General features: G+C 40.2%; 45 protein-coding genes, 40 tRNA genes and 4 rRNA genes (2 of these 89 running past the window's edge). 21 read left to right on the forward strand and 68 right to left on the reverse strand.

Annotated features, from left to right (window positions below):
- Both yidD and MKY46_RS17895 read left to right on the forward strand, forming a co-directional pair.
- Positions 1-82, forward strand: the 3' end of a protein-coding gene (yidD, locus tag MKY46_RS17890; RefSeq protein WP_036123166.1) for a membrane protein insertion efficiency factor YidD. The gene continues 152 nt to the left of window position 1, outside the view; 82 of the gene's 234 nt are visible here — the last part of the coding sequence; the start codon falls outside the window, past its left edge; it ends in the stop codon at positions 80-82.
- Between the two features lie 109 nt (positions 83-191).
- Positions 192-1,253: a metal ABC transporter solute-binding protein, Zn/Mn family gene (locus MKY46_RS17895; protein ID WP_036123163.1), complete on the forward strand. Its 1,062-nt coding sequence runs from the start codon at positions 192-194 to the stop codon at positions 1,251-1,253.
- On the opposite strand, the gene MKY46_RS17900 is transcribed toward MKY46_RS17895, so the two are convergent.
- The 7 genes from MKY46_RS17900 to MKY46_RS17930 form a co-directional block, all read right to left on the reverse strand.
- Positions 1,250-2,473, reverse strand: a complete 1,224-nt coding sequence (locus tag MKY46_RS17900) for a transglutaminase domain-containing protein (protein ID WP_051891669.1) — start codon at positions 2,471-2,473, stop codon at positions 1,250-1,252. The genes MKY46_RS17895 and MKY46_RS17900 overlap by 4 nt on opposite strands.
- Positions 2,474-2,604: 131 nt before the next feature.
- Positions 2,605-4,029, reverse strand: coding sequence for an o-succinylbenzoate--CoA ligase (locus tag MKY46_RS17905; RefSeq protein WP_036123161.1), 1,425 nt, complete (start codon positions 4,027-4,029; stop codon positions 2,605-2,607).
- Positions 4,030-4,150: 121 nt separating this feature from the next.
- The gene (locus tag MKY46_RS17910; protein WP_268987984.1) at positions 4,151-4,282 is read right to left on the reverse strand and encodes a hypothetical protein; all 132 of its coding nucleotides are present in this window, start codon (positions 4,280-4,282) and stop codon (positions 4,151-4,153) included.
- 612 nt (positions 4,283-4,894) lie between these two features.
- Positions 4,895-5,713, reverse strand: a complete 819-nt coding sequence (gene menB, locus MKY46_RS17915; RefSeq protein WP_036123154.1) for a 1,4-dihydroxy-2-naphthoyl-CoA synthase — start codon at positions 5,711-5,713, stop codon at positions 4,895-4,897.
- A gap of 63 nt (positions 5,714-5,776) precedes the next feature.
- Positions 5,777-6,586 (reverse strand): 2-succinyl-6-hydroxy-2,4-cyclohexadiene-1-carboxylate synthase, encoded by an 810-nt coding sequence (gene menH / locus MKY46_RS17920; RefSeq protein WP_036123152.1) that lies wholly within the window; start codon positions 6,584-6,586, stop codon positions 5,777-5,779.
- Entirely contained in the window at positions 6,583-8,298 is a 1,716-nt protein-coding gene (gene menD / locus MKY46_RS17925) for a 2-succinyl-5-enolpyruvyl-6-hydroxy-3-cyclohexene-1-carboxylic-acid synthase (RefSeq protein WP_036123149.1), read from the reverse strand. Before menD ends, menH begins: the two co-directional genes overlap by 4 nt.
- Positions 8,291-9,676 (reverse strand): isochorismate synthase, encoded by a 1,386-nt coding sequence (locus MKY46_RS17930; RefSeq protein ID WP_036123146.1) that lies wholly within the window; start codon positions 9,674-9,676, stop codon positions 8,291-8,293. Before MKY46_RS17930 ends, menD begins: the two co-directional genes overlap by 8 nt.
- A 247-nt stretch (positions 9,677-9,923) precedes the next feature.
- Here MKY46_RS17930 and MKY46_RS17935 point away from each other — a divergent pair, with 247 nt between their 5' ends.
- Entirely contained in the window at positions 9,924-10,844 is a 921-nt protein-coding gene (locus MKY46_RS17935; RefSeq protein WP_036123142.1) for a 1,4-dihydroxy-2-naphthoate polyprenyltransferase, read from the forward strand.
- Positions 10,845-10,857: 13 nt separating this feature from the next.
- Here MKY46_RS17935 and MKY46_RS17940 read toward each other — a convergent pair whose 3' ends face one another.
- The 26 genes from MKY46_RS17940 to MKY46_RS18065 form a co-directional block, all read right to left on the reverse strand.
- Positions 10,858-11,784, reverse strand: coding sequence for a dipeptidase (locus MKY46_RS17940; protein ID WP_036123139.1), 927 nt, complete (start codon positions 11,782-11,784; stop codon positions 10,858-10,860).
- A 47-nt stretch (positions 11,785-11,831) separates the two neighbouring features.
- A complete protein-coding gene (locus tag MKY46_RS17945) occupies positions 11,832-12,281 on the reverse strand; it encodes a TraR/DksA C4-type zinc finger protein (RefSeq protein ID WP_340835038.1) in 450 nt (149 codons plus the stop codon).
- Positions 12,282-12,356: 75 nt separating this feature from the next.
- Positions 12,357-13,118 (reverse strand): MerR family transcriptional regulator, encoded by a 762-nt coding sequence (locus MKY46_RS17950; protein ID WP_036123132.1) that lies wholly within the window; start codon positions 13,116-13,118, stop codon positions 12,357-12,359.
- A gap of 835 nt (positions 13,119-13,953) precedes the next feature.
- Positions 13,954-15,156 (reverse strand): diaminopropionate ammonia-lyase, encoded by a 1,203-nt coding sequence (locus MKY46_RS17955; RefSeq protein WP_036123129.1) that lies wholly within the window; start codon positions 15,154-15,156, stop codon positions 13,954-13,956.
- Between the two features lie 260 nt (positions 15,157-15,416).
- A tRNA-Glu gene (locus tag MKY46_RS17960) sits at positions 15,417-15,488 on the reverse strand.
- A gap of 2 nt (positions 15,489-15,490) precedes the next feature.
- A tRNA-Ser gene (locus tag MKY46_RS17965) sits at positions 15,491-15,581 on the reverse strand.
- A gap of 9 nt (positions 15,582-15,590) precedes the next feature.
- A tRNA-Asn gene (locus MKY46_RS17970) sits at positions 15,591-15,667 on the reverse strand.
- Between the two features lie 7 nt (positions 15,668-15,674).
- Positions 15,675-15,748, reverse strand: a tRNA-Ile gene (locus MKY46_RS17975).
- A gap of 1 nt (position 15,749) precedes the next feature.
- Positions 15,750-15,823: transfer RNA gene (locus MKY46_RS17980), tRNA-Gly, on the reverse strand.
- Positions 15,824-15,828: 5 nt separating this feature from the next.
- Positions 15,829-15,904, reverse strand: a tRNA-Phe gene (locus tag MKY46_RS17985).
- Between the two features lie 57 nt (positions 15,905-15,961).
- Positions 15,962-16,037, reverse strand: a tRNA-Asp gene (locus tag MKY46_RS17990).
- A gap of 3 nt (positions 16,038-16,040) precedes the next feature.
- A tRNA-Met gene (locus MKY46_RS17995) sits at positions 16,041-16,115 on the reverse strand.
- A 53-nt stretch (positions 16,116-16,168) separates the two neighbouring features.
- Positions 16,169-16,261: transfer RNA gene (locus MKY46_RS18000), tRNA-Ser, on the reverse strand.
- A 15-nt stretch (positions 16,262-16,276) separates the two neighbouring features.
- A tRNA-Ile gene (locus tag MKY46_RS18005) sits at positions 16,277-16,353 on the reverse strand.
- 7 nt (positions 16,354-16,360) lie between these two features.
- Positions 16,361-16,434: transfer RNA gene (locus MKY46_RS18010), tRNA-Met, on the reverse strand.
- 30 nt (positions 16,435-16,464) lie between these two features.
- A tRNA-Ala gene (locus MKY46_RS18015) sits at positions 16,465-16,540 on the reverse strand.
- Positions 16,541-16,556: 16 nt separating this feature from the next.
- A tRNA-Pro gene (locus MKY46_RS18020) sits at positions 16,557-16,633 on the reverse strand.
- Positions 16,634-16,640: 7 nt separating this feature from the next.
- Positions 16,641-16,717 (reverse strand) — tRNA-Arg (locus MKY46_RS18025).
- An 8-nt stretch (positions 16,718-16,725) separates the two neighbouring features.
- Positions 16,726-16,814, reverse strand: a tRNA-Leu gene (locus tag MKY46_RS18030).
- Positions 16,815-16,819: 5 nt separating this feature from the next.
- A tRNA-Gly gene (locus MKY46_RS18035) sits at positions 16,820-16,894 on the reverse strand.
- A gap of 35 nt (positions 16,895-16,929) precedes the next feature.
- Positions 16,930-17,014: transfer RNA gene (locus tag MKY46_RS18040), tRNA-Leu, on the reverse strand.
- Positions 17,015-17,031: 17 nt separating this feature from the next.
- Positions 17,032-17,107, reverse strand: a tRNA-Lys gene (locus MKY46_RS18045).
- Between the two features lie 6 nt (positions 17,108-17,113).
- Positions 17,114-17,189: transfer RNA gene (locus MKY46_RS18050), tRNA-Thr, on the reverse strand.
- 3 nt (positions 17,190-17,192) lie between these two features.
- A tRNA-Val gene (locus tag MKY46_RS18055) sits at positions 17,193-17,268 on the reverse strand.
- 10 nt (positions 17,269-17,278) lie between these two features.
- Positions 17,279-17,394, reverse strand: a 5S ribosomal RNA gene (gene rrf / locus MKY46_RS18060).
- Positions 17,395-17,731: 337 nt separating this feature from the next.
- Positions 17,732-18,802 (reverse strand): cysteine desulfurase family protein, encoded by a 1,071-nt coding sequence (locus MKY46_RS18065; RefSeq protein WP_051891688.1) that lies wholly within the window; start codon positions 18,800-18,802, stop codon positions 17,732-17,734.
- Positions 18,803-18,902: 100 nt separating this feature from the next.
- Here MKY46_RS18065 and nadB point away from each other — a divergent pair, with 100 nt between their 5' ends.
- The 4 genes from nadB to MKY46_RS18085 all read left to right on the forward strand — a co-directional run bounded on the left by nadB (position 18,903) and on the right by MKY46_RS18085 (position 23,010).
- Positions 18,903-20,489 carry an L-aspartate oxidase gene (gene nadB / locus MKY46_RS18070; protein ID WP_036124689.1) on the forward strand — a complete coding sequence of 529 codons (1,587 nt, stop codon included), beginning with the start codon at positions 18,903-18,905 and terminating at the stop codon, positions 20,487-20,489.
- Complete coding sequence (gene nadC, locus MKY46_RS18075) at positions 20,446-21,306, forward strand: carboxylating nicotinate-nucleotide diphosphorylase (RefSeq protein WP_036124688.1); 861 nt, start codon at positions 20,446-20,448, stop codon at positions 21,304-21,306. The genes nadB and nadC overlap by 44 nt, the downstream gene beginning before the upstream one ends.
- Complete coding sequence (gene nadA / locus MKY46_RS18080; RefSeq protein ID WP_036124686.1) at positions 21,293-22,396, forward strand: quinolinate synthase NadA; 1,104 nt, start codon at positions 21,293-21,295, stop codon at positions 22,394-22,396. The genes nadC and nadA overlap by 14 nt, the downstream gene beginning before the upstream one ends.
- 197 nt (positions 22,397-22,593) lie before the next feature.
- Positions 22,594-23,010 (forward strand): VOC family protein, encoded by a 417-nt coding sequence (locus MKY46_RS18085; RefSeq protein ID WP_036124685.1) that lies wholly within the window; start codon positions 22,594-22,596, stop codon positions 23,008-23,010.
- Positions 23,011-23,070: 60 nt separating this feature from the next.
- Here the strand turns inward: MKY46_RS18085 and MKY46_RS18090 are convergent.
- The 24 genes from MKY46_RS18090 to MKY46_RS18205 form a co-directional block, all read right to left on the reverse strand.
- Positions 23,071-23,142 (reverse strand) — tRNA-Glu (locus MKY46_RS18090).
- Positions 23,143-23,144: 2 nt separating this feature from the next.
- Positions 23,145-23,235, reverse strand: a tRNA-Ser gene (locus tag MKY46_RS18095).
- Between the two features lie 9 nt (positions 23,236-23,244).
- A tRNA-Asn gene (locus MKY46_RS18100) sits at positions 23,245-23,321 on the reverse strand.
- A 7-nt stretch (positions 23,322-23,328) separates the two neighbouring features.
- A tRNA-Ile gene (locus MKY46_RS18105) sits at positions 23,329-23,402 on the reverse strand.
- Position 23,403: 1 nt separating this feature from the next.
- Positions 23,404-23,477: transfer RNA gene (locus tag MKY46_RS18110), tRNA-Gly, on the reverse strand.
- Positions 23,478-23,482: 5 nt separating this feature from the next.
- A tRNA-Phe gene (locus tag MKY46_RS18115) sits at positions 23,483-23,558 on the reverse strand.
- Between the two features lie 57 nt (positions 23,559-23,615).
- Positions 23,616-23,691: transfer RNA gene (locus MKY46_RS18120), tRNA-Asp, on the reverse strand.
- A 3-nt stretch (positions 23,692-23,694) separates the two neighbouring features.
- A tRNA-Met gene (locus MKY46_RS18125) sits at positions 23,695-23,769 on the reverse strand.
- Between the two features lie 53 nt (positions 23,770-23,822).
- Positions 23,823-23,915: transfer RNA gene (locus tag MKY46_RS18130), tRNA-Ser, on the reverse strand.
- Positions 23,916-23,930: 15 nt separating this feature from the next.
- Positions 23,931-24,007, reverse strand: a tRNA-Ile gene (locus MKY46_RS18135).
- A gap of 7 nt (positions 24,008-24,014) precedes the next feature.
- Positions 24,015-24,088 (reverse strand) — tRNA-Met (locus MKY46_RS18140).
- Positions 24,089-24,118: 30 nt separating this feature from the next.
- Positions 24,119-24,194, reverse strand: a tRNA-Ala gene (locus MKY46_RS18145).
- A 16-nt stretch (positions 24,195-24,210) separates the two neighbouring features.
- A tRNA-Pro gene (locus tag MKY46_RS18150) sits at positions 24,211-24,287 on the reverse strand.
- Between the two features lie 7 nt (positions 24,288-24,294).
- Positions 24,295-24,371 (reverse strand) — tRNA-Arg (locus MKY46_RS18155).
- 8 nt (positions 24,372-24,379) lie between these two features.
- Positions 24,380-24,468: transfer RNA gene (locus MKY46_RS18160), tRNA-Leu, on the reverse strand.
- 5 nt (positions 24,469-24,473) lie between these two features.
- Positions 24,474-24,548 (reverse strand) — tRNA-Gly (locus MKY46_RS18165).
- Positions 24,549-24,583: 35 nt separating this feature from the next.
- Positions 24,584-24,668 (reverse strand) — tRNA-Leu (locus MKY46_RS18170).
- A gap of 17 nt (positions 24,669-24,685) precedes the next feature.
- Positions 24,686-24,761: transfer RNA gene (locus tag MKY46_RS18175), tRNA-Lys, on the reverse strand.
- Between the two features lie 6 nt (positions 24,762-24,767).
- Positions 24,768-24,843: transfer RNA gene (locus MKY46_RS18180), tRNA-Thr, on the reverse strand.
- A gap of 3 nt (positions 24,844-24,846) precedes the next feature.
- A tRNA-Val gene (locus MKY46_RS18185) sits at positions 24,847-24,922 on the reverse strand.
- Between the two features lie 10 nt (positions 24,923-24,932).
- Positions 24,933-25,048 (reverse strand): 5S ribosomal RNA (gene rrf, locus MKY46_RS18190).
- Between the two features lie 190 nt (positions 25,049-25,238).
- Positions 25,239-28,166, reverse strand: a 23S ribosomal RNA gene (locus MKY46_RS18195).
- A gap of 309 nt (positions 28,167-28,475) precedes the next feature.
- A 16S ribosomal RNA gene (locus MKY46_RS18200) occupies positions 28,476-30,027 on the reverse strand.
- Together the 16S, 23S and 5S rRNA genes with 20 tRNA genes alongside form the textbook arrangement of a ribosomal RNA operon.
- Before the next feature lie 269 nt (positions 30,028-30,296).
- A complete protein-coding gene (locus MKY46_RS18205; protein ID WP_036119891.1) occupies positions 30,297-31,196 on the reverse strand; it encodes a DMT family transporter in 900 nt (299 codons plus the stop codon).
- Positions 31,197-31,565: 369 nt separating this feature from the next.
- Between MKY46_RS18205 and MKY46_RS18210 the strand changes: the two genes are divergently transcribed.
- Positions 31,566-32,288 (forward strand): MgtC/SapB family protein, encoded by a 723-nt coding sequence (locus MKY46_RS18210; protein ID WP_036119888.1) that lies wholly within the window; start codon positions 31,566-31,568, stop codon positions 32,286-32,288.
- A gap of 14 nt (positions 32,289-32,302) precedes the next feature.
- On the forward strand, positions 32,303-33,286 hold the full coding sequence (locus tag MKY46_RS18215; RefSeq protein WP_036119886.1) for a cation diffusion facilitator family transporter: 984 nt from the start codon (positions 32,303-32,305) through the stop codon (positions 33,284-33,286).
- Positions 33,287-33,340: 54 nt separating this feature from the next.
- Here MKY46_RS18215 and MKY46_RS18220 read toward each other — a convergent pair whose 3' ends face one another.
- The 5 genes from MKY46_RS18220 to pruA all read right to left on the reverse strand — a co-directional run bounded on the left by MKY46_RS18220 (position 33,341) and on the right by pruA (position 40,201).
- Positions 33,341-34,078 (reverse strand): hypothetical protein, encoded by a 738-nt coding sequence (locus MKY46_RS18220; protein ID WP_036119883.1) that lies wholly within the window; start codon positions 34,076-34,078, stop codon positions 33,341-33,343.
- Between the two features lie 365 nt (positions 34,079-34,443).
- Entirely contained in the window at positions 34,444-35,607 is a 1,164-nt protein-coding gene (locus MKY46_RS18225) for an iron-containing alcohol dehydrogenase (protein WP_036119881.1), read from the reverse strand.
- Between the two features lie 275 nt (positions 35,608-35,882).
- Positions 35,883-37,127: a Glu/Leu/Phe/Val family dehydrogenase gene (locus MKY46_RS18230; RefSeq protein WP_036119879.1), complete on the reverse strand. Its 1,245-nt coding sequence runs from the start codon at positions 37,125-37,127 to the stop codon at positions 35,883-35,885.
- A gap of 83 nt (positions 37,128-37,210) precedes the next feature.
- Positions 37,211-38,404: an ornithine--oxo-acid transaminase gene (locus MKY46_RS18235; protein ID WP_036119876.1), complete on the reverse strand. Its 1,194-nt coding sequence runs from the start codon at positions 38,402-38,404 to the stop codon at positions 37,211-37,213.
- A gap of 252 nt (positions 38,405-38,656) precedes the next feature.
- A complete protein-coding gene (gene pruA, locus MKY46_RS18240) occupies positions 38,657-40,201 on the reverse strand; it encodes an L-glutamate gamma-semialdehyde dehydrogenase (RefSeq protein WP_036119871.1) in 1,545 nt (514 codons plus the stop codon).
- Positions 40,202-40,346: 145 nt separating this feature from the next.
- Between pruA and MKY46_RS18245 the strand changes: the two genes are divergently transcribed.
- Entirely contained in the window at positions 40,347-41,654 is a 1,308-nt protein-coding gene (locus MKY46_RS18245; RefSeq protein WP_036119861.1) for a sigma-54-dependent Fis family transcriptional regulator, read from the forward strand.
- Positions 41,655-41,697: 43 nt separating this feature from the next.
- Here the strand turns inward: MKY46_RS18245 and yugI are convergent, their stop codons facing one another.
- The gene (gene yugI / locus MKY46_RS18250; protein WP_036119858.1) at positions 41,698-42,075 is read right to left on the reverse strand and encodes a S1 domain-containing post-transcriptional regulator GSP13; all 378 of its coding nucleotides are present in this window, start codon (positions 42,073-42,075) and stop codon (positions 41,698-41,700) included.
- Positions 42,076-42,159: 84 nt separating this feature from the next.
- Positions 42,160-42,699, reverse strand: a complete 540-nt coding sequence (locus MKY46_RS18255) for an RNA polymerase sigma factor (protein ID WP_230593773.1) — start codon at positions 42,697-42,699, stop codon at positions 42,160-42,162.
- A 222-nt stretch (positions 42,700-42,921) separates the two neighbouring features.
- On the opposite strand from MKY46_RS18255, the gene MKY46_RS18260 reads away from it, so the two are divergent.
- The gene (locus MKY46_RS18260; RefSeq protein ID WP_036119854.1) at positions 42,922-44,262 is read left to right on the forward strand and encodes a sodium-dependent transporter; all 1,341 of its coding nucleotides are present in this window, start codon (positions 42,922-42,924) and stop codon (positions 44,260-44,262) included.
- Between the two features lie 81 nt (positions 44,263-44,343).
- On the opposite strand, the gene MKY46_RS18265 is transcribed toward MKY46_RS18260, so the two are convergent.
- Positions 44,344-44,604: a DUF1871 family protein gene (locus tag MKY46_RS18265; protein WP_080717041.1), complete on the reverse strand. Its 261-nt coding sequence runs from the start codon at positions 44,602-44,604 to the stop codon at positions 44,344-44,346.
- Between the two features lie 72 nt (positions 44,605-44,676).
- On the opposite strand from MKY46_RS18265, the gene MKY46_RS18270 reads away from it, so the two are divergent.
- From MKY46_RS18270 to MKY46_RS18285, 4 genes are all read left to right on the forward strand, one after another.
- The gene (locus tag MKY46_RS18270) at positions 44,677-45,846 is read left to right on the forward strand and encodes a MalY/PatB family protein (protein ID WP_036119849.1); all 1,170 of its coding nucleotides are present in this window, start codon (positions 44,677-44,679) and stop codon (positions 45,844-45,846) included.
- A gap of 125 nt (positions 45,847-45,971) precedes the next feature.
- On the forward strand, positions 45,972-46,397 hold the full coding sequence (locus MKY46_RS18275; RefSeq protein ID WP_036126546.1) for an IS3 family transposase: 426 nt from the start codon (positions 45,972-45,974) through the stop codon (positions 46,395-46,397).
- Positions 46,340-47,302, forward strand: coding sequence for an IS3 family transposase (locus MKY46_RS18280; protein WP_230593935.1), 963 nt, complete (start codon positions 46,340-46,342; stop codon positions 47,300-47,302). Before MKY46_RS18275 ends, MKY46_RS18280 begins: the two co-directional genes overlap by 58 nt.
- Positions 47,303-47,424: 122 nt before the next feature.
- On the forward strand, positions 47,425-48,843 hold the full coding sequence (locus MKY46_RS18285; protein ID WP_036118111.1) for a hypothetical protein: 1,419 nt from the start codon (positions 47,425-47,427) through the stop codon (positions 48,841-48,843).
- A gap of 60 nt (positions 48,844-48,903) precedes the next feature.
- Here the strand turns inward: MKY46_RS18285 and MKY46_RS18290 are convergent, their stop codons facing one another.
- Entirely contained in the window at positions 48,904-49,116 is a 213-nt protein-coding gene (locus MKY46_RS18290) for a hypothetical protein (protein ID WP_036118109.1), read from the reverse strand.
- A gap of 22 nt (positions 49,117-49,138) precedes the next feature.
- Positions 49,139-49,726 (reverse strand): peptidylprolyl isomerase, encoded by a 588-nt coding sequence (locus tag MKY46_RS18295; RefSeq protein ID WP_036118107.1) that lies wholly within the window; start codon positions 49,724-49,726, stop codon positions 49,139-49,141.
- A 238-nt stretch (positions 49,727-49,964) separates the two neighbouring features.
- Between MKY46_RS18295 and MKY46_RS18300 the strand changes: the two genes are divergently transcribed.
- Positions 49,965-51,815: a transglycosylase domain-containing protein gene (locus MKY46_RS18300; RefSeq protein WP_036118104.1), complete on the forward strand. Its 1,851-nt coding sequence runs from the start codon at positions 49,965-49,967 to the stop codon at positions 51,813-51,815.
- 481 nt (positions 51,816-52,296) lie between these two features.
- On the opposite strand, the gene MKY46_RS18305 is transcribed toward MKY46_RS18300, so the two are convergent.
- Complete coding sequence (locus MKY46_RS18305) at positions 52,297-52,860, reverse strand: DUF5366 family protein (RefSeq protein WP_036119839.1); 564 nt, start codon at positions 52,858-52,860, stop codon at positions 52,297-52,299.
- A gap of 154 nt (positions 52,861-53,014) precedes the next feature.
- On the opposite strand from MKY46_RS18305, the gene MKY46_RS18310 reads away from it, so the two are divergent.
- The 5 genes in view from MKY46_RS18310 to MKY46_RS18330 are tightly spaced (at most 4 nt apart) and all read left to right on the forward strand, a layout consistent with a single transcriptional unit that may run on beyond the window.
- Complete coding sequence (locus tag MKY46_RS18310; RefSeq protein WP_080717040.1) at positions 53,015-55,426, forward strand: Na+/H+ antiporter subunit A; 2,412 nt, start codon at positions 53,015-53,017, stop codon at positions 55,424-55,426.
- Positions 55,413-55,835, forward strand: a complete 423-nt coding sequence (locus MKY46_RS18315; RefSeq protein ID WP_036119837.1) for a Na(+)/H(+) antiporter subunit B — start codon at positions 55,413-55,415, stop codon at positions 55,833-55,835. Before MKY46_RS18310 ends, MKY46_RS18315 begins: the two co-directional genes overlap by 14 nt.
- Complete coding sequence (locus MKY46_RS18320; RefSeq protein ID WP_004228379.1) at positions 55,835-56,176, forward strand: Na(+)/H(+) antiporter subunit C; 342 nt, start codon at positions 55,835-55,837, stop codon at positions 56,174-56,176. The genes MKY46_RS18315 and MKY46_RS18320 overlap by 1 nt, the downstream gene beginning before the upstream one ends.
- Positions 56,169-57,656 carry a Na+/H+ antiporter subunit D gene (locus MKY46_RS18325; protein WP_036119835.1) on the forward strand — a complete coding sequence of 496 codons (1,488 nt, stop codon included), beginning with the start codon at positions 56,169-56,171 and terminating at the stop codon, positions 57,654-57,656. Before MKY46_RS18320 ends, MKY46_RS18325 begins: the two co-directional genes overlap by 8 nt.
- 4 nt (positions 57,657-57,660) lie before the next feature.
- On the forward strand, positions 57,661-57,671 hold the 5' end (the start) of the coding sequence (locus MKY46_RS18330) for a Na+/H+ antiporter subunit E (RefSeq protein WP_036119832.1). 469 nt of this gene lie beyond the right edge of the window; only the first 11 of its 480 coding nucleotides appear in the window; its start codon is at positions 57,661-57,663; the stop codon falls past the right edge of the window.

Genomic DNA, 57,671 nt, shown 5'->3' on the forward strand with positions numbered 1-57,671 from the left:
TACACGTATATCGAAGTGCCATCCGTTTCATCCTGGTGGCTTTGATCCTGTGCCTGAAAAATGGCCTTCGAAAAAGAATTAACTTTCGGAGGGCATTTTTTTCTTGTACTTTTTTAAGTTGTGCGTTATTATAATAACTGTTCTAAAAAATAAATCGTAATGATTACTATTTAAGAGAGGTATCTGATTATATGAAAAAATTGTATTTATTATTGTTAGTCGCAGTCCTTGCCTTATTCACTGCTGCTTGTGGAGACAAATCTTCCACTTCCCAAAAGTCTGATGACAAGGATACGTTAAGCATCTATACAACGGTTTATCCGTTAAGCTATTTTGCACAGCGCATTGGTGGCGATTTTGTTGAAGTATCTTCTATTTACCCAGCTGGTGCGAACGAGCATACATTTGAACCCACTCAAAAAGATATGATGAAATTAGCAGATGCAAATATCTTCTTCTATATTGGCTTAGGACTGGAAGGCTTTGTCGAAAACGCTAAAAAGACTTTAGCAAACGAAGATGTCACGATGGTGGCAACTGCTGACACAGTTTCAGATGAAAAATTAGCTATCAGCACAGGCCATGTTCATGCAGAAGATGAGCATGACGAGCATAATCACGCTGCCACAGAGGAAGAGCACGATCATGAGCACGATCACGCTCCCACAGAGGGAGAGCACGATCATGAAGCTGATGAGCACGGACATGATGAGCATGAACATGGCGATATCGACCCACATGTTTGGTTATCTCCTACAATTAGTCAGGATTTAGCACTTGCTATTAAAAATACACTAGTTGAAAAAATGCCTGCTCAAGAATCGACTTTTAATGAGAATTATGAAGCACTAGTAAAAGAACTGCAGGATTTGGATAATGACTTCAAAGCAATGGCTGACAAAGCACCAAATAAAACATTCTTTGTATCACATGCTGCCTTTGGCTATATTGCAGGTCAATATGGTTTTACACAAGTGCCAATTGCCGGCTTAAATTCACAAAATGAGCCATCTCAAAAAGAATTAACAAAAATCGTTGATAAAGCAAATGAATTGCATATTCACTATATTTTATTTGAACAAAATGTTTCTTCTAAATTAGCAGAGGTTATTCAAAAAGAAGTTGGCGCAGAATCTCTTGTCCTGCATAATTTAAGTGTATTAACAGCTGACGATGAAAAAAATAAAGAAACCTACTTCACCTTGATGCAAAAAAATATTCAAACACTAGAAAAAGCGTTAAACGCACATTAATCAAGTAAGAGCCAGCAAGTAGAGATTAAGCCAGTGTAAACCAACATATTATGAGTAAGGAGGTGCCCCGACGAATGGGACACCTCCTTTATTATGACGTATTTTTCTTGTGGCATGCGTTTCCCCGTTCGATAAAAAGATGGTCGGCATTTTGTTGTTTTTAGTTCCTTATCCTGCATCACTTTTGGCTGAATCGCAATAAAAACGGACATACTGCCCACTAACATTGGTGTCCATTCAGTAAAGTCAAACTGAACTAAAGTGTTTGAATCATTTGTTTTTTGTGCGATAAACTTTGTCGGCTGTTCCACTAATTGTTGTACTGCCAGCTTATTTTCTCCAATAATAGAGATTCCTTTATTTTCAGTAAAGCTAGCTTGTAAAGGCATTGTTAAACTCTGTATTTTCGTTTCTTCTAGCATCTCTGTATACTTCTCGCTTGTTGCAGCAGGAAAACTTGCGTAGTCCCAAGTATGATCCTGTGCTAATTGACGATCCGACACTAAAAAATATTGATAGCGTACTTCTCCCTTACGATCCGGCAATGGATCATCCCAAGTGACATCAATATGATACCAATTACGATCCAACTTTACTAATACCCAGGCATGGAGCTGTTCACCCACTTTTCCTGGCACATATTGTACCTCAAAGCCCAACATTTCTAACATTCGATAAAGTACTAAAGCATATGCCTGACAAACTCCCTTATTTTCTGTTAGTAACGTGTAAGGGGAATATTGACTTCCTTCTGTTTCTTTGGAGTATTCCGCAGTTAAAACAATAAAATCATGTGCAGCCTGCAGTTTTTCTATGTCACTTAATCCATGCATGGGTGCAATAATATTCGCCAAAGTTTGCCCTACAAACGCCTCCTCTGTTGGAGAAATATGATAGGTAAAGGCAAAGGCAATGACAATATTATTGTTATAACCATCATACTTCCATTTAAAGCTAGAAATATTAGTATAAATATATGAGTTTTGAATCGCAGTTTTTGTAATGTCTGTTAGTCCATCTTTTATTTCAGTTATGTCACCAGTATAGCGAATGGAAAATTCCGAAGATAGCTGCGTAACTTCTTTATTAATGAGAGATTGTAGTGTTTCAATTGAATGAGCAGTTGCTACATTATCTTTTTCATCGTTTGCAAATACTTGCACATGACTCATTTGTAGAACAAATACTATAATGACAACATTATATATATATTTCCTCATATGAGTCATTCTCCTTTACTAACTAGTTTATGCCTCTCATTTTTTATTATGTTAATGAATGATTAATTTCATGCTAAAAGTGCGAATAAAAAAGAAGCCTTCATTTTAAGAAGACTTCTTTCACAAATTTTTTATTGTAATAATTTTCGTCTCAGCAATTTATTTGCACCATTTCGTGGAAGACTGTCTGTAATAATAATTTCTTTAGGTACTTTATATTTAGCAAGTTTCTGTAAACAAAAGGCTTGGAGCTGCTCAACAGGTGCCTGCTCATGTAACACGATAAAGGCAATCGGAACCTGTCCCCATTGCTCATCTGCCACACCACATACCCCCGCTTCTTTGACAGCAGGATGTGTGAGTAACACATTTTCTATTTCTGCAGGATAAATATTTTCTCCCCCTGAAATAATTAAATCTGCTCTACGATCAATGACGAATAAATAACCTTCCTTATCGATATAACCAATATCACCCGTATGCAGCCAGCCATCCATCGTTGCATCTTTTTGTGCAAAACGTCCAATATAGCCAGGAGTAACATGAGGCCCTCGAATGCAAATTTCTCCCTCACCTTTCGCATTGGGATGCGCAATCTTTATTTGATTAAAAAATAAAGGCTTGCCAGCAGAACCAATTTTTCGCATGGCATCTTCACTTGCCAATGTAGCTGTTTGTGAGGAAGTTTCTGTCATGCCATAGGTTTGCGCGACAGCTAAGTTTAACGCATGTGCTCTCACTAAATAATCAACGGGCACTGGCCCACCTCCAGCTAACATCAACTTAAAGTGCGGCGAAGCTTTCGCATTATGCTGCTCTAACGTATGTAGAGTCCGTTCCAATGTCACTGCTACAACAGACATATGAGTTACTTCCCCAGCTATAATATGTTGTGAGATAGCCTCTACATCAAATTGATCGTATAAAACAACCTGATTGCCATACAGCAGTGAACGTACTAATATTGAAAATCCACTAATATGGAATAATGGTACAGCACATAACCAAACATCCTGAGCCTGTAGTCCAATGTTTAAAACAGAGGCAGTCGCACTCGCCTGATGATTCCCAACCGTTTGGCGAACTCCCTTTGGAAAGCCAGTAGTACCCGATGTATACATGATCGTTGTAGTTTGATGTAAAGGCCACTCCTTTTCAATATCTACGGTGCTTTCGACTCCCTCTTCAATCGTTGAAAATAAATGATGACCTGTTTCAGGTGGCAACTTTTCTATATCCTCATCTGCAATCAACACGCACACCGCTCCTGAATCCTCTAGCTGATAAGCCAGTTCATCCTGTGATAGTCTACGATTAAGCATTACCATCTCACATTGTAAATGCATACAAGCATACATCACGATAACTAGTTCAGGCTTACTTGGCCCCATAATCGCAATTCGGTCTCCCCGTTGAATACCGAGTGCCACTAATTGTCGGGCACGTTTTATAGATAAATCCTGTAGTTCCTGAAAAGTCCAGCTTTGTTTTTTATAAGCCAATGCCTTCCGTAATGGTGTTAAATAGGCTCGTTGTAAAATCCAATTTGGATACATCTTTGTCACTCCAATCACCCTACATCTTAACGCTTTCCCATCAACTTTGTCTATTAGTCGATGGTCTTTCTCGCCCTTTTGTATGTCTATCTGTTCCGCTAATCGCTCTCTCCTTCACATTTTAAGTTTTATCCACCATTTTGAGCGTTCTATCCATCTCTTTTATTATAAGTACTACTCTATCCCTCACATCTTGAATTCTATCCACCACTTTTGTTGTTTTATCAACCTCTTTTTGCATTTTATCATCCAATTTGAGCGTTCTATCCTTCTCTCTTTTTCAAAGTACTGCTCTATCCCCCACATTTTGAGTTCTATCCAACACTTTTTACGTTTTATCAACCTCTTTTTGCATTCTATCCACTATTTTGAGCGTTCTATCCATCTCTTTTTCAAAGTACTACTCTATCCCTCACACCTTGAGTTCTATCCAACACTTTTGATGTTTTATCAACCTCTTTTTGCATTTTATCCTCCAATTTGAGCGCTCTATCCTTCTCTCTTTTTCAAAGTACTGCTCTATCCCCCACATTTTGAGTTCTATCCAACACTTTTTACGTTTTATCAACCTCTTTTTGCATTCTATCCACTATTTTGAGCGTTCTATCCATCTCTTTTTCAAAGTACTACTCTATCCCTCACACCTTGAGTTCTATCCAACACTTTTGATATTTTATCAACCTCTTTTTGCATTTTATCCTCCAATTTGAACGTTCTATCCACCTCTCATATTATAAGTACTACTCTATCCCTCACATTTTGAGTTCTATCCGCAACTTCGAGCGTTCTATCCACCACACTCCTCCTGCATGCATACAAAAAGCTCGTATCTCCAAAAAGATACGAGCTTTACATCCTTTCATCATCAAGGGAATCTTGGGAATTGACCAAAGTCTGGTTGACGTTTTTCTTTGAATGCGTCGCGACCTTCTTTTGCTTCATCTGTAGTGTAGTAAAGAAGTGTAGCGTCACCAGCCATTTGTTGAAGACCTGCTAAGCCGTCAGTATCTGCATTCATCGCTGCTTTTAAGAAGCGTAGTGCTGTTGGTGACATTTGTAGCATTTCTTCACACCATTGAACGGTTTCATCTTCTAATTGCTCATAAGGAACAACTGTATTGACTAAGCCCATATCAAGTGCTTGTTGTGCATCGTATTGACGGCAAAGGTACCAAATTTCACGTGCCTTTTTATGTCCAATAATACGAGCAAGATAGCCTGAGCCGTAACCAGCATCAAATGAACCTACTTTTGGTCCAGTTTGTCCAAAACGGGCATTGTCAGCAGCAATTGTTAAGTCACAGACAACATGTAAAACATGTCCTCCACCAATTGCATAGCCTGCAACCATTGCCACTACAGGTTTTGGGATTACACGAATTAAACGTTGTAAATCAAGAACGTTTAGACGTGGGATTTCATCATCGCCTACGTAGCCACCATGACCGCGAACTTTTTGATCTCCGCCTGAGCAGAAAGCATGTTCACCTTCACCAGTTAAAATAATCACACCGATATTTTTGTCATCGCGTGCACGTGAGAATGCGTCAATCATTTCCATTACCGTTTTCGGGCGGAATGCATTGCGCACTTCTGGACGGTTAATCGTAATTTTTGCGATACCGTTATAGAACTCATACTTAATGTCTTCATAAGTATGTAATGTAGTCCATTGACGTGTCATTGAATTGCCTCCTATATCAATAAATTCGTCTCGTTACTAGCGAGGCGCTAACGTAACAGTATATTACGTTAAATACTCCTCTACTATTGTAGCAAACTCAGCGGGATTTTCCACATGAATTGCATGTCCAGCGTCATTTACTGTAAGATGGCTAACAGTATTTAATAGCGCTTTCATTTCTAGTGCAATTTTACAAAATTTCTCATCCAATGAACCAGTAATGAGTAGTACAGGTATTTCCACTTGCGCTAGGCTCTCCCAATTTGAAGGCTGAACACCTGTTCCAATACCTCTCAGGCTTCCAGCCAGTCCCTCTTCTTTCTGAGAAAGTCTTTCTGCTCGAATGGTTTCTCGTACGCTTCTAGGGAGACGATGCTGTGTTTCAAAAAGAGGTATGTTCTCCCAAGCATGGACAAATGATTGTAACCCATTTGCCATTATTTTTTGTGCCAGTACTTCATCTCGCTCACAGCGTTCCTTTCGTTCTTCTGCTGTTCGTAAACCTGGAGAAGCACTTTCTAAGATAAGCTGTTGAATATGGCCTGGGTGTGCAATAGCATACGATAAGGCAATTCTTCCTCCCATTGAGTAACCTAACAACGTAAATTTCTCTAGATGAAGCTGGCAAAATAATTCTTCTAAATCTTGTAATTGTTCCTCCATGGAGAAACGCTGTATATCCTCTGGAATAGCTGTTTGACCATGACCAATTAAATCAATGGCAACAACACGAACATTAGGTAGAGCTTGCGCTAGATCGTGCCATGTAGCCGTGCTGCCTGTAAATCCATGTAACGCAACAAGTGTATGTTCACTATTGTCATTCCATATTTCAATATGCGTTTCAAGTCCTCGAATCATGCATTTTGTCATGCTTTTAGCTCCGCATTAATTCGATTCCATAGCGCTCGATGAGCATTAACATTTTCGGTTCTATCGGTAAATATTTCAACCAAACGTAAAGGATGATGTTGCTTTGTTGAAAATTTCTCTGAAAGCTCGGAGATTGTTTCCACACGCACATAGTCCATCTCATACATATGGGCAATGTCACGGAATTCAAGTGCAGTCGGTGTGCCAAATAAATCTTCATAATGATCTTCGACAGTTGACTGTGGTAAATAAGAAAAAATACCGCCACCATCATTATTCATGACAAGAATGGTTAAGTTACACTTCTGATATCTGGAGGCAATCAATCCATTTACATCATGTAAAAAGGCTAAATCCCCAATCAGCAAATAGGTTTCTCGTTTATTTCCTTGACTGAAGCCCATCGCGGTTGATACTACGCCATCGATTCCATTCGTGCCTCGATTGGCAAAAATACGCAAATCTTTCGGTGTGGCCAATAAAAATGTATCGATATCACGCACTGGCATACTGCTACTAACGAAGATATCACTACCGTCAGGAATCATTTTAAGTAAACGGCTAACTATAGCGCCTTCATCTTTCTCTACTTCTGAATACTGCTCAATAGAAATGGATGCCAGCTCATTCGCATTTTGCCATTTGGTTAAGTATGTTTCTTCAAGGGCTGTATCATTGATAGCTAATTGTGTCAGCCACTGACCGATAGTAGCATGAATAAAATGCGTAGATACGCCCGTAGCATCTCTAAACATAGGGTCTTCATCGATAATCACATAAGCGTTTGGCTGTGATTTTGTGATGAATTGCATAATAAATTTTGAGACAGGTTGGGCCCCAATACGTAATACTGTATCTGGTTGAACAAGTGCTTTAAAGTCCTCGCTTTTCATAATGGCATCATAGGTTGTTACGATATATGGTAAACAATCCTCTGGTACAGATGCACGCATATTCGATAAGCTTTCAACAAGGACTGGCCACTTGAGCTGACGGACAAATTCCCAAACGATGGATAAGTCCGTGCCAAGCGCTAATTCCCCAATTATAATAAAGCCTCTTTTAGTCAATTGTAGTATAGAGGAAAGCTCCTGCTGATTAGCCAACGTTGGGGTTAGTTGTCCCATACTGCTATGTTTGAATGTTACTGTTGGCAGTTCATGCTGTAAATCAATTAATAACGGTTCGCGGAAAGGTACATTAATATGTACTGGTCCAAATGGTGCGCTTGTGGCAATCGCTACCGCACGAGCAAGGTGACGCTCAATCAAAGGTAATGTCGGATCAGCCCCATCTGCTAACGGAAAATCTACACTCCATTTCACATGTGAACCATATAAATTAAGCTGATTGATAGCCTGTGGTGCACCTACCTCACGTAATTCATGAGGGCGATCTGCCGTTAAGACAATCAATGGAACTCGTGCATAGCTTGCTTCTACAATCGCAGGAAAATAGTTTGCTGCTGCTGTACCAGATGTACATAAGAGGACAACAGGTTTTGCAGTAGCCTTAGCCAGGCCTAACGCAAAAAATGCAGCTGAGCGTTCATCTACTTGACGATACATGTTTACTTCTTTCGTTGAAGCAACTGCATAGGCAAGAGGAGTGGAACGTGAGCCTGGACTGACAACAACATTTTCTACGCCGGCTTGTACTAACGATGCAACCATTTTATAAACATAATCTGTTAATCTTTTTCGTTCACTCATGTAATCGTCCCCCTAGCGCACGAAGCATTGGACGGAATTTCACTAATGTTTCTTCATATTCAGCTTGTGGTTCTGAATCTGCTACGATCCCTCCACCTGCATATAAATAAGCTTTATCACTTAGTAATGCAGCTGAACGTATCGCAACTGCAAATTCACCATTACCTTCAACATCTAGCCAGCCAATTGGCGCGGCATACAGACCACGATTCATCGGCTCATACTTACGAATGGCTGTCAATGCTTCTTTGCGTGGTACACCACCTAAAGCTGGTGTAGGATGTAATGATTTTGTCAATTGTAAAATTGTAGCGTTCTGATTTAACTGACCTTCTACAGGTGTATATAGATGTTGAATATCACGAATTTTTAATAGGCGTGGTCTATCTGGCACTGTCATGTCCACGCAATTTTCACGGAAAGTATCCACAATCATATCGACAACATATTGATGTTCACCACTATTTTTCGGATCATTTAATAAACTTTGTCCATAAGTCTCATCTTCCTCTGCCGTCTTGCCTCGTTTAATCGAGCCAGCAATGCAAGAAGAAAACGCACGACCCTCTTCTACTTTTACAAGGCGTTCAGGTGATGCACCAAAAAACAATAAATCTTTATGCTCTAAACCGAATAAATAGCTTTCTGGCTGCTCATGAATAATTTGAGAGAGTACTTGTGGTGCAGATACATCCTCTTTAAATTGCAATGCAAGTGAGCGTGCAATAACTACTTTATCCGCTTTTTTCTGTTTGATTAATGCTGTCACTTGGTCAATCGAGGCTAAATAAGGTTCCTTATAGGGTTCGAAATAATTCGTGATATCAGGTTTTGTATACGTTTTCACTTCTTTAACCTGGGCTGCATGAATCAAATGATCTCGCTCTTTTCTCAATGCTTCTAGCTGATCTTCAGGCTGAGGATCTTGTGTCAACAGATGAATACTCACGTATGCTTTATCATCACGAATCACAAGTTGAAATGTTGCTAATGCAAAATAAGCCTCAGGAAAATCCGTCCATTCTCCATCAACATTATTTTGCGGATCAAATGTAAAACCACCAAACAAAATAGGCTGTAACTCACTTTGTCCTTTTGGACAGTTTTTCGTTAAGTTTTTCCATTCTGCTTCCACAGCATCGAAACGTTCATGTTGAGCATTGTTTTGAATAGTATGAGCATGTCCTAGCCCAACTAATGTCATTGTTTTTTCTCTATTTTGCCAATAAAATCGTTCACCTTTATAACACTCTTCGCCTGCTGCATAGAATGCCAGTGCAGATAAGCGACTTACTTCAATTGTTTCCATATAAAAATGAAGGCTTTGGCCCAAAGAGTCCACTTCTACCTCTGTGGATTGGTACCACTTCTGTTGCATGAAAATTACCTCCGTTGCTGCAATGTTCATAATCAATGATGATTAAAATACATCATTTTTTTGGTTGGCAACACTGTTATTCGTACTGTTGCTAATCATTCTTATTTATTTTCAGTTCATAAATGCATGTTCTATTGTATCATTTTTTTTCATTAAACAGTATGTAATAAGCTGTGAACCTACCCATTTTCTCATTCTTCGTTTAAAATAAGAAGAGTCGACAACATTTGAAGGAGAGAAAGACCTTATGACCAAAGTCATTGAAGCTGATAGGGGTTTGAAAGTTTGGTGGCATTTAACACGTCCACATACTTTAACCGCTTCATTTGTTCCCGTATTTCTTGGGACAGCAATTGCTCTAGCAATTGAAAAAGAAACAATTGATTTTGGACTATTTTTTGCTATGCTCATTGCAAGTATGCTTATTCAAGCAGCAACGAATATGTTCAATGAATATTATGATTACAAATTAGGATTAGATAACGAGCATTCTGTCGGAATTGGCGGAACGATTGTCCGTCATGGTGTACAGCCGAAAACAATTATGTTGATTGCGTTAAGCTTCTATGCCATTGCTATGCTTCTTGGCATTTACATATGTGCCTCAACATCTTGGTGGTTAGCAGCTGTAGGGCTTGTTTGTATGCTTATTGGTTTCTTATATACAGGTGGACCTTATCCAATCGCCTATTCCCCATTTGGAGAAATTGTTTCTGGGGCAGTAATGGGCATGGGCATTGTGTTAATCGCCTTCTATATTCAAACGCTTACAGTGACACTCGATGCTGTATTGCTGTCTGTGCCAAGCATGATTTTAGTCGGTGCTATTATGTTATCGAACAATATCCGTGATATTGTTGGCGATACAGAAGGTGGACGAAAAACATTGGCTATTTTAGTAGGACGCGATAATGCGATTTCTGTGTTATCTGGCTTTTTTATCGTCTCGTATTTATGGGTAATCGCCCTTGTAGCAGTTGATGGCATTACTTTTTGGGCATTAATTATTTTCCTAAGTATTCCAAAACCATTACGTGCTATTCAAATTTTCCGAGACAAAAAAGAAGCCAAAGAAGTAATGCCTGCGATGAAATATACAGCACAAACGAATACATTCTTCGGCTTCCTATTAGGAATCGGTTTATTAATTTATTATTTCTTTTATTAAAAATGCGGCAGCCTTAACGGGTTGCTGCTTTTTTTATATAACGTCTGAAATTTTGACTTGCGATACCATGCACTTCTTCGGCTGAAAAACGTGAGCGTAGTGCCTCTACTAAATTTTGTGCTTCTCCTGCATGCGCTAAGCCTTTGACAGTCCTATCAATCCCATCGAAATCTGAACCTAATCCTATGTGCTCGACACCTACTAATTTTGCTAAATGCTCCACATGATCCACTAAATGTTCTAGTGTTGCATCTTTACCAATGAAGGGTGGGAAGTAAACTACATGGATATGTCCCCCATGTTCTACAAGCGCCTTTGCTTGGGCATCCGTTAAATTACGTGGGTGGTCACATAGTGTACGTGCATTACTATGACTTGCAAGAATATGCTTCGCTAAAGGCAACACGTCCCAAAAGCTTTGTTCATTCAGATGAGAGACATCAATAATAATATCTCGCTCATTTAGTAATTGTATAACTTCTTGACCAAACGGCTTCAATCCTAAACTTGCATCCTGTTCAGCTCCATGTGCAACAGCATTTTCTTCATTCCATGTTAAGCCTACTAATTTTACACCAGCATCTAGTACGGCTGTCAGTTTTGCTAAATCATCACCAATGGCATTGCAGCCCTCTAAGCTTAAAACAGCTCCTATCTCATGTGGAGCTATTCGGTCTAACTGCGCCCAATCTGTTATATGCACCATGCCCTCTGTTTGTAAAACATGGGTATGAAATGCTTCAATTTGGCGCATGACCTCAAGAAATTGCAGATTTTGTGGGATTTCTGGGTCAATAAAGATGGCGAATACTTGAGCCTCTATTTGCCCTAATTGCAGTCTTTTTTGATTGGTATGAAGACGCTCATCCTCTGCAAAATTTGCCGTTTCAAGAGTTGTTAATTTTAAAAGCGCATCACAATGTAAATCAATAATCTTCATATCCTCACCTCTACAGCTATTATACTGCTTTCACGAGGAAAAACTGACTAAATTTTATCTTGCGGTGTATCGGAAGAGCCAAATTCCTCAAGTTCAATAAAATCATCAGATCTTGGTGTTGAAGATAGTACATCTTCTTCCACCGGTCGTAAATTTTCTTCTTTCTGTTCTGCATGCTCCACGCATGTCAGAGCTTGCGGCATAGCCTCTAAACGTCCTAATGGAATGTCTTCACCACAGACCACACATTTACCATATGTTCCGTCTGCCATTGCTTGAAGAGCTTTTTTAATTTCCTCCGCATTGTCGCCAAGATGCTCATCCATAGCCATTTCTGTTAGCTGATCCGTTAAATCACTCGCATTATCAGCAGGATGATTATCATAATTAGATAGCTCTGTCGCTTGGGGACGCTCTGATTCCTCTAATCGTCGTTCAATTTCTTGCAATTCTTGCTCTAGTTGTCTTTTTAATTGTTGCATTACTTGTTGATCCAAAAAAATCTCCTCCTCATGCCTTCATTTTTTCCCAATTTACGATTTCTAAAACATGTCAGCATAAGGAAGACCTATTTATTTACTCGTGTAAGCTATGATTGCATCGTGTAAAAATTGTGCAGTTCCCATTGCACCTCGCTCATCATAATAAGCCGTAAATCGTTCGTCAGCTATATACATTTGTGCAAGTCCTGCATGGGCCTCTTGAGAATATTCATTCCATGTAAAGCTTAGCCAGCGTTTATGCAATTCTGCCACTTCCATCGCAATGTCACTTGTAGGATTCCCGAGCTCCATAGCCTCTGCTAACCGCTCAAACATTTGCTGTTCTAGCTCTTGCATCGCCTGATATTGTTGCTCTGTCATATTCATAAGCTTAGCATTCGAAGCATCCACTGTGCCTTCTCCATATTTCGCACGAATTTCTTGTCCGTATTGCTTTTCATTATCTTCGATTAACCTTTCTTTAAAACCTTTAAATTTTTCTTCATTGGACATCGGTTGTTCCCCCTCAATGGATTGTATTGTTTTTTCTACCGTCTGTAAGATTGTTACAAGCTGTTCCTGGCGTTGAAGCAAAGCTGCTCTATGTGTTTTTAGCGCCTCTGCATGTTGAAAATTTGGCGCCTTAATAATCGCTTGAATCGTCGCAAGTTTCATATCTAATGCACGATAAAATAAAATCTGCTGTAGCATATCGACCTCCAATTGGCCATAGAATCGATACCCTGCCTCATTTGTTCTGGCTGGCTTCAGCAACCCAATTTCATCATAATAACGCAATGTTCTCGTGCTAACACCCGACAATTGAGCAAGCTCCTGAATGGAATATTCCATGTGCTCACCTCCTTTAATGCTACTGTAAACTTTGACGCAACGTTAAGGTCAAGACAAAATAAAAAATATTAATCGAACTATAATCAGCCTTTCAGAATATATAATTTCATAAAAATCTATAATCCGAGTTTTTATAAGCCGATATGAATAATAAATATTTCACAGGAACGTGATAGGATGAAGTGCCCAAATTGTCACCATAAGAGTCATACAAAACAAGTACTAACTTTGCCTTCTCCATCCCTCTTTACAGTATGCTTGACCAATTTGGATGGATTGCTAAGCCACTTTCAGCAAATGAAGTTCGTGCTGTTGCGAATGTTTATGAAAACAGTCAACTATCTATTATTGAAACAGAATCCACTAACGAAGCAGACGCTATACTAGCTGGTCAATTCGTGTAAGCATTCCGTTTGTATTATGAGATGGCACTCAATGAGGGTGATTTTTATTGGATTGCTGATATGCTTGCACTTGGCAGTTCAGCTTATCAAGAATTAGAGAATGAAATTACATATTACTTCTATTTAAAACAATGGGGTATTAGATGTACAATTTTCAAATGGTCAATACTATGTGGATATGAACGAAACGTGTGATTTTTATGATGCATAAGAAAATTATCAATTCTATGATTGCTATAAGACCTATACTGTTACAATAGATGATTATGGTGCTTTTAAAATTGCCCATATTACTATTCACTAATAAGGTCTTTTACAATCGTAAAATAAGCAAGGAAAAAATAAACTATCGCGAGATACTCTTATTTCGCAATAGTTCGTTTCTTCTGCATTGTTTTGGTAGTTTAAAAATGATCCAGCTATCTTACTGTTCATTGATTCGCATATTTCCCATGCCACACTATGTGATGATAATTCTTTTTATCTGTGTCACCCTCTGTATTAATAAACAACACCCTCGCATGTTCGTCTAGCTGTAGGTCGAGTATTAAATCTTTGTAGTGTTCATTAGTCATTAATTCATAAAAGCAACCAAACGGAGCCGCTCCTGATTCTCCTGCTATAATACGTGAGTCTGAAGCCAATGGATTTGCAAGAACGCGCATTCCTGTTGCTGCTATTTCTTCCCCACAGGAGATGCTTATTTTTATATGGGCTTTTAAAAGTTGCCAAGCCTGTGGATTAGGTTCACCGCAAGCAAGGCCTGCCATTATGGTTTTCATCTCTCCACCAACAGTTACATATTGCTCAGTACCTGCCTTAAAGCTCTCATAATAACAATTAGCAACATGTGGCTCAACTAACACAAATGTAATATCCTGCTCATAATATTGTTGTAAAAAAGCTACTACTGCCCCTGCAAATGACCCAACACCAGCTTGTAAAAATACATGTGTCGGAGCTTGCTGCATCTGTTCAACGATTTCATGTACAAGTGTTGTGTAGCCTTGCATAATCCATAATGGTATTTCTTCGTAGCCATCCCACATCGTATCCTGAATCAGGACCCAGCCATTTTCTTGTGCTAGCTGCGAGGTATAACGCACGGTTTCATCATAATTCATTGTCGTTATTTCAGCATAGGCTCCTTCTTTTTTAATATGCTGTAAACGTTCATCGGCACTGCCAGCTGGCATATATATTCGCGCTTGATACCCTAGTTCACGAGCCGCCCATGCCACACCACGACCATGGTTACCATCTGTTGTTGAAATAAAGGTTAAATTTCCTACCTGCGCTTTTACTTCTGATGATTTTAATTGTTCAAACGATAGTTCCTCTATATTTTTCTGGAGTCTATTGGCAACATACTGCGCAATTGCATAAACTCCGCCTAATACTTTAAATGCGTTTAAGCCAAATCGATAGGATTCGTCTTTTACCAAGATTTTTTCTACACCCATCCATGAAGCAAGTGAATCAAGATGATGGAGAGGTGTCTTTTCAAATTGCTCATATGTACGTAGGAATTGCCCCACTTTCTTTACTTGTTCCAATGTAAAATATGGCAGTAAAGCTGTTCCTTCATTTGCTTTGTCCAGCTGATTGTGCACCCACTTTAATTTTTCATTCATTCCTATCCCTCCTCTATCATTAGCTTAGTCCATCTAGCTCCAAAATACAAAATTATACAATACAGAACTTACATTTGTCTAAGTTCCTTGTTATGCGTTTATGATCCCCTACGGAAAAGAGAGAAAAATTTCTTAACTTCCTATATAATTAACAAGCCTTCACAGATTCGATGTTCTGTGAAGGCTTCATTTTTATAGTAACTATGTTATCAAATCAATTAAAAAGTGCAGTAGATGTAATTCATCTACTGCACTTAGTATGACCCGTACGGGATTCGAACCCGTGTTACCGCCGTGAAAGGGCGGTGTCTTAACCACTTGACCAACGGGCCAATGGCGGAGAAGGAGGGATTTGAACCCTCGCGCCGGTTACCCGACCTACACCCTTAGCAGGGGCGCCTCTTCAGCCTCTTGAGTACTTCCCCACATAAAAATGGCTCCGAAGGCAGGACTCGAACCTGCGACAACCTGATTAACAGTCAGGTGCTACTACCAACTGAGCTACTTCGGAATAATAATGGGCCTAAATGGACTCGAACCATCGACCTCACGCTTATCAGGCGTGCGCTCTAACCAGCTGAGCTATAGGCCCTTGGAGCGGGTGATGGGAATCGAACCCACGACATCAGCTTGGAAGGCTGAGGTTTTACCATTAAACTACACCCGCATAAATGGTGGGTCAGGACGGAATCGAACCGCCGACACTTAGAGCTTCAATCTAATGCTCTACCAACTGAGCTACTGACCCATTTCGTCCATGCTAAGCTTATTTTCTTTTGCTTATCATATCTTCTTATGAAAATAATGGCGGTCCCGACCGGGATCGAACCGGCGATCTCCTGCGTGACAGGCAGGCATGTTAACCGCTACACCACGGGACCATTTGGTTGCGGGGGCCGGATTTGAACCAACGACCTTCGGGTTATGAGCCCGACGAGCTACCACTGCTCCACCCCGCGATAATTTTATACTGTTTCGAGTTTTTAAAGCACCATTTATAAAGATTTAAAACTGGAGGAGGTAGAGGGATTCGAACCCCCGCGCGGTGTTACCCGCCTGTCGGTTTTCAAGACCGATCCCTTCAGCCAGACTTGGGTATACCTCCGTTGCAATATATAAATGGTGGACCTTGCAGGACTCGAACCTGCGACCGGACGGTTATGAGCCGTCTGCTCTAACCAACTGAGCTAAAGGTCCTTTAAGATGGCGGCAGAGGGGATCGAACCCCCGACCTTACGGGTATGAACCGTACGCTCTAGCCAGCTGAGCTACGCCGCCAGGATCTTTATACTGGTTAATTTATTATGGTGGTGGAGCCTAGCGGGATCGAACCGCTGACCTCCTGCGTGCAAGGCAGGCGCTCTCCCAGCTGAGCTAAGGCCCCATAATTTCTTTGGAAATGGTCGGGAAGACAGGATTCGAACCTGCGACCCCTTGGTCCCAAACCAAGTGCTCTACCAAGCTGAGCTACTTCCCGTTCTTTTTGGCGCGCCCGACAGGAGTCGAACCCATAACCTTCTGATCCGTAGTCAGACGCTCTATCCAATTGAGCTACGGGCGCATTAAAAATGGTGCCGAGGACCGGAATCGAACCGGTACGGTAGTCACCTACCGCAGGATTTTAAGTCCTGTGCGTCTGCCAGTTCCGCCACCCCGGCACATTTGGAGCGGAAGACGAGGTTCGAACTCGCGACCCCCACCTTGGCAAGGTGGTGTTCTACCACTGAACTACTTCCGCATGTGCATAAGTTTTTTTATCTGGCAATGAAATAATGGTGCGGGTGAAGGGAGTCGAACCCCCACGCCTTGCGGCGCTAGATCCTAAGTCTAGTGCGTCTGCCAATTCCGCCACACCCGCTTATTATTATTTAAAAATGGTGAGCCATGAAGGACTCGAACCTTCGACCCTCTGATTAAAAGTCAGATGCTCTACCAACTGAGCTAATGGCTCTAAAAATGGTGCCGGCTATAGGAATCGAACCCACGACCTACTGATTACAAGTCAGTTGCTCTACCTGCTGAGCTAAACCGGCATATGGTGGAGGATGACGGGCTCGAACCGCCGACCCTCTGCTTGTAAGGCAGATGCTCTCCCAGCTGAGCTAATCCTCCTGGGTACTATGCCTAGCGACGTCCTACTCTCACAGGGGGAAGCCCCCAACTACCATCGGCGCTAAAGAGCTTAACTTCCGTGTTCGGTATGGGAACGGGTGTGACCTCTTTGCCATCATCACTAGACTTGCACATGGATGTGCTGGCTTCTGCGTTGCAACATGGATGTTGCGTTCTTAGCAGAAGTTTCTTTATGTATCTTGTTTTGAAGTTGTTTACCTGTCCTTCAAGACAAGAATTATTGTATAACGTTTTCTCACATTGTGCAATACTTTTTTATAAAAAAAAGAAATTATTACTTTTTGAAGTTATTTTTGCTAAGTAAGAGAAAATATTGCCCTGCAAAATATTATAACAATTGTTGTTTCAAAAGAAAACAATTATTTTATTTCACCTATTTTCTTAGCTTATAATCTATTTCAAAACAAGGAAAGGGTATAGAAAACCCTTCACTTGTTATTCATTAAATAGTTAAAAGCTCTTGTTTTAATCTTAGAATTTCTTCAAATGTTGTGGAAGCTCCAAAAGATAGTCTAAAAAATTGGCGTGCTGCTTCCAAAGAGTAACCCATTGATAAAATAGCTTTCGTTCCAGATTCACTATGAATATCACATGCACTCCCCGTCGAAATACAGATTCCTGCCTCATTTAACTTTAAAAGAACATATTGCCCCTCTATTTTATCCATCATTACGCCACAAATATTAGGCAATTGTTGGTTACATTCTATTAATTGGCATGTTTCAGGCAAATTGTTCTTCAAAAATCTTCTTAAAGTCTCATAATATTGTCTTTCATATTGATAGTTTTCAATTGCTGCCGCAAAGGCTACAATTGCTGGTGTATCTAATGTACCGCCTCTTAAACCCCTCTCATGAGTTACACCCGGTGTTAAGGCAGGTACTCGGAGCGCAGGATTCAGATAGACAGCACCACACCCCTTTGGTCCACCTATTTTATGAGCTGAGATTGTAATGGCATCTACTCCACTTGGTATAGCAAGCTTCCCAAATGATTGTACACAGTCAATATGACTGAAAACATCAGATTTTTTAGCCATCTCTATTATTTTCTCTACAGGCTGAATAGCACCAATTTCAGAATTGACATGTTGAATTGTAATCAAAGCCGTATCTTTGCGGATTGCTTGTTGTAATTGTTCAAGGTCAATACATCCATCCATCTGTAAAGGCAATTTTGTCACCCTAAAACCCATTTTCTCAAGTGTATTCAACGCTGCATGCACAGACGTATGCTCAGCTTGAGATGCAATAATGTGTTTTCCTTTTTTAGAGGCCAGCGCTAATGACAAGATAGCCAGGATATTTCCTTCTGTCCCGCTCCCTGTAAAAATAATACCGTCACTATTTACGCCTAAAGCATTGGCTACAACCTCTCTTGATTGCTGGGCAAAATAATAGGCTTGTCCTCCTAAATCATGAAGACTTGCACTATTTCCATAATAACGCTGTGCTACCTCTACATAAGCTGCAAGAGCCTCCTTCGTCATCGGTGATGTCGCAGCATAATCCATATAAATCATTGTCTTCTCCCTCTCTAGTTCATCAAGTCTTGTTTTCTTTTTTATTTTATGTAAAGATAAGTGTCAAGACAACTGTAAAGAGGGTATAACTATGGATGTAAAGACAGATGTCCTTATAATCGGCAGTGGAATTGCTGCACTTCAAGCTGCTTTACTGCTCGAAGAACATTTTCAAGTACAAATTGTTACAAAATCATCTCTTTATATGAGTAGTTCTTATCGTGCACAAGGTGGCATCGCTGCTGTTACAAGTGAGAAAGATCATATTGAACACCACATTGCTGATACATTGAAAGCTGGAGAATATCATCACGAGAAAAAACATGTTACTACACTCATAGAAGATGGCACTAAAATCATGCAGAAATATTTAAAGACTGGTCTCCCTATCGATCGTCATGTTGATGGAAAACCGGCTCTAGGACTCGAAGGGGCACATAGTCATCATCGTATTCTACATGCAGGTGGTGATCGTACTGGTCAAATTTTCATAGATTACTTACTTCATAAACTTTCGCCTAAAACAAAGGTGAATTGCTATGAAATGGCTTATGAGCTTTTACGGAATACAGATGGTGACTGCATAGGCGCACTTACCAAAGGACAGAAAGGCATTACACGCTATTTGGCCCATCATGTCATTTTAGCGACAGGTGGTGCAGGTGCACTCTATTCAAGCACATCTAATTATCCAACCAATACAGGTGACGGCATCGCGTTAGCATTTCGCGCAGGTGCTGCCATCAGTGATATGGAATTTATGCAGTTCCACCCTAGTCTGCTTTGGTGTGAAAATGAGGCGAAGGGATTAGTTTCCGAAGCTGTTCGAGGTGCTGGTGGCATCTTTGTCGATGCACAGCGTCAGCCCATTATGACAGGCTTACATGCCCAACTTGACTTAGCACCAAGACATATTACGGCACTTGCACTTTTTAAAAAACGTGCTGCTGGTGAGGAGACGTTTATTGATATTACTAACATTCAAAATTTTGAAGTGAAATTCCCAACAATTGCTCAGCTTTGCTATGACAATCAAGTTTATTTACAAGATGGCTTAATTCCTGTAGCTCCAGGAAGTCATTTCTTAATGGGGGGCGTTATTGCTGATGACAAAGGAAGAACCACTATACCTAATCTATATGCAGTGGGGGAAGTTGCCTGTACAGGTGTCCATGGTGCGAACCGTTTAGCAAGTAACTCCCTATTGGAAGGTATTACGTTTGGGCAAAGAATGGCTCAGTTCATCATTCAACATGGTTGCCATCAAAAAAATTTCACACATAACCACCATCAATGTGCTGAAATAATGCCATCTTTATTTAGCAAACAGCAGTTACAGCAATACATGATGCAGTCTTTAGGCATCGTGCGAAACGTTAATGACTTGCAGCATTTTATTCAGCAATTACCCTCCTTACAATCACTTCTTTATACGAATCTAAAGGGTCTAGAACAAGCTGAATTGGAACTATTTATGATGCATGTTGTCGCAACATTAATGGCACATGCTGCAATTACACGAACGGAAACACGTGGTGCTCACATTCGTACGGATAAATTAGAAATGGACGCACACTGGGCAAGTCGTTGGATTATTTTTTCGCAAGGCCAAATGAAAGTGAGGAACTCATTGTATGAATATCATCAAACTCGAGGAAATGCTCAAGCAATTTTTTAATGAGGATTTAGGTGATGGGGATTTATCGAGTGAATATATCTTTTCAGCTGAACAGCAGGGATCTTTTTCTTTTTATGCTAAAGAAAATGGGGTTTTCTGCGGGGCACTCATTATTGAGTATGGCTTTCACTTACTCGATCGATCAATAAAAATCCAACTTCTAAAAAAAGATGGAGAGACAGTAAAGACTGGTGATGTGCTTGCTGTGGTAAAGGGACCCTTACAAAAATTATTAATAGGTGAGCGCGTTATATTAAATCTTATTCAGCGTATGTCCGCTATTGCGACAGCGACCCATCATGCCGTTCGAGAAACAGCTGGTACGCATGCGAAAATATGTGATACGCGTAAAACCATGCCTGGATTGCGTATGTTGGATAAATATGCTGTTAGAATCGGTGGTGGCTTTAATCATCGTAATGGCCTGTATGATGCCATCATGCTAAAGGATAACCACATTGCCTTTGCTGGTAGCATTACAAAAGCTGTTCAGGCCGCTAGAGCAAAAGTCGGTCATACTGTAAAAATCGAAGTGGAAATTGAAACAAAGGACCAGCTAGAAGAAGCCATCATTGCTGGAGCAGATATTATTATGTTTGATAACCGTAGTCCAGAAGAAATACGAGCATGGCTTCTCACTGTCCCTTCTTCTATTGTGACAGAGGCATCAGGAGGCATCACACTTGAAAATTTAAAGGCCTATGCACAATCAGGTGTTCAGTTTATTTCACTTGGTTCATTAACGCATTCCGTTAAAGCCTTTGACATTAGTGCACTCGTTCAAATGAAAGGAGATCATTCCCTTGTCCATAACTAGTTTATTACAACAAACGACACTACTTCCAGAGCATTACCGGGCATTATCCGTAAAGGAAATGGAATCTCGTATTTTATCAATAAAGCAAAAATTAGGATCTAAACTATTTATACCAGGACATCATTATCAAAAAGATGAAGTCATTCAATTTGCAGATGCAACTGGTGATTCCCTACAGTTAGCTCAATTATCTGCCGCAAACAAAGAAGCTGAGCATATTGTATTTTGCGGTGTGCATTTTATGGCTGAAACTGCTGATATGCTGACAACGAAACAGCAACATGTCTATTTACCAGATATGCGTGCAGGTTGTTCAATGGCTGATATGGCTGATATTTATCAAACAGAACAAGCATGGCCGATTCTTCAGCAACTCTTTGGTGATACAATTATCCCGCTAACTTATGTCAATTCAACTGCTGCCATTAAAGCCTTTACGGGAAGACATGGTGGTGCCTGTGTCACTTCATCGAATGCTAAGGAGCTTGTTCAATGGGCATTTACACAAAAACAGCGTATTTTCTTTTTACCTGACCAACATTTAGGAAGAAATACTGCCTATGATTTAGGTATTCCACTTAAAAATATGGCTGTTTGGAATCCCCATAAGAATATGCTTGAAACAAATGAGCCGCTTGAGAACATTCAGGTTATTCTATGGAAAGGTCATTGCTCTGTACATGAAGGATTTACGGTTCACCATACGGAGGTTGTTCGCAAAGAACATCCAACTATGCAAATTATTGTTCACCCTGAATGCAGTCGTGAAGTTGTAGCAGCTGCCGATGATGCAGGTTCCACAAAATACATCATTGAGACAATCAATCGTGCACCAAGCGGATCGGCATGGGCTATTGGAACAGAAATGAACCTTGTCAATCGCATAATGAAGCAGCATCTAGATAAACATATTATCTCTTTAAATGAAAATTTTTGTCCTTGCTTAACAATGAATCGCATTGACCTTCCCCATCTGTTGTGGAGCTTAGAAAGTATTGAGCAGGGGCAACCACATAACCGTATCCAAGTAGATGAATATACTACAGCTGAAGCACTTAGCTCTCTCGAAAGAATGCTAGCACGAGGATAATTAGGTTGCTTTAAAAGCAGAGATGGTGTAAAAAAACGTCTCTGCTTTTTATGTTCATATAACATCTATTTTGAATAGCTTAAACAACTGCCATTTTCAAATGCATCATCATTGATCCAATCAAAGAATATCCATCTATTGCTGAAATTGACATGGCTTTATGCTCTATGCTACTGTCGATTTGGAGGTGAAAATAAATGGCTTTTCAATCGAAAAATATTTTTATCAATTTACCAGTGAAAGATCTAAACAAATCCATCAACTTCTTTAAGGAACTAGGTTTTGAGTTCAATCAACAATTTAGCGATGAGACTACAGCCTCAATGATTATTAGTGAAAATATCTTCGCATTAATGATGGTGGAAGAACGATTCAAAGGGTTTAGTAAGAAGGAAATTACAAATACTACTACGTCTGCAGAAGCAATTTTATGTCTATCTGCTGAAAATCGAGAGCAAGTAGATCAATTAGTAAATAAGGCACTGGCCTCCGGTGGTAAATCTTATAGTGAACCCCAAGATCATGGGTTTATGTATGGCTGGGGATTTCAGGATGTAGATGGGCATATCTGGGAAGTAGTTTATATGGATGAAAATGCATTGAATCAAGAGTGATATTTATATCTATGAATATGAAAAAACAGTAGATGCGTATGCATTTACTGTTTTTTAGTATGACCCGTACGGGATTCGAACCCGTGTTACCGCCGTGAAAGGGCGGTGTCTTAACCACTTGACCAACGGGCCAATGGCGGAGAAGGAGGGATTTGAACCCTCGCGCCGGTTACCCGACCTACACCCTTAGCAGGGGCGCCTCTTCAGCCTCTTGAGTACTTCCCCACATAAAAATGGCTCCGAAGGCAGGACTCGAACCTGCGACAACCTGATTAACAGTCAGGTGCTACTACCAACTGAGCTACTTCGGAATAATAATGGGCCTAAATGGACTCGAACCATCGACCTCACGCTTATCAGGCGTGCGCTCTAACCAGCTGAGCTATAGGCCCTTGGAGCGGGTGATGGGAATCGAACCCACGACATCAGCTTGGAAGGCTGAGGTTTTACCATTAAACTACACCCGCATAAATGGTGGGTCAGGACGGAATCGAACCGCCGACACTTAGAGCTTCAATCTAATGCTCTACCAACTGAGCTACTGACCCATTTCGTCCATGCTAAGCTTATTTTCTTTTGCTTATCATATCTTCTTATGAAAATAATGGCGGTCCCGACCGGGATCGAACCGGCGATCTCCTGCGTGACAGGCAGGCATGTTAACCGCTACACCACGGGACCATTTGGTTGCGGGGGCCGGATTTGAACCAACGACCTTCGGGTTATGAGCCCGACGAGCTACCACTGCTCCACCCCGCGATAATTTTATACTGTTTCGAGTTTTTAAAGCACCATTTATAAAGATTTAAAACTGGAGGAGGTAGAGGGATTCGAACCCCCGCGCGGTGTTACCCGCCTGTCGGTTTTCAAGACCGATCCCTTCAGCCAGACTTGGGTATACCTCCGTTGCAATATATAAATGGTGGACCTTGCAGGACTCGAACCTGCGACCGGACGGTTATGAGCCGTCTGCTCTAACCAACTGAGCTAAAGGTCCTTTAAGATGGCGGCAGAGGGGATCGAACCCCCGACCTTACGGGTATGAACCGTACGCTCTAGCCAGCTGAGCTACGCCGCCAGGATCTTTATACTGGTTAATTTATTATGGTGGTGGAGCCTAGCGGGATCGAACCGCTGACCTCCTGCGTGCAAGGCAGGCGCTCTCCCAGCTGAGCTAAGGCCCCATAATTTCTTTGGAAATGGTCGGGAAGACAGGATTCGAACCTGCGACCCCTTGGTCCCAAACCAAGTGCTCTACCAAGCTGAGCTACTTCCCGTTCTTTTTGGCGCGCCCGACAGGAGTCGAACCCATAACCTTCTGATCCGTAGTCAGACGCTCTATCCAATTGAGCTACGGGCGCATTAAAAATGGTGCCGAGGACCGGAATCGAACCGGTACGGTAGTCACCTACCGCAGGATTTTAAGTCCTGTGCGTCTGCCAGTTCCGCCACCCCGGCACATTTGGAGCGGAAGACGAGGTTCGAACTCGCGACCCCCACCTTGGCAAGGTGGTGTTCTACCACTGAACTACTTCCGCATGTGCATAAGTTTTTTTATCTGGCAATGAAATAATGGTGCGGGTGAAGGGAGTCGAACCCCCACGCCTTGCGGCGCTAGATCCTAAGTCTAGTGCGTCTGCCAATTCCGCCACACCCGCTTATTATTATTTAAAAATGGTGAGCCATGAAGGACTCGAACCTTCGACCCTCTGATTAAAAGTCAGATGCTCTACCAACTGAGCTAATGGCTCTAAAAATGGTGCCGGCTATAGGAATCGAACCCACGACCTACTGATTACAAGTCAGTTGCTCTACCTGCTGAGCTAAACCGGCATATGGTGGAGGATGACGGGCTCGAACCGCCGACCCTCTGCTTGTAAGGCAGATGCTCTCCCAGCTGAGCTAATCCTCCTGGGTATTATGCCTAGCGACGTCCTACTCTCACAGGGGGAAGCCCCCAACTACCATCGGCGCTAAAGAGCTTAACTTCCGTGTTCGGTATGGGAACGGGTGTGACCTCTTTGCCATCATCACTAGACTATGGTCGACCTTCAATACACGGCGTATTACTGCGTCAGCTGCTCTCGTTCAATCAGTCACGTACAGAAGTACGCTCCTTCAATCACTCGTTTGCTTCCTTGTTCTACTTGTGTCTTGAAGCTCTTTTTTTATTGAAAGTTTTGTTCTTTCAAAACTGGATAAACGGTTCATTGAATGGTTCAAACATTTTGGTTAAGTCCTCGATCGATTAGTATTCGTCAGCTCCATGTGTCACCACACTTCCACCTCGAACCTATCTACCTCATCGTCTTTGAGGGATCTTACTTACTTGCGTAATGGGAAATCTCATCTTGAGGGGGGCTTCATGCTTAGATGCTTTCAGCACTTATCCCGTCCACACATAGCTACCCAGCGATGCCTTTGGCAAGACAACTGGTACACCAGCGGTGTGTCCATCCCGGTCCTCTCGTACTAAGGACAGCTCCTCTCAAATTTCCTACGCCCACGACGGATAGGGACCGAACTGTCTCACGACGTTCTGAACCCAGCTCGCGTACCGCTTTAATGGGCGAACAGCCCAACCCTTGGGACCGACTACAGCCCCAGGATGCGATGAGCCGACATCGAGGTGCCAAACCTCCCCGTCGATGTGGACTCTTGGGGGAGATAAGCCTGTTATCCCCGGGGTAGCTTTTATCCGTTGAGCGATGGCCCTTCCATGCGGAACCACCGGATCACTAAGCCCGTCTTTCGACCCTGCTCGACTTGTAGGTCTCGCAGTCAAGCTCCCTTGTGCCTTTACACTCTACGAATGATTTCCAACCATTCTGAGGGAACCTTTGGGCGCCTCCGTTACCTTTTAGGAGGCGACCGCCCCAGTCAAACTGTCCGCCTGACACTGTCTCCTGCCCCGCTAAGGGGCATGGGTTAGAATTTCAATACAACCAGGGTAGTATCCCACCGACGCCTCCTTCGAAGCTGGCGCTCCGAGATCTCTGGCTCCTACCTATCCTGTACAAGTTGTACCAAAATTCAATATCAGGCTACAGTAAAGCTCCACGGGGTCTTTCCGTCCTGTCGCGGGTAACCTGCATCTTCACAGGTACTATAATTTCACCGAGTCTCTCGTTGAGACAGTGCCCAGATCGTTACGCCTTTCGTGCGGGTCGGAACTTACCCGACAAGGAATTTCGCTACCTTAGGACCGTTATAGTTACGGCCGCCGTTTACTGGGGCTTCAATTCGCAGCTTCGCTTGCGCTAACCACTCCTCTTAACCTTCCAGCACCGGGCAGGCGTCAGCCCCTATACGTCACCTTACGGTTTTGCAGAGACCTGTGTTTTTGCTAAACAGTCGCCTGGGCCTATTCACTGCGGCTCTCATGCGCTTGCACGCTCAAGAGCACCCCTTCTCCCGAAGTTACGGGGTCATTTTGCCGAGTTCCTTAACGAGAGTTCTCTCGCACACCTTAGGATTCTCTCCTCGACTACCTGTGTCGGTTTGCGGTACGGGCACCTCTCACCTCGATAGAGGCTTTTCTTGGCAGTGTGAAATCAGGAACTTCGTCCATACGGACTCGCCATCACAGCTCAACGTTACAGTGTGCGGATTTGCCTACACACACGCCTTACTGCTTGGACGCGCATAACCAACAGCGCGCTTACCCTATCCTACTGCGTCCCCCCATTTCTCAAACGGTGAGGAGGTGGTACAGGAATATCAACCTGTTGTCCATCGCCTACGCCTATCGGCCTCGGCTTAGGTCCCGACTAACCCTGAGCGGACGAGCCTTCCTCAGGAAACCTTAGTCATACGGTGGACGGGATTCTCACCCGTCTTTCGCTACTCATACCGGCATTCTCACTTCTAAGCGCTCCACCAGTCCTTCCGGTCTGACTTCAACGCACTTAGAACGCTCTCCTACCACTGACATCGTAGATGTCAATCCACAGCTTCGGTGAATCGTTTAGCCCCGATACATTTTCGGCGCAGCGTCACTCGACCAGTGAGCTATTACGCACTCTTTAAATGATGGCTGCTTCTAAGCCAACATCCTGGTTGTCTGTGCAACGCCACATCCTTTTCCACTTAACGATTACTTTGGGACCTTAGCTGGTGGTCTGGGCTGTTTCCCTTTTGACTACGGATCTTATCACTCGCAGTCTGACTCCCGTGTATAAATATCTGGCATTCGGAGTTTGTCTGAATTCGGTAAACCGGGATGGCCCCCTAGTCCAAACAGTGCTCTACCTCCAGTATTCTCATCACGAGGCTAGCCCTAAAGCTATTTCGGAGAGAACCAGCTATCTCCAAGTTCGATTGGAATTTCTCCGCTACCCACACCTCATCCCCGCACTTTTCAACGTGCGTGGGTTCGGGCCTCCAGTAAGTGTTACCTTACCTTCACCCTGGACATGGGTAGATCACCTGGTTTCGGGTCTACGACCACGTACTATTTCGCCCTATTCAGACTCGCTTTCGCTGCGGCTCCGCCTTCTAAAGCTTAACCTCGCACGTAATCGTAACTCGCCGGTTCATTCTACAAAAGGCACGCTATCACCCATTAACGGGCTCTAACTACTTGTAGGCACACGGTTTCAGGATCTCTTTCACTCCCCTTCCGGGGTGCTTTTCACCTTTCCCTCACGGTACTGGTTCACTATCGGTCACTAGGTAGTATTTAGCCTTGGGAGATGGTCCTCCCGGATTCCGACGGAATTTCACGTGTTCCGCCGTACTCAGGATCCACTCAGGAGAGAACGAACTTTCGACTACAGGGCTTTTACCTGCTCTGGCGGACCTTTCCAAGTCGCTTCATCTAACTCGCTCTTTTGTAACTCCGTATTGAGTGTCCTACAACCCCAAGAGGCAAGCCTCTTGGTTTGGGCTCTTCCCGTTTCGCTCGCCGCTACTCAGGGAATCGATTTTTCTTTCTCTTCCTCCAGGTACTTAGATGTTTCAGTTCCCTGGGTCTGCCTTCAAGACGCTATGTATTCACGTCAAGATACTACGCGATTAAACGTAGTGGGTTCCCCCATTCGGAAATCTCCGGATCAAAGCTCACTTACAGCTCCCCGAAGCATATCGGTGTTAGTGCCGTCCTTCTTCGGCTCCTAGTGCCAAGGCATTCGCCGTGCGCCCTTAATAACTTAACCTAACGGCTTTCAATACACATCACATTTCGTTGTCAGCTTCACTTGTTCAATCAGTCACGTACTCAAGTACGCTCCTTCATTCACTCGATTGCTTCCTAGAACTGCTCGTGTCTTGAAACCCTCTTAATGTTATTAAGCCTATAAAAAAACTTAAAAAAATAAATGTGTTTGTTACAATTTCAATGTCGTTTTATCCAGTTTTCAAAGAACAAGTTTTGAAGATTTTCATTCAAGAAGAATGAACCTTCAAAACTGAACGCAAAACGTAATCTTACAAACCCTAGGTTTGTATTCCGAAATAATCCTTAGAAAGGAGGTGATCCAGCCGCACCTTCCGATACGGCTACCTTGTTACGACTTCACCCCAATCATCTATCCCACCTTCGGCGGCTGGCTCCAAAAGGTTACCTCACCGACTTCGGGTGTTACAAACTCTCGTGGTGTGACGGGCGGTGTGTACAAGGCCCGGGAACGTATTCACCGCGGCATGCTGATCCGCGATTACTAGCGATTCCGGCTTCATGTAGGCGAGTTGCAGCCTACAATCCGAACTGAGAACGACTTTATCGGATTAGCTCCCTCTCGCGAGTTGGCAACCGTTTGTATCGTCCATTGTAGCACGTGTGTAGCCCAGGTCATAAGGGGCATGATGATTTGACGTCATCCCCACCTTCCTCCGGTTTGTCACCGGCAGTCACCTTAGAGTGCCCAACTAAATGATGGCAACTAAGATCAAGGGTTGCGCTCGTTGCGGGACTTAACCCAACATCTCACGACACGAGCTGACGACAACCATGCACCACCTGTCACCGTTGCCCCCGAAGGGGAAACTATATCTCTACAGTGGTCAACGGGATGTCAAGACCTGGTAAGGTTCTTCGCGTTGCTTCGAATTAAACCACATGCTCCACCGCTTGTGCGGGCCCCCGTCAATTCCTTTGAGTTTCAGTCTTGCGACCGTACTCCCCAGGCGGAGTGCTTAATGCGTTAGCTGCAGCACTAAGGGGCGGAAACCCCCTAACACTTAGCACTCATCGTTTACGGCGTGGACTACCAGGGTATCTAATCCTGTTTGCTCCCCACGCTTTCGCGCCTCAGTGTCAGTTACAGACCAGATAGTCGCCTTCGCCACTGGTGTTCCTCCAAATCTCTACGCATTTCACCGCTACACTTGGAATTCCACTATCCTCTTCTGCACTCAAGTCTCCCAGTTTCCAATGACCCTCCACGGTTGAGCCGTGGGCTTTCACATCAGACTTAAGAAACCACCTGCGCGCGCTTTACGCCCAATAATTCCGGACAACGCTTGCCACCTACGTATTACCGCGGCTGCTGGCACGTAGTTAGCCGTGGCTTTCTAATAAGGTACCGTCAAGGTACAGCCAGTTACTACTGTACTTGTTCTTCCCTTACAACAGAGTTTTACGAACCGAAATCCTTCTTCACTCACGCGGCGTTGCTCCATCAGGCTTTCGCCCATTGTGGAAGATTCCCTACTGCTGCCTCCCGTAGGAGTCTGGGCCGTGTCTCAGTCCCAGTGTGGCCGATCACCCTCTCAGGTCGGCTACGCATCGTCGCCTTGGTGAGCCGTTACCTCACCAACTAGCTAATGCGCCGCGGGCCCATCCTATAGCGACAGCCGAAACCGTCTTTTAGTGTTTCACCATGAGGTGAAACAGATTATTCGGTATTAGCCCCGGTTTCCCGGAGTTATCCCAAACTATAAGGTAGGTTGCCCACGTGTTACTCACCCGTCCGCCGCTAACGTCGAAGGAGCAAGCTCCTTCTCTGTTCGCTCGACTTGCATGTATTAGGCACGCCGCCAGCGTTCGTCCTGAGCCAGGATCAAACTCTCCATAAAAGAAATTTGAATAGCTCAAATTGTTTTGCTGGCATCATTTTGATGTCCAAAATTTTGTTTCGTTCACTAACCGAAGTTAGTTACTGAAAACTTTATTGATTACGTTTTGCTTGTTCAGTTTTCAAGGTTCATTTTATTCGAGTCGTTTTCAGCGACTTTATTATCATATCTTGTTCACAACAAGAAGTCAACAACTTTTTAAAACTTTATTTTCAAGCGTTCCTTCTTGTTAAGGACAAGTAATAATATATAATATAGCATTATAAAAATCAAGCATTTTTCGTAAAAAAATTAAAAATCTTTTTAACATCGATGACAAACAATAGAATCCCGGCTAATACAATCAATCCACCAATGATTTGTGTCATAATCAAATACTCTTTAAATATCACCAAGGCTAAAAGAGCTGCCCCTACAGGTTCAAATAATATAGCAATTGAAACAACATTCGTACTAACATATTTAATAGACCAATTAAATAGAGTATGACCCAATAAATTAGGGACTAACGCTAATAAGAAAAACCATAACCAATCCATCGAAGAGTATGGACCAAAAGATTCTCCTTTAATCAATACATAAAAAAGTAAAGTAATGGTACACACAACATACACAACCATCGTATACGTCATTAAAGATAATCTTTTACGCACATCCTGTCCTAATAGAAAATAAGCCGTAGCAAGCGCACAAGCAATGAGCGCGAGTATATCTCCATAAAAAGCTGTTCCACTTACTTTTAAATCTCCCCAACTGATTAACACACTGCCTACTATGGCGATGGTACCAGCAACGATCGTTTTCTTTGTTATCTTCTCTTTAAAGAAAAAGTATGTTCCCACAAATGCAAACAACGGCTGTAATGTCACCAAAACTGTAGAGCTTGCTACTGAAGTATAGTTGAGTGATTCAAACCATAAAATAAAATGGAAAGCTAAAAAGATTCCCGCAACTGAAGAAAATAACCAATCACGTCTCCTTAAAGCTGTTAACTCCTTTGTATACTTCCTCAAAAATAACGGTGCCATTATTAAAACAGAAAATAGCATACGATAAAAAGCTATGATGCCAGCTTCTGCTGATGCTAATTTCACAAAAATAGCGGACATTGATACTGAAATAACACCAATTACGATTGGGATGTATGGATGAATTTTAGGTTGCTCCAAAAATCTCACCTCCATCATTGATGCCTCGCGCGTAAATATTCAAACTGACTCCCCAGAAGCTATTACGTCTTGTAACAACAGTTAATTGATCTGCCTCATGCAAACACATTACCTTAGCACATAGGTTCCCCTATTTCATCAGGTGTTTGAATCCCCGCTGAAAAAACAAGCTCCACTCCATTCAATACAAGAAGGAGATTTTCTATGTCTGATACTTCTCTTTCATTTCAAAAAAACATCTGCTTAATCAAGAAAAAAATAATTATATTTCCTTACTTCCATGATGTACAATACAAAAAAGTAATGCACATATAATAATGACAGCTTGCATATCTCTTAGCAATACGAAATATCTATGGAGGGTTGTGTATGGAAACATTATTGGAAAATATGATTACATATGAAGTTGGCATAAAATTAATTATTGCAGCCACATTAAGTTTAGTGATCGGTATCGAAAGGGAATTAAAGAAGAAGCCAGTTGGATTAAAAACCAGTTTAGTTATTGCTACTTTCAGCTGCCTACTAACCATCATCTCCATTGAAACAGCATACTCAACTCCTTCCAGAGAAGATATTAATATTACGATGGATCCTCTCCGTTTAGCTGCACAAATTGTCAGCGGGATTGGGTTTCTTGGAGCAGGTGTCATTTTAAGACGTGGCAATGATAGCATTACGGGATTAACAACTGCAGCCATGATATGGGGAGCCGCTGGTATCGGTATTGCAGTTGGTGCAGGATTTTATATGGATGCAACGCTAGCTGTCGTAATTATTGTGTTCGGCATTGAAATACTATCGCCTTTCCTGATGAAAATTGGACCTAAGCGAATTCGAATGCGAGAAATTTTATTAAAAGTCCAAATTGATGATGACAACCATACGGAATCATTTCTATTATTTTTAAAGGACAACAACATTATCATCGAAAATATCCGCATTAAAGATGTACCTTTAAAAAATGATAATGTTTTACATGAATTGGATTTGCGTCTATCCTTAATTGTCTCTGATAACCTATTATCATTTTATCGTTCATTACGAGCACTATCTTATATAGAAAAAATCGAAATGGAAATTTTAAACTAGTTGGAGGATTTTTTATGGCAGAACTATTAAAATTACTAAAGGATGGCAACAAACCCTCCCTATTAGCAGCATGTGTCAATACCTTTTTAGGAATCATCAAAGGAGTCGCCTTTTTCTTAACTGGTAATGTTGCCATGTTTGCAGAAATGATGCACTCTCTCGGTGATGCAGCAAACCAATTATTTGTGTATATAGGCTCAGCACTTTCAAAAAAGGCACCTACAAAACAATTTCCCGGTGGTTTCGGTCGAATTGTCAATTTAGTCTGCTTATTTGCTGTCATTATTGTAGCTATCCTTTCTTATGAAACGATAAAAGAAGGTTGGCATCATTTTATTCATCCTACAGGAGAGTCTAGTGGAATACTAATTGCACTCGGGGTATTATTCATAGGGATTGTTTTAGAGGGTACAGTGCTTGCCAAAGCAGCTGCTGAAGTGCTGCATGAAGCGGGTCAAGAAAAAGCAGGTCTCTCCACAATTCCAAAAGCGTTTTCTTATTTAAATCGTGCAAAGCCTGCAACCAAATTAGTCTTTATGGAAGATTTAGTTGCTACTAGCGGAAACTTTTTAGCCTTTGCTGCCATTTTAATTGCCTACTTTACTGGTTGGGGCCGAATAGAAGGTCTTGTTTCGATGATTATTGGCGCGATGATGTTTTATGTTGTCGGTAAAGTATTTCTAGATAACGCTCGTGGCGTCATTGGGGAGACTGACGAGGAAATGTTAAATCACATCGCCCATATTGTAATGGATGATCCCAATATTAAAGATATCTTCCGCCTTGAAGTAATTAAAGAAGGAGAATTTTTGCATGTCGAATTAGTAGCTGAAGCGGATCCTCATTTATCGCTGGCTTTTTTAGATGATGTACGTGACCATTTAACAGAGGTCATCTTAAGCCAAAAAGGGGTATCGAAAGTAGCGATTTTATTTGATGAAGATGATGGAAAAACAAATTGGGTACATGTTAACGAAAAACCAAAAGACACCATATAATCATTTAAAGAAAACAAATAGCCAATTGCCATATTTCAGGCAGTTGGCTATTTGTTATACTGGTATTAAACAATCTCGTTTTACATAATTTTCAACTTCATTTTGATAATCAGGTATATCCTCGTACCCAACAAAGACATGGTTGGTAATCATAAAAGTAAGCAGTCTGTCACAGGCTATCGCCTTTCTCTTACCCCTTTGTAGAATGATAATTTTCGAAAATTGTAATGAAGCTTGACGGTTAGCTAAAGCATATTCATTAGCATTTTGAATTTCTCTGCCATCCGTATGACAACCTAATACAAAATGTCCAGCAATAGAATCCTTTAAAACATTTGGATGCATGGATTGATAGTGCACCTCTGCAATCGAATCTTCTCTGTTCATGAATTGATGGGCCACCAGATAATGTTTTAAAGCACCTTTTAAATCAATTGCGATAAATGTATCCGCTAAAATTGTTCGATAATAAACAGTGACAATTTCAGCTTCTCCTAAATAAGGCTTTACTTCTACAACAATTTCTCCAGAAGGACGAACAAATAATTGTACAATTGCTTTATTTACACCATCCGAAAAATGAATAATCGTTTGTCCAAAACGTAAGCTTTTGAAAAATATACTTTGATCATCAATGTATCCTGTGATAATTTTATTATTTTCAATTTGTAGAGATTTCGCTTCAATTCCCAATACTTCTACACAATTTTGCATTTTATAAACATGCTGTTGAAATGGTATCTCCACACAATTTAATGTAACAATGCGCTTCTCTAACAATCGTTTCAACATTTGATCCCTCTCCCCTTTGTTTTAAATTGTCATTATTTTAATAAAGATGGCTGAACAATTTCTGAACATCTTTACATCATTCGAGCAATTACGACAAAAATACTTTTCTTCTTATTCAAAAGTAATATTGTTTTCAACAATTAATCAATAATTCAATTTTTACATGACTTTTCTCACCTAAAAACAATGAAAATTATATTTCTACCATCTTATTCATCTATCTATTTCACTATATCGCAGGACTTAAGAAACTTCTACGACAAAATTCAACATGAATCGTTAATTTTTCTTAACATTTCGATTCATGAAACCTAAAAAAAAACAATGCGTGCAAGACCATAAATCATAGCCTCACACTCATTGTTTTAAAGAGAATTTTGTAAAATGGTTCTTACATCTTCCTCTTGCAGTTTATTAAAGTTTCCAAAAGGACCGTTCTGCATAGCATGCTCTACAATCTGTTGGAATTTCGAATCATCAATATCATAATCAGCCAAGCGATTAGGCGCCCCTAATGACGTCCAAAATGCTGATAGACGATCGATTCCTTCGTAAGCAACTTCTTCTACTGTCTTGCCTGTTGCGTCGACCCCAAATACACGTGTTGCTATACCCGCAAAACGCTCAGGATTCACAGGCACATTTAAACGCATCCAATGTGGCTGGAGGATAGCTAATCCCCCTGCATGTGGAATATCGTATACAGCGGATACAGCATGCTCAATATTATGAGATGCCCAATCACCACGAGAGCCGATTGATAAGAATCCATTTAAACCAATTGTCCCCGCCAATAAAATCGTTTCACGTAATGTCGTACTCTCTAAATCCTCGAGTAATTTGGGCGCTGTCGTAATAACCGTTCGTAATACTCCTTCACACATTTCATCTGTAATCGGAGTATTCGTTGTGTTATGGAAATATTGTTCGAAAACATGTGACATCATATCAACGATTCCATAAACGGTGTGGTTTTTAGGTACCGTCACCGTATAGACTGGATTCAGTATTGAAAATTTCGGGAATGTCGCTGGACTACCCCAGCTTAGTTTTTCTTCGGTAGCTGCATTGGTAATAACAGATCCTGAGTTCATTTCAGAACCAGTAGCTGCAAGCGTTAATACCGTTCCTAACGGTATGGCTTGCTCTACAATTACCTTACGTTTTACGATATCCCAAGCATCACCATTATATTTTGCACCGGCAGCAATTAATTTGGAACAATCAATAACAGAGCCGCCACCAACAGCTAGCACTAAATCAATGCCTTCAGTTTTACAAATTTCAATACCACGTCTCGCTGTTTCCACACGTGGATTTGGTTCAACACCACTTAATTCAACTATTGTTTTATTTGCCTGTTGTAATTTCTCTATAACAGCATTGTAAACACCGTTCGCTTTGATGCTTCCGCCACCATAGACAACTAGTACCTTCTCGCCATATTGCGCTAATTCGTTCGGTAATTTTTCCAGTGCATCTTCACCAAAATGGAGCTTCACTGGGTTAAAAAATGTAAATGAATCCATTTAATTCGCCCCTTTCTAGTTGGATTTTCTCATATTTATATTGGAGAAAGCAAAGATTAAACGCCGACTTTGCAATCATAATACTAGTGATTGTTCAGATTTTGTTGAGTCACCCTATATATAAATGAATGGAATATTGCGTATACTCATTAGCGTCATTTCTACTTAGATTAGTACAACAGCGCCTCGAGCACCTTATTCAAACAAATAAACAAGAAAAAACGAGTCACCCCATTATTATAGGAATGACTCGTTTCATTTCATTTATCTTCTACTTAAACCCATCCACGGAAGCGTGAAGCTTCAGCAGTACGGCGAACACCTACCATGTAAGCCGCTAAGCGCATGTTGATGTTACGTGTTGTTGCTGTTGTATAAACATTGTCAAATGCTTCAACCATTTTTTTGTATAGACGCTCTTCAACTTCTTCTTCTGTCCAATAATAACCTTGGTTATTTTGTACCCATTCAAAGTAAGAAACTGTCACACCACCAGCAGAGGCTAATACGTCTGGTACAAGTAAAATGCCACGTTCTGTTAAGATTTTAGTTGCTTCAGATGTTGTTGGACCGTTTGCTGCTTCTACTACGATAGTGGCTTTAATATTGTGTGCATTGTCAGCAGTAATTTGGTTTTCAATAGCAGCTGGCACTAAAATATCACAATCAAGCTCTAATAATTCTTTGTTTGAAATCGTGTTTTCAAATAAAGTTGTTACTGTTCCGAAGCTATCACGACGATCTAATAAATAGTCGATATCTAAACCTTCAGGATCATGCAGTGCACCATAAGCATCTGAAATACCGATTACTTTTGCACCTAAATCATGCATGAATTTCGCAAGGAAGCTACCTGCGTTACCAAATCCTTGAATTACAACGCGAGCACCTTTAATGTCAATGCCACGTTTTTTTGCTGCTTCTTCGATTACGATTGTAACACCTTGTGCAGTCGCACGATCACGACCTTGAGAACCACCAAGTACTAGTGGCTTACCAGTGATGAAGCCTGGAGAGTTGAATTCATCCATGCGGCTATATTCATCCATCATCCATGCCATAATTTGTGCATTTGTAAATACGTCTGGCGCAGGAATATCTTTTGTTGGTCCTACGATTTGACTTACTGCACGTACATAACCACGGCTTAAACGTTCGATTTCGCCCATAGACATTTGACGAGGATCACAAATGACACCGCCTTTACCACCACCGTATGGTAGATCGACAATACCACATTTCAATGTCATCCACATTGAAAGCGCTTTAACTTCCTCCTCAGACACTTGTGGGTGGAAACGAACCCCACCTTTAGTTGGTCCTACAGCATCATTATGCTGTGCACGGTAACCAGTAAATACTTTTGTTGTACCATCATCCATTTTCACTGGAATGCGTACTTGTAGCATGCGAAGTGGTTCTTTTAGTAATTCATACATTGCTTCATCATAGCCAAGTTTATTTAGAGCATCTTGAATGACATCTTGTGTTGATGTGAAAAGATTTAAGTTTTCAGACATATTAAATCGCCTCTTTGTTTTTTTTAATGATAGTATATCGGCATCATTGTAACATACTTCCGAATTAAAATGTGAACATTTTGTTAAAGTTTAAATACTTTTTCAATTTGTTCAATTGACCAATCTAAATCCTCTTGAGAAATAACAAGTGGTGGTGCAAAACGAATAACTGTATCATGTGTTTCTTTACATAATAGACCTAATTCTTTTAGTTTTTCACAGTATGGACGCGCTGCCTCTGTTAATTCCATACCGATAAATAAGCCACGACCACGTACTTCTTTAATAACCGGGTTGTTAATTTCTCTTAATTTACCTTTGAAATATTCACCAAGGTCATGTGAACGTTCTGCTAATTTTTCATCTAATAACACTTTAATTGATGCAATTGAAACTGCACAAGCTAAAGGATTTCCACCGAAAGTTGAACCATGAGAACCTGGGTTGAATACGCCTAGGATATTACGGTTTGCAGCCACACAAGAAATAGGGAATACACCGCCACCTAGTGCTTTACCTAAGATGTACATATCTGGTTCTACTTCTTCCCAATCACAAGCAAACATTTTACCAGTACGTGCTAGACCTGCTTGAATTTCGTCAGCAATGAATAATACGTTGTTTTCACGGCAAAGTTCACGAGCAGCTTTTAAGAAGCCTTCTGTTGGAATAACAATACCAGCTTCGCCTTGAATTGGTTCGATTAAGAATGCTGCAGTGTTTGGTGTAATAGCTGCCTTTAATGCTTCAAGATTACCATAGTCTACTAATTTAACGTTTGGTAACATTGGACCGAAGCCACGACGATATTCTTCGTCAGAAGATAAAGATACAGCAAGCATTGTACGACCGTGGAAGTTACCATTACATGCAATAACTTCAGCCTTGCCATCTTCTACGCCTTTTACATCATATGCCCAACGACGAGCTGCTTTAAAGGCAGTCTCTACTGCTTCAGCACCAGTATTCATTGGTAAGACCATTTCTTTATTTGTTAATTTTCCTACTAGCTCATACCATTCACCAAGATTTTCGCTGTAAAATGCACGTGAAGTTAACGTTACTTTATCAGCTTGTTCTTTTAAAGCAGCAATAATTTTTGGGTGACGGTGTCCTTGGTTTACAGCTGAATAAGCTGATAGCATATCTAAATATTTGTTGCCCTCTGGATCTTTAACCCAAGCACCCTCAGCCTCTGAAATTACGATTGGCAGTGGATGATAGTTTGCTGCACCATAATTTTGTGTTTGTTCAATAACTTGTTGAGTTTTTGTCATATCCTATTCTCTCCTTACTAAATCATGATGAAAAATCTATGGAAGATAGGGACTATGTATCTCTATGAGTAGAATAATTAAGAATTCAGCAACAATTCAACCATAAATTTGCTCACTTCTCCAAAATAAACTACCTCGTCATGAGTGTCTACGGTTTGAGCCAGGGATAGTATTACCTGGAGAAGTTTTGCAAATCCTGTCATAATGCTTTAATTTCTACTTATTAGAGTAGCCCTAACGTCAATATAAAATTTAAAGCATTTCTGAAGTTGTTTTTGCTTGCATATGCAGTTGTAGGTAGTCTGGTCCACCTGCTTTTGAGTCTGTACCTGACATGTTGAAGCCACCAAATGGTTGGTAGCCAACGATGGCACCTGTACAGCCACGGTTGAAGTAAAGGTTTCCTACATGGAATTCTTCACGTGCTTTTTCTAAGTTCACACGGTTTTTCGTGATGACTGCACCTGTTAAACCGTATTCTGTATCGTTCGCAATTTCAATAGCGTGATCGAAATCTTTTGCTTTTGCGATTGCTACCACTGGCCCGAAGATTTCTTCTTTCATAATACGTGCAGAAGGTTCTACGTCTGCGAACACAGTTGGCTGTACGAAGTAACCAACTGAATCATCTGCTGTACCACCAGCCACTAGACGACCTTCGCCTTTACCGATTTCGATGTATTCCGTAATTTTGTTGAATGCCGCTTGGTCAATAACTGTTGCCATGAAGTTGCTGAAATCTGTTGGATCTCCAACTGTTAAAGCATTTGTTAATTCTTCTACACGATTAACAACTTGCTCATATACATCTTCTACGATGACTGCACGAGAACAGGCTGAACATTTTTGACCTGAGAAGCCAAATGCTGATTTGACGATTGATTGTGCAGCTAATTCTAAGTCTGCTTCTTTATCAACTACGATTGTATCTTTTCCGCCCATTTCAGCGATGACACGTTTAATCCAAATTTGACCATCATTTAATACAGAAGCACGTTGGTTGATACGTAAACCAACATCACGTGAACCTGTGAAGCTGATGAAGCGTGTTTTTGGATGATCGACTAAGTAGTCGCCTACTTCAGCACCAGAACCTGGTACGAAGTTCACGGCACCTGCTGGAAGACCTGCTTCTTCTAATACTTCGATAAATTTATACGCCACTACTGGTGTTGTAGAAGCTGGTTTTAATAAGACTGTGTTCCCTGTTACTAAAGCGGCCACTGTTGTACCAGCCATGATCGCAAATGGGAAGTTCCAAGGAGAAATAACGATACCGATTCCTAATGGAATATAGTCATAACGGTTGTATTCGCCTGGACGGCTTTCTACTGGTTGACCGCCTTTAATGCGTAGCATTTGGCGACCATAGTATTCCAAGAAGTCGATTGCTTCCGCTGTATCTGCATCTGCCTCTGCCCATGGTTTCCCTGCTTCTTTTGTTAATAATGCAGAGAATTCATGTTTACGACGACGAATAATAGCTGCTGCTTTGAACAAAACGTCAGCACGAATCGCAGGGTCAACTTTTTTCCATGTTTTGAATGTTTCATCCGCTGCTTGCATCGCTTTTTCAGCTAACTCTTTGCTTGCTTTTGACACACGGCCAATCACTTCTGTTTTCTTTGCAGGATTGTACGAAACGATTTTGTCTTCTGTTGTAATGCGCTCGCCACCAATAATTAGTGGGTAGTCTTGACCTAAGTAACCTTCAACTTTATTTAAAGCCTCCACATAAGCATTGTAGTTTGCCTCTTGTGAAAAATCTGTGAATGGTTCGTGTTTGTATGGAATCATACTTAATCCTCCCTTGTGAGATGTATTTGGGTATGCAAAAAACATTGACGCAAAATATCTTTGCGTATAAAATATTCTTACACTTATTATAATGCAAAATTTCGTTGCATATTTCAAGTAAAAAATTTTTGAGGTGCACATTTTTATGAAAAATTCTGAACCTTTACTACCTTTTTATGAGTTTATTGCAACAAATGTATCCGTTGGTATCCATGCAGTAGACCTATCTGGTAAAACAATTATTTACAATACAAAAATGAAAGAAATTGAAGGATTTCATTTTGATGAACTTGCGGACCGTTCCATTATTGAAATGTTTTCGTTCCGTCAACACGAAAGTACATTAATGCGTGTTTTACAAACAGGAAAAAAGGAAATCAATGTTAAACAATCCTATTGGAATAAAAATGGTCATGAAATTACAACAATCAATGATACTTTTCCACTTTTTGTGGAAGGTAAACTCATCGGGGCAATAGAATTTGCTCGAGATATTACCTCACTTGAAAAGCTTGTTTATCAACCCCTTCGTCGTTATGATGAACCATTAACATTTGATATGATTAAAGCTGATTCAGAATCAATGAAGCAGGTTATCGAAAATGCTAAAAAAGCAGCAGCCGTAAAATTACCTGTATTATTAATTGGTGAATCTGGCACAGGGAAAGATTTAGTGGCTGAAGGAATCCACCATGCAGCCTCTCCAGATCCTGAAGCTTTTGTGACGCTTGTCAGCCGCCGTTCTGCTCAATCCGTGCTGGATAAATTACAGCAACTGTTAGAAGAAGATACGGACTATACCTTTTTCTTTGAACGCATAGATTTTTTGAGCTTAGACATTCAGGAACAACTTTTAGCTATACTACAATCCCTTCCACAGTCCAAATATATGCTGATTGGAAGTGTGGGCAGTGACCCCATTACATTGATCGCTCAAAAAAAGCTGTCTAAGTCACTTTATTATTTCTTTGCAACAATGGCTATTACCATTCCTAATTTAACGGATCGAAAAGAAGATATTCTTCCATTTGTCGATGATTATTTTACTCGACATCGAGAACGCTTTGCCTCCCAAGTCACTGAACTTGCACCAGATGTACAGGAATTATTTTTACAATATGATTGGCCAGGAAATCTTAAGGAACTTGAGCTGCTGTTGGATGAAATCGTTTCATTTATGACAACAGAGTCAACGGTTACTTCAGATTTATTGCCACTCCATTTCCGCTTCAAGGTACAACAGCAAGACACAAACAATCGTGAGCCAGAATTTTTTATGTTTCATCAAAATCATGAAGTCATGCCACTGGATGCTTATTTGCGTGAAGCCGAATCATATTATGTGCAAAATGTCTTAAATTTATATGAGGGCAATATTACAAAAGCAGCGAATGCACTTGGCATGAGTCGCCAAAACCTGCAATATCGAATCCGAAAAATAAAAAAACAATAGCAAAAAAACGAGGATCCCTTCAGTCGAAAGTATCCTCGTTTTTTTAGTGTCCTGATTGTTCGATCCAGTCTTGCAACTTATCTTTTAAGGAATTAAAACCATTTGCATCCGATTCATCTACACGGTCCTGCAATGTTTTACGCGGCGGTGCATCTTTTTTTCGTACTGATGTGGGGCGTTCCTGTAGCGCTCTCATCGATAAACTAATTTTTTCGGCCTCTTCATCGATTTCAAGAATTTTTACTTCTACTTCCTGCCCAACAGCTAAAAACTCACTAACGTCTTTAACAAAGCCGTATGTTATTTCCGAAATATGCACAAGGCCTTGCGTATTGTCATCTAGTGCTACGAATGCACCGTATGGTTGAATACCTGTAACTTTTCCGGTCAACACGTCTCCTAATTCATATTTTTTTACCATAACCTTTGCCCACTTTCTTTTTGTTTGCTACGTATATATCGCTTAAATTATAACATACGTGTAAAAACGGGGCAAAAAATCTCCTTACTCGGAAATGGCCGTAATGATGCAACGTTCTCCGCCTTTTTCTGTAGACATTGTACTTAGCTGGAAGGTTAAATGCTGACCAATCTTCTGCATTGATTCTGGTTTAACGCCCACTTTAATTGTTGTTTGGGATGGATTTATTGCATAGCGATACTTTACATCAAGAGTTTGAATGGCACTATGTAACAGCCTGTCCTCTTCAAATAGAAGAACATTATCTTCTGCAGATGAATAGTTATTTTGTTGTTGAGCGTGTAGCTTGTCCTCTTTTTCCTGCTGTCGTTGTTCCTTGCGATAGTAATCACGAGTAGCATTTAAGGTGATTTTATAGAGCCACGTTGTAAGACGATTCTGCTTAAATTGATGTAAAAAGCGATACAACTTGACAAATACCTCCTGTGAAACATCAGCTAAATCATTCCTATGTACACCACATTGAAAGGCAAATTTTTCAACAGTTCGTTGATGGATACGAATAAGCTCGGTATAGGCCTCCTTATCTCCTTGTTGGGCCCTTGCTATTAAGTCCGACTCCATCAAAGCGATTCCCCCTTTTGTTAGTGAAACGAAATATTATACCCAATTGTTACAAAAATAATATACCTTTTACTCAAAAAGAAGACCCCTCCTAATATGTTATTATTTCATTTCTAAACAGCTGCTGATATAGGAATATCCATCGTCAATTTTCTGATATCTGCTTGTGTTATGAGAATATTGAGGTAAAATAAAACTTTAGTATAAGGAGGATTTATTTTCGTGTCATCGAGAGATCAGTTTACAACTAAAATTGGTTTTATTTTAGCTGCTGCTGGAAGTGCTATAGGGTTAGGAGCCATTTGGAAATTCCCCTATATGGCAGGTACTAATGGCGGTAGTGTCTTTATTTTATTATTCATTTTATGTACATTTTTTATCGGCTTACCAGTGCTTATTGCTGAGTTTATGATTGGTCGTCGAGGGCAAAAAGACGCTGTCACTTCCTTTAAGGAACAAGCGCCAGGAAAGCCGTGGTATTTGATTGGCTGGGGTGGCATGGTGATTGCGGGCCTTATCTTATCGTTTTATAGTGTTGTTGGTGGATGGATTTTAAGCTATTTGGGTCGTGCCATTACATTTAAGCTAACAAATGCTAGTTCTGAGATGAATTACGCAGATTTATTTACCAATATTATTTCAAGCCCCTCCGAAGCCATTCTAGTACAGGGACTATTCATGCTATTAACAGTAGTGATTGTATCGGCAGGTATTAAGGGTGGAATCGAAAAAGCCAGCACATGGATGATGCCCTTGCTCTTTATTTTCTTCATTGTCTTAGTTATACGCTCTTTAACTTTAGATGGCGCAATGGAAGGCGTTAAATTTATGTTTGTGCCTGATTGGTCTTACTTTAACGCTGAAACATTTTTAATGGCTTTAGGACAAGCCTTCTTCTCTTTAAGTGTAGGTATTGCCGTTATGATTACATATGCTTCCTATTTGTCTAAAACAGAGAAGATTGGTAATTCAGCAATCAATGTAGCTTCCATGAATATTATTATTTCTTTACTTGCGGGTCTTGTTATTTTCCCCGCAGTATTCGCTCTAGGCTATACGCCTGACCAAGGGCCTGGCCTTGTTTTCATTATTTTGCCAGCTGTTTTCGAGCAGTTGCCACTTGGTGGTCTATTCTTAACCATTTTTTTCATCCTGTTGCTATTTGCTACCGTCACTTCCTCCATTTCTATGTTAGAAATTGTTGTAGCCATTGCGATTGGAGACCATCCAGAAAAACGTAGAAAGATTGCTTGGATTGGTGGAATCATCATTTTTATTTTCGGTATCCCAAGTGCGCTGTCGTTTGGTATATTATCAGATGTAAAAATATTAGATCGCTCTATTTTTGACTTTGTTGATTTTCTGACGAACAGCATCGGCATGCCGATAGGAGCCTTCCTTATTTCTATATTTGCAGGTTATTATTATACGAAGGATATTTCACGTAAGGAATTAGCCGCATCTAGCTTAATGTTTAATATCTGGTATATTTTAGTTCGTTTCGTTTCTCCAATTGCCATTTTCATTATTTTCATTCAGGGGATTTTACCTTTATTTAAATAAGAACTAGCCTCAAACGTGCACATTAAAAAAGAGGTTGTCGAATGACAGCCCCCTTTTTTTATAAGAAATATGCAAAATATTTTAAATAATACATTTTGCTTCAAATTTAATAGCAATTAGTTTGTAAGAAATGGCTACACAATCTTCAAATGGTATCCATTGTTCAAACGAATGCTCATATGTTTCTTGAATAATTTTTGCAAGTGTCGATGGATCATCTATCCCTTGCAATGCTGCTACTACATCTGCCGTTTCTGTATCATAATGGTCTGGACCTAAGTGGAATGGATCCCACTCCTCTAGCAGATGTACAGCTGCTTGATTCATTTTTATATTTTCCAAAATACTCACCTGTTATCCTTTGATCATACCCGTATGATACCATATTAAATAAAAAAGAAAAGAGTGATTTGCTTGTCTATTTTTGATCAAACTTTCAAACGTCGATGTACAAACTCTGTAAAATGGGACGCAATGGAAAAGGTATATGGCCTAGATGATGCGTCAGATATCTTGCCAATGTGGGTAGCCGATATGGATTTTGCAGCACCAATAGCCGTTTCAAAGGCATTACAGAAACACGCTGAACAAACTATTTTTGGCTATAGTTTTATGGGTGAAGAAGCGATTCAGTCAATCGTAGACTGGCAAAATACTCGCCATGCCTGGCATATTGATAAAGAATCTATCCTATTTTGTAATGGTGTTGTAGCGGCATTAGCCAATAGCATTGTAGCCCTAACAAACCCTGGTGACAAAGTACTCATTTCGCCACCAGTCTACCCACCATTCTATAACATCCCCAAAAGTAATGGGCGTGAAGTTGTAAGCTGCCCATTAGTTGAAAAAGATGGTGTGATTGGCTATGATTTCGAAGCCTTTGAACAGGCATTAGCGCAAGATGTGAAAGCCTACATATTATGTAACCCTCACAATCCAGGAGGCTATGTATGGGATGAAGCTACTTTAAAGGAGATTGTACGACTTTGTGCTAAATACGATGTCATCATTATTTCTGATGAAATACATGCTGATTTAATGTTAAACGGGGATAAGCATATTCCTCTAGCAAAGGTTGCAGGTGATGAGATCAATCGTATTATTACTTGCATGGCGCCTACCAAAACATTTAATTTAGCAGGAATTCAAGTTTCTTATATGATCGTAACAGATAGGAAAAAACGTCTACAGCTAGAGGCAATAAATATGGCAAGTGGGCAAGGCTCGTTAAATACATTTGCCTCTGTTGCACTTCATGCCGCTTATACAGAAGGAGCTCCTTGGTTAGACGAGTTACTTCCATATATTTCTACAAATATGGAATATGTAAAAGCCGAGTTAGAGCAGCTTCCAGGCATTCGTGTCACAATACCACAATCCACTTATTTAATCTGGATTGATTACCGCGAGCTAGAGCTTGAAGAAAAGGACATCATGAATCGCTTATTAAAAATCGGAAAGCTTGCATTAGAGCCAGGGACAAAATATGGGGAAGAAGGTCATGGCTTCCTACGTATGAATGTCGCTTGTTCATTTGAAACCGTTCAAGATGGTGTAAAACGCTTTAAAAAAGTGTTTGAATAGAAAATGACAGTAAAAAGGATATCTCAACTTTAAAATGTACCCTATAAGATAGACACTTTCCAAAAGGTCATCTTATAGGGTATTTTTATTTATAATGAAGAAAAAAACGAGCGGTGGTAAATAGTATGACTAAAAATTTTTTTTCGGAACAACAACAGGCACAATTAAAATTAAATCCATACGTCAAATCAGTAAGCGCGAAAGCCATTACTTATACAGATGAATTTAAAGAATTTTTTATTGATGAATACGATAAAGGAAAATATCCAAGTGAAATTTTCCTTGAGGCGGGTTTTGACATTGAAGCCCTTGGTCCAGCGCGTATTCGGAGAGCTTCGAATCGTTGGCGCACAGCTTATAAAGAGCATGGGCTAACAGGTTTAGAAGATGCTAGAAAACATGCTTCAGGTCGCCCTTTAGAACGCGTATTAAGTATAGAAGAAAAATACGCCCGCTTAGAAGCGAAGATGAAATTGTTAGAAGCAGAAAACGAATTTTTAAAAAAGCTAGATCAACTCGAAAGGCAGCTGATAAGGAAGAAATCAAAATAAGTACTACACAAAAATTTGAGTTAATCCATCAAATTATTGAAAAATATCAATTAAAACGAATGGTACGATATCTTTGTGAAATGGCACATGTTTCACGCTCAGGCTACTATCGCTATTTTAGAGTAGAAGCTGTCTTAACTCGTCAAAAACAGAATGAAGAAGATGAAGTGGTGAAAGAAGTCATTTTAAAGGCCTTTCATTTCCGAGGACGAAAGAAAGGCGCACGTCAAATAAAAATGACACTAGAAAACCAATATGAAATTACGTACAACCTTAAGCGTATCCGTCGCATTATGAAAAAGTTTAATATTATCTGTCCCATTCGAAAAGCGAATCCAGCGCGTCGTATGGCAAAAGCAACGAAGGAACATCGTATATGCCCTAACAATTTACACCGCAACTTCAAGCAAGGTGTGGCAGGAAAAGTATTACTAACCGACATCACATATTTAATATATGGAGGCGGTAAACGTGCTTATTTATCAACGATAAAAGACGCCGAAACAAATGAAATTTTAGCTTATGAAGTATCTTCTACATTGAGTATAGAAATTGCGCTCAATACCTTACATAAATTGAAGAAACATCGCCATTTAAGGGAAGATGCCTTTATCCATTCGGATCAAGGTTTCCATTATACGAATCCAAAATTTCGAGCCTTAGTGAAGAAAATTGGCTTAGGACAGTCCATGTCACGTCGAGGAAACTGTTGGGATAATGCGCCACAAGAATCATTCTTTGGGCATTTTAAAGATGAAACAACTATTAGAGCATGTGAAACGTTAGAAGAAGTAAAGAAAGAAATTAAGAGTTATATGATTTACTACAATCATTATCGAGGGCAATGGAATTTAAAAAAGCTGCCGCCTGTAAAATACAGACAGCAGCTTCAAGAAGTTGCCTAACCTTTTTCAAAATGTCCTTTACAAAGGGTACACTTTACTTTTGGAGATATCCTTTTATATGTTTAAAATAATGATTTTGTGGAAAAGTTTCTTATCAATCAGATGTAAAAAGAGGTGTTTTCATGGACTTAGCGCCATTAATGATTAAACGTGCATATATGACATTCTTATTTCCCTTTGCCTATTCCACGAAAAATCGTCAAAAAATTGGAGAGGTACTACTAAAGGAAGGTTTTACTTTTTTCACCCTAAATAATACAGCTCTTGAAAATGCCTTTTACGGTGATACGACAATCATCCATGAGGAGCTTGCCCAGTTTTTCTATCCCTTTTTAGAGGATAAATTATTCCCATACGATATGAATAGCCCTGACTTTATTCGGTTTTCAAAAGCATTCTATACCCAAGGCTCCTTACATCATCTAGACAGTCGTATTCATTATGAAATCACGAGTATTGATGTAACACTATGTCCTTTTGGAAACGGTATTATAACCGTGAGAACAAATATAACAGATACCCCACATGATATAAGTGACATTTTAAATTTTATTCACTATTTTAGAGTACTGGAGGCTAAGCTTCGAGAAGAAAAAGGGGCGAGTCATCATTTTTCCTTTGGCCATTGTTCTTCAACCAGTGAACTATTATTTAACTATTTTATCCCCTATTTACAGCCTTTTTTACAGCATCAACAAGACACTAGCTACGAAGGATTACCGTTTTTCGAGGATGAGCGGATGTATGCTTCTGCCTATTTAATTGCTGAGAAAGAAGCAGACATATTACCTGAGCATTTATTTCGATTAGGACAAGTAGATGGTAGAACACCTGCAGGCAAGCCCTTTATTTCCAGCACAAACGCTCAATATATTGCGCAATATGTGCAAGACCATGCACATACACGTTGGGCACCCAATAGCTATATTATTACTTCGGCACAGGCACAAATGACCCTTACGAATTTGCCCTTTGAAAAGTGTACACATAGCATTCAAGAGTTTATGGGAACACACTATTATAATCTTTTCATTCATTATTTTTACAAAATGATGCTCTTAAAGTTGTCCTATGAATATAGTGAAATCAAATGGGGCAAGGATAAGCTCGTTGTGAATGAATTAATTGAATTAATTACAAAATTTTCGGCACGCTATTATTTTGAAGAAGTGATTGTTCGAACGGAAGGAAGAGAAATTTCCCAAATGCTACGAAAGCTGTTCCGTATTAATGAGCATTATGTAGAAACCAAAGCGACATTGGACAGTTTGTATCGCACACAAGAGGATCAATCAGATAATAGAAGTAATAATTTACTGTTTATTTTAACTGTATTTACTGTGGTATCTGGTATTTACGGTATGAACTTAGTTATTGAGGGGTGGAAGGATAGCAGTGATTTCGAGAGTATTTGGAGTTATACACTATTCGAATGGCTAGCGTTTATTACCGCATTAAGTGGGATTGGTTTATCGCTTGTACTCGTTTGTTTCACTGGCTTCAAGACGGTGCAAAATATGATTCGTCGTTATAAAAAATGATCTATAAAAAAGAATCTGCTTACCCTTAACATCTAATGTGGGAAGCAGATTCTTTTTTAGCTAAATGTTTTGTTGATTATTTGTATTTTTCTTATCTGCTAGAATACGTGCTTCGATTTCTTTTGATTTCATTTCCTGTTTCTTAGAAATTTTTCTAAAAAGCATAAACACGATAATACATAGAATAAGCATGATTAAAAACTCAAAAGCCGCTGGAATATAACCTGATTTGTCTTCAGGGAAATATAAAAATTGGTACATAAAGTTTTGCATACTCTACACGTCCTTATAAGTATTATTCAAAAACCGTAATTGACTCAATTTTCACATCTTCTAATGGTTTATCGCGGAAATCTTTTTCAACATCCGCAATTTTGTCCACAATGTCCATACCTTCCACAACATGACCGAATACTGTGTGTTTATGGTCTAACCAAGGTGTACCACCATTTTGTGCATAAGCTTCAATGATCTCCTCTGGGAAACCAGCTCCTTGTAATTGGCGAAGCATATCACTTGGCAGATGCTTCATTTGTACGATGAAGAATTGAGAGCCATTTGTGTTTGGACCTGCATTTGCCATTGATAACGCACCGCGCAGGTTAAACAAGTTATCTGAGAATTCATCTTCAAAAGAATTACCCCAAATCGATTCTCCACCCATACCAGTACCAGTTGGGTCTCCACCTTGAACCATGAAGTCTTGAATAACACGGTGGAAAATAATGCCATTATAGTAACCTGATTTAGCATGGCCTAAAAAGTTCTCAACCGTTTTGGGTGCATGCTCAGGGAACAACTTAATTTTGATAGCACCTAGTGTTGTGTTCATTTCTACAAGCACTTCGCCTGCTTGTACGTCTGTTGTTAATTGTGGAAACATGGAAGTCTCTCCTTTAATGATAAATTTCAGTTTCAATGAAAAAAATGACTAATGCATCCTTTCCGACCTCATTTTAGTCTAACATACTTCTTATTGGTTTTCTTCATCAAAGTATTGACGATTTTTGCAATTTTAACTTTCATAATCAAAACCAAGGAAATAGGTCTGAGCGAGTATTTGGAATCAATCCAAAATATGTTATTCTGATGAAGGATTTATCGAAAGAGTGGAGGCACACATGAAAAAGGCTTTTGGTTTTTTTATTATATTACTATCCCTACCTGCTTTATGGTGGATTAGTACAAACATTAGGACAGAAATCAATACCGCTCAAGCACATGAGGAACAAATATCGAGTGCTATTCATTTACCTGAGGTACAAACCCAACTTCCTGTCACTCTAATTGATCGAAATGGGCAAACATTTAGCGAGGAATATGTCGAATGGCGACAGCCGTTAACCTTACAAGAAATTCCACAAATTGCCCAGGAAATATTCATTACAAGTGAAGATGCTGATTTTTATGAGCATATCGGTTTTGATTTAAGTGCAATCATTCGTGCAGTTGTAGCCAATTCGAATAGCAACACAGCCTCTCAAGGTGGTAGTACGATTACACAGCAGCTCGTTCGAATGCGTTATTTATCTGATGAAAAAACATATGAGCGGAAATTAACAGAGCTTTTTTATGCGCATGAATTAGAAAAAGAATTTGATAAAGAAACTATTTTAACAATGTATCTTAATGAATCCTATTTTAGCAACCAAGTTTATGGTATCGGTGGAGCAGCGACCTATTATTTTCAAAAGCCACTTCAAGAATTAAGCATTGCTGAAATTGCTTTTATTGCGGCGATCCCAAATAACCCCTCTCTTTATAATCCTTTGAAAAATTTCGATCAAACTAAAGCGAGACAGGAGCGTTTGTTAGATACGCTAGCAGTTAATGGCGCTATTACAAAGGAAAATGCAGCTACCTACAAAGCTGAGCCGATTACATTAAATGTGAAAGATAAAATTCAAAGTTATCCAATGTATAGCACTTACGTTCTTCAAGAGCTAAAGTGGTTAGTTGCTGAAAAAGAGGGTTATGCGGATCGACTGAGCAATACAGAGAATGAGGAAGAAAAGAAAAAAATTAAAGCACAATTAGATAATCGACTAGATACACTATTTCAAAATGGACTCATCATTCAAACTGCACTTGATCCAAATAAACAGCAACATGATGAGGTTAAAATGTCAGCTATTCTCGGTACAGGTTCGTTGCAAGCAGCTGGTGCAGTCATTGAAAACCAATCAAGAGAAATTGTCAGCTTGTATGCAGGAAAAAACTATGAAAAATTTGATTATCATCGTGCATTCCAAGGAACACGTCAGCCTGGATCAGCCTTTAAACCTTTAGCAGTCTATGCCCCTTTCTTTGAAACGTCAGCACATACACCTGATTCTATTGTCAATGGAGGTAGATACTGTGTTGGCTCGTTCTGTCCGCAAAACTATGGGGGCTATACGTATGGTGATGTGTCCCTCCGTACAGCTTTTCGACACAGCTACAACACATCTGCACTGCGTCTCTTTGAAACTATTGGCGTTGAAACGGCCTTTCAATACCTTAATCGCTTTCACTTCCGTTCGATTGTAGCGAAAGATCATAATTATGCCGCTTCATTGGGTGGGCTAACTTACGGTGTGACAGCCTTAGAGCTAGCAGATGCCTATACAAGCTTTATCGATGGCTCCTATGTTTTAGCTCATGGTATTCGTAAAGTGACAGCTTTAGATGGAACTGAGCTTTATAGTTGGGATACACAGCGTAATCAAATCTGGTCTCCGAAAACGGTGAAATATATGCGTGAGCTTCTTGCTGATGTTGTGGCAAATGGGACAGGACAAGGGGTTTACAGTAACAGCGACTATATAGGAGCAAAAACAGGCACAACTAATGACTATCGGGACTACTGGCTTGCCGGACTTAATGATGGTTATACTGCGGCTGTATGGCTAGGCTATGATAAGCCTCAATCCATGCAAAAATTAGAGGCATACAAAATTCATCATCAATTATTTAATGTTTTATTAGAGTAGTGAAACAGCCAAGAGGTAGCAGTCTTACATGACTGCTACCTCTTCATAGTGTTGAAAAACAAAACCATCCATAGAATTTTTGTGATATAAAATATAGGTATTCACTACTCATTTTATGGAGAGGTATTGTCACTATTCACTTCTCTACAATGAAAATAAGAGCCTATCCTTTCTTTAATTATACAAATAATCTACGACTAGTATAAAAAATAAGGAAAAGGCACTTTTGCCACAGGGTTGATTGGAGTGGAGCTAGCGTCACTCCTAGGGGATTTAGCGTCTCAGCTGAGACCCTGGAGCGAACGCAGTGAGTGAAGCGGCTCATCGGACGCCCCCTGGAAAGGACGCTGGCGGAACGGAAATCAACCCCTAACTTTACCAAAGGTTCTTTTTCTGCTATTGCCATCATCTTTTTTCAACAACAGCAAAGAGGTAGCAGTCTTACATGACTGCTACCTCTTTTCACTAGTATGTAATGTAACTAATTGGCAAACGGCAAACTTGCCAAAATGCCATTATATAGCTTCAACACAACATAAATAATGAGTGTTAAAAGAATGGTCCACATAAAAAGCTCAAAGATTAATAGACCAATTGTGCCGCCCATCGACATAAAATGACTCATTTTATAAATCAGATAAATAAAATAGGTAAACACTGTTATGATAAAGATACCAATCAAAACATAAATAAATTGGATGGCAAATGCGGAACACATGGCGCCGATAAACAAGATAATGTAGCCACCTCGAGCCTGACTAACAGTAGCTCCATCATGATCTTTTGAGAAAAACAGCATTCCTAGCTCATGAATCGTTTCCCCTACTAGTTTGAGTGCAGAAAATAACATAAAAAAAACAATAGCAAAAACAATGAGCAAAAATACACGTAACTCAAAATCAGACAAAAATTCTCGCATACCTGAATAAACACCGATTGCTTGAAAAATCTGTAAGGATTCGCCAACAGCATACATGCCAAATGTCAAACTAAACAATAAAATTGTAATTAATGGTAGATAACCATAGATATAAGGATTCCTCATAAAAAATTTTTTCCTCTATTTTTATTGATAACTTCCTATTTATAATATAACGAAAATTCTTCCACTACCGCAAGCTAAATCCCATTCGTCCATATGCATTCGCAATTAAAGTACGTTATAATTGGTATACTTACCTGCATAAAGGAGGGTTTTTTTGTTACAAGTACTTTATATTTTCATTCCAATGCTTGCTGCAATATTAGTGCCTTTTTTATATAAACGCATGAAAAATATTCACACAGGCTGGTTTGTTCTTGCTGTACCTGCTACACTCGCAGTTATCTATGCAACATATATTGCACAAGTAGCTGAAGGAGAAGTATTTATTGCAGAGCTACCTTGGATTCCATCACTTGATATTTCCATCGTTTCGTATTTGGATGGACTTAGCTTATTATTCTCACTACTCATTACCGGAATTGGTTCATTGGTTGTACTTTACTCTATCTTTTACTTAGATAAGCATAAAGAAAAATTACATAATTTTTATGTTTACTTATTGCTATTTATGTCAGCCATGCTGGGAGTAGTACAGTCAGATCATTTAATAACACTTTATTTCTTTTGGGAACTAACATCTATTTCGTCATTTTTACTCATTGGCTATTGGTATAACCGTGATGCCTCACGCTTCGGTGCACTGAAGTCCATGATGATAACAGTCGGTGGCGGCTTAATGATGCTAGGTGGTTTCGTTCTTCTTTATTTAATGGGAGGAACCTATTCCATCCGTGAACTGATTGTGATGGCACCTAATTTAGTAGACCAACCTTTATTCACTTGGTCGCTCGTTTTATTACTTTTAGGCGCATTTACAAAGTCCGCACAATTCCCATTCTATATTTGGCTACCAGATGCAATGGAAGCACCGACACCAGTAAGTGCCTATCTTCACTCCGCAACAATGGTCAAAGCAGGTATCTATTTAGTGGCACGCTTTACACCTATTTTTGCTGCCTCAGAGCTTTGGGTATGGCTTGTAACAGGAGTAGGTCTCTTAACGTTATTCTGGGGTTCCTTCTTTGCAGTGAAGCAAACAGACTTAAAAGGCATTCTTGCATTTTCTACAGTCAGTCAACTGGGACTGATTATGTCACTGCTTGGGGCGAGCGCCGTTGCCTTTCATGCTAACGACACAGTCGATACGATTAAATTTGCGGCATATGCAGCTATTTTCCACCTTATCAATCATGCAACATTTAAAGGCAGTCTATTCATGATTGCAGGGATTGTGGATCATGAAACAGGAACTCGTGATATTCGAAAACTTGGTGGATTAATGAGTATCATGCCGATTAGCTTTACTGTGGCAGCTATTGGCAGCTTATCAATGGCTGGTCTTCCACCATTTAATGGCTTCTTAAGTAAAGAAATGTTTTTAACAGCTATGCTTGCCCTTCAAAAGTTTGAATTTTTCGGTTTTGAAACATGGGGAGCACTCTTCCCTATTATTGCTTGGATCGCTAGTATTTTCACATTTATCTATAGCTTTTATTTTGTTTTCCGAACATTTAATGGCAATTACAAGCCGGAACAATTACCTCATAAACCACATGAGGCACCAATAGGGATGCTTATTTCGCCGATACTTTTAGCAGCATTAGTCGTAATTATTTTCTTCATCCCGAATTTGATAGGCAATACCTTTGTCAAGCCTGCTGTTCAAGCCATTCAGCCATTTTTATATGATACACCACAAGCTGTTGATATACATGTATCAGCTTGGCACGGCATTAACCCTGAGCTACTGATGACAATCGGAATAATTATCATAGGGGTATTATTATTTGTTGCCTTACCAAAATGGCAAGGAATATACCAACGATTCCCACAAGCATTCACATTAAACAATGCCTATGACAAAATCATGCAGGGGTTGGGTGTTGGCTTAAATCGTTTATCACGACGCTATATGACTGGCTCGATGCGTCACTATTTACTCTATATGTTTAGTGGAATCGCTATTATCGTCATTGGCTCTCTTTTTGTGAAGGATGCTTTTAGTCTTTCATTCCAAGGGGCCTCACCAATTAGACCATATGAAATTATATTGATTGTGGTTTTATTAATTGGTACAGCCATTACTATCTTGGCCAAGTCACGTTTAACAGCCATTATTGGACTGGGTGCTGTTGGCTACACTGTTGCATTATTCTTTGTTATTTTTAACGCGCCGGATTTAGCGTTAACACAGCTCGTTATTGAAACGATTTCAGTAGCACTATTTTTATTAGCATTTTATCATCTCCCAAAGCTTGGCAAGCGCGAGGAAAGAATGAGATTCCAATTAAATCGTGCCATTGTTTCAATTGCAGTTGGTGTTATGGTAACACTTGTGGCACTATCTGCGCATTCACAAAAACTGATTCCTTCTATTGCTAAGTACTACGAGGAAACCGTGTACTCATTAGCTGGGGGAGGAAATATTGTAAACGTAATTTTAGTAGATTATCGTGGTTTCGATACATTATTTGAAATTACAGTACTAGGCATTGCGGGCATGGCCATTTTAGCCATGATTAAGTTGCGTATGAATAGAAAGGAGAAAACACATGAAAACAAATGATGTGATAATACAATTTACAGCTAAAATTGTATTTTTCATTATTTTCTTCTTCTCCATTCATATATTTTTAGCTGGTCACTATACGCCTGGGGGAGGCTTTGTTGGAGGACTGTTAACATCAAGTGCACTTGTTCTCTTAGTGCTAGCTTTTGATATCAATACAGTGCGCCATATCTTACCTATCAATTATACGTATGTAACAGCTATTGGCTTACTACTAGCCCTTGCTACTGCGGCATTCCCAATGTTTGTGGGCAAACCGTTTTTTACGCATTACTTTGATTATTTCGATTTACCGCTTCTGGGCAAACAGTCATTACACACGGCCATGCTTTTTGATAGCGGTGTCTATTTGGTTGTTGTCGGCGTTACGATGACCATTATTCAAACGATTGGGGAGGATGAATAATGGAAATAATTATGGCCTTTGTCATCGGCTTTCTCTTTATGGCAGCTGTCTATTTAATTTTATCGAAAAGCTTATTACGCATTATTATTGGAACAGGTCTTTTAAGTCATGGTGCCCACCTGCTCATCTTAACAATGGGGGGCCTTGGTGGCGAAGCACCACCCGTTTTAAACGAAGGAGCCAAAACTTTTGCGGACCCTTTACCCCAGGCACTTATTTTAACAGCTATTGTTATTAGCTTTGGGGTTACAGCATTCTTCCTTGTACTTGCTTATCGTTCCTATCAGGAGCTTAACACAGATGATATTAGCTTAATGAGAGGAAGTGATGAGGATGAATAACTTCCTATTATTGCCCATTATCATCCCGTTTTTCTTCGGTATGATTTTAATGTTTGGGCAAAAAAATCTAACCTATCAACGGTCATTTTCATTACTTGGTATTGGGCTCGCCTTCATCTCTGCTATTTCACTTCTTTTAAAAGTGAAACAGGATGGTATTCAAAAAGTAACATTCGGAAATTGGCCTGTTCCTTACGGTATTACAATGGTATCTGATATGGTATCTGTATTACTCGTTACAACGACATTGCTTATTGCATTTTTTGTTGTTTGGTATGGTTTCGGTTCCATTACGAAGGAACGTGAACGCTTCTTTTATTACCCTGGTATTATGTTTATTTTAACGGGGGTCAATGGGGCCTTTACGACTGGCGATATTTTCAACTTGTTTGTTTTCTTTGAGGTATTGTTAATGGCTTCCTACTTACTCATCGTTCTAGGTGGTGAGAAGGGACAACTGAAAGGGTCTATTAAATATATTTTAATTAATGTTATTTCTTCGGCCTTATTCGTTATTACCGTTGCCTTTTTATATTCCGTAGTCGGTACATTAAACATGGCGGATATTGCTGTCAAAATTGCTGAAATTAATCAGCCGGGAATTATTACGGTTATTGCCGTCCTATTTTTAATGGTATTTGGACTAAAAGCAGCCATTTTCCCATTATACTTTTGGCTTCCTACTTCTTATGCGGCAGCGCCAATCCCTGTCCTAACTCTATTTGGTGCTTTGCTTACAAAGGTGGGTGTCTATGCCATTACACGTACCTATACGCTATTTTTTGTACATGATTTATCCTATACGCACGATTTATTAATGGTACTAGCCATTGCTACTATCGTAGCTGGATGTATTGGGGCACTCGCTTATTTTGATGTCAAACTCATTATTATCTACAATATTGTTATTGCAGTAGGTGTCATTTTATTTGGTGTTTCTCAAATGAATGAGGTTTCCTTAAAGGGTGCTATGTTTTATTTAATTCACGATATGCTTATAAAGGCAGCACTCTTTATGTTAATCGGCATTGTCATCTACATTACTGGTACATCTGATTTGCGTAAGATGGGTGGTCTCATGAAGAAATATCCGGCTCTAGGCTGGTGTTATTTGATTGCAGCTTTTGGTTTAGCTGGCATTCCACCACTTAGTGGATTTGTTGGAAAGCTGCTTATTGTACAGGGAGGCTTTGAGGCTGGTAGTATGTGGAGTAGTATTTTTATCTTAGCATCTTCACTGCTTGTCCTATTATCCGTGATTCGTATTTTCCTTTATGCTTTTTGGGGTGAGGAGAAAGAAACACACGGGTCTGTCGATAAATCTGTCTATAAGATGCTGTTTATGCCTACTGCCCTTTTAGTACTCATTACTGTAGCATATGGTGTTGGTTCAGAATGGATTACGCCATTCATGGACGATGCAGCAAAATTATTAACGGATCCATCTATCTATATAGATGCTGTCATGAAGGGGGATTAACACAATGGCATTTCA

The sequence above is a fragment of the Lysinibacillus sp. FSL M8-0355 genome (assembly GCF_038008985.1).
In the GTDB taxonomy this organism is placed as follows: domain Bacteria; phylum Bacillota; class Bacilli; order Bacillales_A; family Planococcaceae; genus Lysinibacillus; species Lysinibacillus fusiformis_D.

Coding starts and splice junctions, on each gene's coding strand:
- MKY46_RS17895 (WP_036123163.1), top strand. CDS start 192: ATGAAAAAATTGTATTTATTATTGTTAGTCGCAGTCCTTGCCTTATTC.
- MKY46_RS17900 (WP_051891669.1), bottom strand. CDS start 2,473: ATGAGGAAATATATATATAATGTTGTCATTATAGTATTTGTTCTACAA.
- MKY46_RS17905 (WP_036123161.1), bottom strand. CDS start 4,029: ATGTATCCAAATTGGATTTTACAACGAGCCTATTTAACACCATTACGG.
- menB (WP_036123154.1), bottom strand. CDS start 5,713: ATGACACGTCAATGGACTACATTACATACTTATGAAGACATTAAGTAT.
- menH (WP_036123152.1), bottom strand. CDS start 6,586: ATGACAAAATGCATGATTCGAGGACTTGAAACGCATATTGAAATATGG.
- menD (WP_036123149.1), bottom strand. CDS start 8,298: ATGAGTGAACGAAAAAGATTAACAGATTATGTTTATAAAATGGTTGCA.
- MKY46_RS17930 (WP_036123146.1), bottom strand. CDS start 9,676: ATGCAACAGAAGTGGTACCAATCCACAGAGGTAGAAGTGGACTCTTTG.
- MKY46_RS17935 (WP_036123142.1), top strand. CDS start 9,924: ATGACCAAAGTCATTGAAGCTGATAGGGGTTTGAAAGTTTGGTGGCAT.
- MKY46_RS17940 (WP_036123139.1), bottom strand. CDS start 11,784: ATGAAGATTATTGATTTACATTGTGATGCGCTTTTAAAATTAACAACT.
- MKY46_RS17950 (WP_036123132.1), bottom strand. CDS start 13,118: ATGGAATATTCCATTCAGGAGCTTGCTCAATTGTCGGGTGTTAGCACG.
- MKY46_RS17955 (WP_036123129.1), bottom strand. CDS start 15,156: ATGAATGAAAAATTAAAGTGGGTGCACAATCAGCTGGACAAAGCAAAT.
- MKY46_RS18065 (WP_051891688.1), bottom strand. CDS start 18,802: ATGGATTATGCTGCGACATCACCGATGACGAAGGAGGCTCTTGCAGCT.
- nadB (WP_036124689.1), top strand. CDS start 18,903: ATGGATGTAAAGACAGATGTCCTTATAATCGGCAGTGGAATTGCTGCA.
- nadC (WP_036124688.1), top strand. CDS start 20,446: ATGAATATCATCAAACTCGAGGAAATGCTCAAGCAATTTTTTAATGAG.
- MKY46_RS18085 (WP_036124685.1), top strand. CDS start 22,594: ATGGCTTTTCAATCGAAAAATATTTTTATCAATTTACCAGTGAAAGAT.
- MKY46_RS18210 (WP_036119888.1), top strand. CDS start 31,566: ATGGAAACATTATTGGAAAATATGATTACATATGAAGTTGGCATAAAA.
- MKY46_RS18215 (WP_036119886.1), top strand. CDS start 32,303: ATGGCAGAACTATTAAAATTACTAAAGGATGGCAACAAACCCTCCCTA.
- MKY46_RS18220 (WP_036119883.1), bottom strand. CDS start 34,078: ATGTTGAAACGATTGTTAGAGAAGCGCATTGTTACATTAAATTGTGTG.
- MKY46_RS18225 (WP_036119881.1), bottom strand. CDS start 35,607: ATGGATTCATTTACATTTTTTAACCCAGTGAAGCTCCATTTTGGTGAA.
- MKY46_RS18230 (WP_036119879.1), bottom strand. CDS start 37,127: ATGTCTGAAAACTTAAATCTTTTCACATCAACACAAGATGTCATTCAA.
- MKY46_RS18235 (WP_036119876.1), bottom strand. CDS start 38,404: ATGACAAAAACTCAACAAGTTATTGAACAAACACAAAATTATGGTGCA.
- pruA (WP_036119871.1), bottom strand. CDS start 40,201: ATGATTCCATACAAACACGAACCATTCACAGATTTTTCACAAGAGGCA.
- MKY46_RS18245 (WP_036119861.1), top strand. CDS start 40,347: ATGAAAAATTCTGAACCTTTACTACCTTTTTATGAGTTTATTGCAACA.
- yugI (WP_036119858.1), bottom strand. CDS start 42,075: ATGGTAAAAAAATATGAATTAGGAGACGTGTTGACCGGAAAAGTTACA.
- MKY46_RS18255 (WP_230593773.1), bottom strand. CDS start 42,699: ATGGAGTCGGACTTAATAGCAAGGGCCCAACAAGGAGATAAGGAGGCC.
- MKY46_RS18275 (WP_036126546.1), top strand. CDS start 45,972: ATGACTAAAAATTTTTTTTCGGAACAACAACAGGCACAATTAAAATTA.
- MKY46_RS18285 (WP_036118111.1), top strand. CDS start 47,425: ATGGACTTAGCGCCATTAATGATTAAACGTGCATATATGACATTCTTA.
- MKY46_RS18290 (WP_036118109.1), bottom strand. CDS start 49,116: ATGCAAAACTTTATGTACCAATTTTTATATTTCCCTGAAGACAAATCA.
- MKY46_RS18295 (WP_036118107.1), bottom strand. CDS start 49,726: ATGTTTCCACAATTAACAACAGACGTACAAGCAGGCGAAGTGCTTGTA.
- MKY46_RS18300 (WP_036118104.1), top strand. CDS start 49,965: ATGAAAAAGGCTTTTGGTTTTTTTATTATATTACTATCCCTACCTGCT.
- MKY46_RS18305 (WP_036119839.1), bottom strand. CDS start 52,860: ATGAGGAATCCTTATATCTATGGTTATCTACCATTAATTACAATTTTA.
- MKY46_RS18315 (WP_036119837.1), top strand. CDS start 55,413: ATGAAAACAAATGATGTGATAATACAATTTACAGCTAAAATTGTATTT.
- MKY46_RS18320 (WP_004228379.1), top strand. CDS start 55,835: ATGGAAATAATTATGGCCTTTGTCATCGGCTTTCTCTTTATGGCAGCT.
- MKY46_RS18325 (WP_036119835.1), top strand. CDS start 56,169: ATGAATAACTTCCTATTATTGCCCATTATCATCCCGTTTTTCTTCGGT.